57 protein-coding genes (2 of these 57 cut by a window edge) are annotated in these 56374 nt (G+C 68.0%); 31 read left to right on the top strand and 26 right to left on the bottom strand.

What is annotated here, in order from left to right:
* The 3 genes in view from J2X34_RS03720 to J2X34_RS03710 are tightly spaced (at most 4 nt apart) and all read right to left on the bottom strand, a layout consistent with a single transcriptional unit that may run on beyond the window.
* Positions 1 to 43: the start of a YbaB/EbfC family nucleoid-associated protein gene (locus J2X34_RS03720; RefSeq protein WP_114723266.1), read on the bottom strand. The gene continues 356 nt to the left of window position 1, outside the view; 43 of the gene's 399 nt are visible here — the first part of the coding sequence; it begins with the start codon at positions 41 to 43; its stop codon lies off the left edge, out of view.
* A gap of 4 nt (positions 44 to 47) precedes the next feature.
* Positions 48 to 638 carry a hypothetical protein gene (locus J2X34_RS03715; RefSeq protein ID WP_429516134.1) on the bottom strand — a complete coding sequence of 197 codons (591 nt, stop codon included), beginning with the start codon at positions 636 to 638 and terminating at the stop codon, positions 48 to 50.
* The gene (locus J2X34_RS03710) at positions 635 to 1048 is read right to left on the bottom strand and encodes an alpha/beta hydrolase (RefSeq protein WP_174913339.1); all 414 of its coding nucleotides are present in this window, start codon (positions 1046 to 1048) and stop codon (positions 635 to 637) included. Before J2X34_RS03710 ends, J2X34_RS03715 begins: the two co-directional genes overlap by 4 nt.
* Positions 1049 to 1055: 7 nt before the next feature.
* On the opposite strand from J2X34_RS03710, the gene J2X34_RS03705 reads away from it, so the two are divergent.
* Positions 1056 to 1292, top strand: a complete 237-nt coding sequence (locus J2X34_RS03705; protein WP_174913336.1) for a hypothetical protein — start codon at positions 1056 to 1058, stop codon at positions 1290 to 1292.
* Between the two features lie 89 nt (positions 1293 to 1381).
* Here the strand turns inward: J2X34_RS03705 and J2X34_RS03700 are convergent, their stop codons facing one another.
* Positions 1382 to 1969, bottom strand: a complete 588-nt coding sequence (locus J2X34_RS03700) for a hypothetical protein (protein ID WP_114723268.1) — start codon at positions 1967 to 1969, stop codon at positions 1382 to 1384.
* 107 nt (positions 1970 to 2076) lie between these two features.
* On the opposite strand from J2X34_RS03700, the gene J2X34_RS03695 reads away from it, so the two are divergent.
* The 3 genes from J2X34_RS03695 (at position 2077) to J2X34_RS03685 (ending at position 6187) form a co-directional block, all read left to right on the top strand.
* Entirely contained in the window at positions 2077 to 3840 is a 1764-nt protein-coding gene (locus tag J2X34_RS03695; protein WP_174913333.1) for a penicillin-binding transpeptidase domain-containing protein, read from the top strand.
* A 142-nt stretch (positions 3841 to 3982) separates the two neighbouring features.
* A complete protein-coding gene (locus J2X34_RS03690) occupies positions 3983 to 5665 on the top strand; it encodes an NTF2-like N-terminal transpeptidase domain-containing protein (RefSeq protein WP_429516133.1) in 1683 nt (560 codons plus the stop codon).
* Between the two features lie 57 nt (positions 5666 to 5722).
* A complete protein-coding gene (locus J2X34_RS03685; RefSeq protein ID WP_114723271.1) occupies positions 5723 to 6187 on the top strand; it encodes a MarR family winged helix-turn-helix transcriptional regulator in 465 nt (154 codons plus the stop codon).
* Positions 6188 to 6198: 11 nt separating this feature from the next.
* On the opposite strand, the gene J2X34_RS03680 is transcribed toward J2X34_RS03685, so the two are convergent.
* The gene (locus tag J2X34_RS03680) at positions 6199 to 7131 is read right to left on the bottom strand and encodes a VOC family protein (RefSeq protein WP_174913327.1); all 933 of its coding nucleotides are present in this window, start codon (positions 7129 to 7131) and stop codon (positions 6199 to 6201) included.
* Positions 7132 to 7277: 146 nt separating this feature from the next.
* Between J2X34_RS03680 and J2X34_RS03675 the strand changes: the two genes are divergently transcribed.
* The gene (locus tag J2X34_RS03675) at positions 7278 to 7913 is read left to right on the top strand and encodes a TetR/AcrR family transcriptional regulator (RefSeq protein WP_174913325.1); all 636 of its coding nucleotides are present in this window, start codon (positions 7278 to 7280) and stop codon (positions 7911 to 7913) included.
* Between the two features lie 15 nt (positions 7914 to 7928).
* Here the strand turns inward: J2X34_RS03675 and J2X34_RS03670 are convergent, their stop codons facing one another.
* Positions 7929 to 8987 carry a M48 family metallopeptidase gene (locus J2X34_RS03670; protein ID WP_429516132.1) on the bottom strand — a complete coding sequence of 353 codons (1059 nt, stop codon included), beginning with the start codon at positions 8985 to 8987 and terminating at the stop codon, positions 7929 to 7931.
* Between the two features lie 176 nt (positions 8988 to 9163).
* Between J2X34_RS03670 and J2X34_RS03665 the strand changes: the two genes are divergently transcribed.
* From J2X34_RS03665 to J2X34_RS03650, 4 genes are all read left to right on the top strand, one after another.
* Positions 9164 to 10378, top strand: a complete 1215-nt coding sequence (locus tag J2X34_RS03665; protein WP_174913319.1) for an acyl-CoA dehydrogenase family protein — start codon at positions 9164 to 9166, stop codon at positions 10376 to 10378.
* Positions 10375 to 11406, top strand: coding sequence for a phosphotransferase family protein (locus tag J2X34_RS03660; protein WP_114723276.1), 1032 nt, complete (start codon positions 10375 to 10377; stop codon positions 11404 to 11406). The genes J2X34_RS03665 and J2X34_RS03660 overlap by 4 nt, the downstream gene beginning before the upstream one ends.
* Positions 11403 to 12140: an SDR family NAD(P)-dependent oxidoreductase gene (locus tag J2X34_RS03655; protein ID WP_114723277.1), complete on the top strand. Its 738-nt coding sequence runs from the start codon at positions 11403 to 11405 to the stop codon at positions 12138 to 12140. The genes J2X34_RS03660 and J2X34_RS03655 overlap by 4 nt, the downstream gene beginning before the upstream one ends.
* Before the next feature lie 80 nt (positions 12141 to 12220).
* Positions 12221 to 12769: a hypothetical protein gene (locus tag J2X34_RS03650; protein WP_114723278.1), complete on the top strand. Its 549-nt coding sequence runs from the start codon at positions 12221 to 12223 to the stop codon at positions 12767 to 12769.
* A gap of 9 nt (positions 12770 to 12778) precedes the next feature.
* Here the strand turns inward: J2X34_RS03650 and J2X34_RS03645 are convergent, their stop codons facing one another.
* From J2X34_RS03645 to J2X34_RS03635, 3 genes are all read right to left on the bottom strand, one after another.
* Positions 12779 to 14251 carry a peptide MFS transporter gene (locus tag J2X34_RS03645; protein ID WP_114723279.1) on the bottom strand — a complete coding sequence of 491 codons (1473 nt, stop codon included), beginning with the start codon at positions 14249 to 14251 and terminating at the stop codon, positions 12779 to 12781.
* Between the two features lie 33 nt (positions 14252 to 14284).
* Positions 14285 to 14665, bottom strand: a complete 381-nt coding sequence (locus J2X34_RS03640; protein WP_114723280.1) for a DUF3054 domain-containing protein — start codon at positions 14663 to 14665, stop codon at positions 14285 to 14287.
* A gap of 134 nt (positions 14666 to 14799) precedes the next feature.
* A complete protein-coding gene (locus J2X34_RS03635; RefSeq protein WP_429516131.1) occupies positions 14800 to 15231 on the bottom strand; it encodes a DoxX family protein in 432 nt (143 codons plus the stop codon).
* A gap of 171 nt (positions 15232 to 15402) precedes the next feature.
* Between J2X34_RS03635 and J2X34_RS03630 the strand changes: the two genes are divergently transcribed.
* The 4 genes from J2X34_RS03630 to J2X34_RS03615 all read left to right on the top strand — a co-directional run bounded on the left by J2X34_RS03630 (position 15403) and on the right by J2X34_RS03615 (position 20592).
* Entirely contained in the window at positions 15403 to 17574 is a 2172-nt protein-coding gene (locus J2X34_RS03630; protein ID WP_429516130.1) for a phosphocholine-specific phospholipase C, read from the top strand.
* Between the two features lie 353 nt (positions 17575 to 17927).
* A complete protein-coding gene (locus J2X34_RS03625) occupies positions 17928 to 19049 on the top strand; it encodes a 2,3-butanediol dehydrogenase (protein ID WP_181818874.1) in 1122 nt (373 codons plus the stop codon).
* Positions 19050 to 19127: 78 nt separating this feature from the next.
* Positions 19128 to 19625, top strand: coding sequence for a 2,4'-dihydroxyacetophenone dioxygenase family protein (locus J2X34_RS03620; protein ID WP_254622653.1), 498 nt, complete (start codon positions 19128 to 19130; stop codon positions 19623 to 19625).
* Positions 19626 to 19683: 58 nt separating this feature from the next.
* Positions 19684 to 20592: a LysR family transcriptional regulator gene (locus tag J2X34_RS03615; protein WP_114723284.1), complete on the top strand. Its 909-nt coding sequence runs from the start codon at positions 19684 to 19686 to the stop codon at positions 20590 to 20592.
* A 44-nt stretch (positions 20593 to 20636) separates the two neighbouring features.
* On the opposite strand, the gene J2X34_RS03610 is transcribed toward J2X34_RS03615, so the two are convergent.
* Positions 20637 to 21539: a LysR family transcriptional regulator gene (locus J2X34_RS03610; protein WP_174913310.1), complete on the bottom strand. Its 903-nt coding sequence runs from the start codon at positions 21537 to 21539 to the stop codon at positions 20637 to 20639.
* Positions 21540 to 21647: 108 nt separating this feature from the next.
* On the opposite strand from J2X34_RS03610, the gene J2X34_RS03605 reads away from it, so the two are divergent.
* The 3 genes from J2X34_RS03605 to J2X34_RS03595 all read left to right on the top strand — a co-directional run bounded on the left by J2X34_RS03605 (position 21648) and on the right by J2X34_RS03595 (position 23806).
* Positions 21648 to 22232 carry a cupin domain-containing protein gene (locus J2X34_RS03605; RefSeq protein WP_147283554.1) on the top strand — a complete coding sequence of 195 codons (585 nt, stop codon included), beginning with the start codon at positions 21648 to 21650 and terminating at the stop codon, positions 22230 to 22232.
* A complete protein-coding gene (locus tag J2X34_RS03600) occupies positions 22233 to 23015 on the top strand; it encodes an SDR family NAD(P)-dependent oxidoreductase (RefSeq protein ID WP_114723287.1) in 783 nt (260 codons plus the stop codon). It begins immediately after the preceding gene.
* A 182-nt stretch (positions 23016 to 23197) separates the two neighbouring features.
* Positions 23198 to 23806, top strand: a complete 609-nt coding sequence (locus J2X34_RS03595; protein ID WP_114723288.1) for a TetR/AcrR family transcriptional regulator — start codon at positions 23198 to 23200, stop codon at positions 23804 to 23806.
* Between the two features lie 75 nt (positions 23807 to 23881).
* On the opposite strand, the gene paaK is transcribed toward J2X34_RS03595, so the two are convergent.
* The 9 genes from paaK to J2X34_RS03550 all read right to left on the bottom strand — a co-directional run bounded on the left by paaK (position 23882) and on the right by J2X34_RS03550 (position 31587).
* Positions 23882 to 25177, bottom strand: coding sequence for a phenylacetate--CoA ligase PaaK (paaK, locus tag J2X34_RS03590; protein WP_114723289.1), 1296 nt, complete (start codon positions 25175 to 25177; stop codon positions 23882 to 23884).
* Between the two features lie 66 nt (positions 25178 to 25243).
* Positions 25244 to 26341, bottom strand: coding sequence for a 1,2-phenylacetyl-CoA epoxidase subunit PaaE (gene paaE / locus J2X34_RS03585; protein WP_114723290.1), 1098 nt, complete (start codon positions 26339 to 26341; stop codon positions 25244 to 25246).
* Positions 26342 to 26343: 2 nt separating this feature from the next.
* Complete coding sequence (paaD, locus tag J2X34_RS03580; RefSeq protein WP_114723291.1) at positions 26344 to 26868, bottom strand: 1,2-phenylacetyl-CoA epoxidase subunit PaaD; 525 nt, start codon at positions 26866 to 26868, stop codon at positions 26344 to 26346.
* Between the two features lies 1 nt (position 26869).
* On the bottom strand, positions 26870 to 27787 hold the full coding sequence (gene paaC / locus J2X34_RS03575) for a 1,2-phenylacetyl-CoA epoxidase subunit PaaC (RefSeq protein ID WP_114723292.1): 918 nt from the start codon (positions 27785 to 27787) through the stop codon (positions 26870 to 26872).
* A gap of 48 nt (positions 27788 to 27835) precedes the next feature.
* Positions 27836 to 28141 carry a 1,2-phenylacetyl-CoA epoxidase subunit PaaB gene (gene paaB, locus J2X34_RS03570; protein WP_114723293.1) on the bottom strand — a complete coding sequence of 102 codons (306 nt, stop codon included), beginning with the start codon at positions 28139 to 28141 and terminating at the stop codon, positions 27836 to 27838.
* Positions 28138 to 29091 (bottom strand): 1,2-phenylacetyl-CoA epoxidase subunit PaaA, encoded by a 954-nt coding sequence (paaA, locus tag J2X34_RS03565; RefSeq protein WP_429516129.1) that lies wholly within the window; start codon positions 29089 to 29091, stop codon positions 28138 to 28140. Before paaA ends, paaB begins: the two co-directional genes overlap by 4 nt.
* Positions 29092 to 29172: 81 nt before the next feature.
* Positions 29173 to 29964 (bottom strand): enoyl-CoA hydratase-related protein, encoded by a 792-nt coding sequence (locus J2X34_RS03560; RefSeq protein WP_114723295.1) that lies wholly within the window; start codon positions 29962 to 29964, stop codon positions 29173 to 29175.
* 43 nt (positions 29965 to 30007) lie between these two features.
* On the bottom strand, positions 30008 to 30862 hold the full coding sequence (locus J2X34_RS03555; RefSeq protein ID WP_114723296.1) for a 3-hydroxyacyl-CoA dehydrogenase family protein: 855 nt from the start codon (positions 30860 to 30862) through the stop codon (positions 30008 to 30010).
* Entirely contained in the window at positions 30859 to 31587 is a 729-nt protein-coding gene (locus J2X34_RS03550; RefSeq protein ID WP_114723297.1) for an enoyl-CoA hydratase/isomerase family protein, read from the bottom strand. The genes J2X34_RS03555 and J2X34_RS03550 overlap by 4 nt, the downstream gene beginning before the upstream one ends.
* Positions 31588 to 31861: 274 nt before the next feature.
* On the opposite strand from J2X34_RS03550, the gene paaZ reads away from it, so the two are divergent.
* The 4 genes from paaZ (at position 31862) to J2X34_RS03530 (ending at position 36172) form a co-directional block, all read left to right on the top strand.
* A complete protein-coding gene (paaZ, locus tag J2X34_RS03545; RefSeq protein ID WP_429516128.1) occupies positions 31862 to 33913 on the top strand; it encodes a phenylacetic acid degradation bifunctional protein PaaZ in 2052 nt (683 codons plus the stop codon).
* Position 33914: 1 nt separating this feature from the next.
* Positions 33915 to 34244, top strand: a complete 330-nt coding sequence (locus tag J2X34_RS03540; protein WP_114723364.1) for an EthD family reductase — start codon at positions 33915 to 33917, stop codon at positions 34242 to 34244.
* Positions 34241 to 34645, top strand: coding sequence for a hydroxyphenylacetyl-CoA thioesterase PaaI (gene paaI, locus J2X34_RS03535; RefSeq protein WP_114723299.1), 405 nt, complete (start codon positions 34241 to 34243; stop codon positions 34643 to 34645). Before J2X34_RS03540 ends, paaI begins: the two co-directional genes overlap by 4 nt.
* Positions 34646 to 35320: 675 nt before the next feature.
* Positions 35321 to 36172 carry a hypothetical protein gene (locus J2X34_RS03530; RefSeq protein ID WP_114723300.1) on the top strand — a complete coding sequence of 284 codons (852 nt, stop codon included), beginning with the start codon at positions 35321 to 35323 and terminating at the stop codon, positions 36170 to 36172.
* A 74-nt stretch (positions 36173 to 36246) separates the two neighbouring features.
* On the opposite strand, the gene J2X34_RS03525 is transcribed toward J2X34_RS03530, so the two are convergent.
* A complete protein-coding gene (locus tag J2X34_RS03525) occupies positions 36247 to 36798 on the bottom strand; it encodes a YceI family protein (protein WP_114723301.1) in 552 nt (183 codons plus the stop codon).
* Between the two features lie 148 nt (positions 36799 to 36946).
* Positions 36947 to 38659 carry a 2-isopropylmalate synthase gene (locus tag J2X34_RS03520; protein WP_429516127.1) on the bottom strand — a complete coding sequence of 571 codons (1713 nt, stop codon included), beginning with the start codon at positions 38657 to 38659 and terminating at the stop codon, positions 36947 to 36949.
* A gap of 165 nt (positions 38660 to 38824) precedes the next feature.
* Between J2X34_RS03520 and J2X34_RS03515 the strand changes: the two genes are divergently transcribed.
* Complete coding sequence (locus J2X34_RS03515; RefSeq protein ID WP_114723303.1) at positions 38825 to 39508, top strand: FadR/GntR family transcriptional regulator; 684 nt, start codon at positions 38825 to 38827, stop codon at positions 39506 to 39508.
* 9 nt (positions 39509 to 39517) lie between these two features.
* On the opposite strand, the gene J2X34_RS03510 is transcribed toward J2X34_RS03515, so the two are convergent.
* Positions 39518 to 40690 (bottom strand): lysylphosphatidylglycerol synthase transmembrane domain-containing protein, encoded by a 1173-nt coding sequence (locus J2X34_RS03510; RefSeq protein WP_114723304.1) that lies wholly within the window; start codon positions 40688 to 40690, stop codon positions 39518 to 39520.
* Between the two features lie 28 nt (positions 40691 to 40718).
* On the bottom strand, positions 40719 to 42176 hold the full coding sequence (locus tag J2X34_RS03505; RefSeq protein ID WP_114723305.1) for an adenylate/guanylate cyclase domain-containing protein: 1458 nt from the start codon (positions 42174 to 42176) through the stop codon (positions 40719 to 40721).
* A 224-nt stretch (positions 42177 to 42400) separates the two neighbouring features.
* On the opposite strand from J2X34_RS03505, the gene J2X34_RS03500 reads away from it, so the two are divergent.
* Both J2X34_RS03500 and J2X34_RS03495 read left to right on the top strand, forming a co-directional pair.
* Complete coding sequence (locus J2X34_RS03500; protein WP_114723365.1) at positions 42401 to 43591, top strand: AI-2E family transporter; 1191 nt, start codon at positions 42401 to 42403, stop codon at positions 43589 to 43591.
* 17 nt (positions 43592 to 43608) lie between these two features.
* Positions 43609 to 44289 (top strand): DUF1707 SHOCT-like domain-containing protein, encoded by a 681-nt coding sequence (locus J2X34_RS03495; protein WP_114723306.1) that lies wholly within the window; start codon positions 43609 to 43611, stop codon positions 44287 to 44289.
* Positions 44290 to 44292: 3 nt separating this feature from the next.
* Here the strand turns inward: J2X34_RS03495 and J2X34_RS03490 are convergent, their stop codons facing one another.
* From J2X34_RS03490 to trmB, 3 genes are read right to left on the bottom strand one after another with little or no spacing between them, the layout of a single operon-like run.
* Positions 44293 to 47007: an MMPL family transporter gene (locus J2X34_RS03490; protein WP_114723307.1), complete on the bottom strand. Its 2715-nt coding sequence runs from the start codon at positions 47005 to 47007 to the stop codon at positions 44293 to 44295.
* Between the two features lie 11 nt (positions 47008 to 47018).
* A complete protein-coding gene (locus tag J2X34_RS03485) occupies positions 47019 to 47696 on the bottom strand; it encodes an NYN domain-containing protein (protein WP_114723308.1) in 678 nt (225 codons plus the stop codon).
* On the bottom strand, positions 47696 to 48487 hold the full coding sequence (gene trmB / locus J2X34_RS03480; protein ID WP_114723366.1) for a tRNA (guanosine(46)-N7)-methyltransferase TrmB: 792 nt from the start codon (positions 48485 to 48487) through the stop codon (positions 47696 to 47698). Before trmB ends, J2X34_RS03485 begins: the two co-directional genes overlap by 1 nt.
* Before the next feature lie 162 nt (positions 48488 to 48649).
* Between trmB and J2X34_RS03475 the strand changes: the two genes are divergently transcribed.
* The 8 genes from J2X34_RS03475 to J2X34_RS03440 form a co-directional block, all read left to right on the top strand.
* Entirely contained in the window at positions 48650 to 49381 is a 732-nt protein-coding gene (locus J2X34_RS03475; RefSeq protein ID WP_147283555.1) for a hypothetical protein, read from the top strand.
* A complete protein-coding gene (locus tag J2X34_RS03470; RefSeq protein WP_429516126.1) occupies positions 49378 to 50778 on the top strand; it encodes a hypothetical protein in 1401 nt (466 codons plus the stop codon). Before J2X34_RS03475 ends, J2X34_RS03470 begins: the two co-directional genes overlap by 4 nt.
* A gap of 92 nt (positions 50779 to 50870) precedes the next feature.
* Entirely contained in the window at positions 50871 to 51176 is a 306-nt protein-coding gene (locus J2X34_RS03465) for a DUF6802 family protein (protein ID WP_114723311.1), read from the top strand.
* 296 nt (positions 51177 to 51472) lie between these two features.
* A complete protein-coding gene (locus J2X34_RS03460; protein ID WP_114723312.1) occupies positions 51473 to 53302 on the top strand; it encodes a phosphoenolpyruvate carboxykinase (GTP) in 1830 nt (609 codons plus the stop codon).
* Positions 53303 to 53533: 231 nt separating this feature from the next.
* Complete coding sequence (gene cysK, locus J2X34_RS03455) at positions 53534 to 54466, top strand: cysteine synthase A (RefSeq protein ID WP_114723313.1); 933 nt, start codon at positions 53534 to 53536, stop codon at positions 54464 to 54466.
* A gap of 5 nt (positions 54467 to 54471) precedes the next feature.
* A complete protein-coding gene (epsC, locus tag J2X34_RS03450; RefSeq protein ID WP_114723314.1) occupies positions 54472 to 55050 on the top strand; it encodes a serine O-acetyltransferase EpsC in 579 nt (192 codons plus the stop codon).
* 171 nt (positions 55051 to 55221) lie between these two features.
* A complete protein-coding gene (locus tag J2X34_RS03445; RefSeq protein ID WP_429516125.1) occupies positions 55222 to 56076 on the top strand; it encodes an SDR family oxidoreductase in 855 nt (284 codons plus the stop codon).
* A 136-nt stretch (positions 56077 to 56212) separates the two neighbouring features.
* Positions 56213 to 56374, top strand: the 5' portion of a protein-coding gene (locus tag J2X34_RS03440; RefSeq protein WP_254622651.1) for a hypothetical protein. 456 nt of this gene lie beyond the right edge of the window; 162 of the gene's 618 nt are visible here — the first part of the coding sequence; it begins with the start codon at positions 56213 to 56215; its stop codon lies beyond the right edge, outside the window.

The raw sequence follows: 56374 nt of genomic DNA, 5'->3' as shown, positions 1-56374 counted from the left end.
GGCGCACCTTCGCGCCGAACTCCTCGAATCCACTGTCGATCATCGCGTCACGGATTGGTGATGTCGGCGGGCATCGATCCCCCGTCGCGGGTCCCGCCGGGAAAACACGGCGACGAGGCGGCGATCGTCAGAATGCCCTGACCGTTGTCGGTGACCGTGAACCCGTAACCGTCCGGGGTCCGGGCCCGGACACGCCGTTCGGGTCCGTCGCCGGCGTTCGCGAGGGGATTCCACCCCTGCTGCTGCCACGCCGCACGGAAGACGTCCAGATAGCGTCCGGTCTCGGACTCCGGAACCCCGATCACCCAGTAGGTGACGCTGAACGTCAGATCGGCATCGGGCCCGGACGCTGCCTCGTCACACGGAACGCTGCCGCCGCCGGTGAACTTCGCGTGCGCGGCGAAGGGGTTCTGCAGCGAGAACGAGATCTGTCGGGGCAGGGCCGCGAGGGTCCCGGAAAGATGGTCCTCGATCGCAGCTCGGGCCTCGCGCTCGGTCAGTGGTGGACTCATGGTGACCCTCTCCTGGGTGGTTGGCTGCGCGACAACGGCATCCCCGGGGTCGCTGGAGCAGGCCGCGAGGGTCGTCACGACAGCTGCCGCCACGACGGCAGCGCCGATCCTGGTCCGCAGTGTCACGCGACCTCGTCTCCCTTCCCGGCGACGATCTGCCCCATCTTGCTCAACGCGGGGTTGTCGCGGTCCCCGTAGGTGCTGTGCAGGTCCAGATCGATCCCGAGCGCCCACCACGGGCCCTTCGAATCCTCGTCGGCGGTGAAGACACGAGCACCGAAATCGTTGTCGATCGGTTGCGTGAAATGCACCTGGTCGGGCGTGAACCGGATGTGATCGTGGGCATTGGTCGTCGCGAAGACGTGGTCACCGGTCGGGCTCGGATCGACGCCGGTGAGCGACAGCTCGGTCGCCTCGAAGACCCCGATCCCCGGGCTCGCGACGAGCAGGAGCTGATCGGCGTCCAGGGTGTGACCGTCGCTGGCGGCGTGCCCGATCACCGTCGTGCCGTAGCTGTGAGCGGGTGAGCTGCTCACGGAAGGCGTGCTCGGCGGCTTCGTAACCGGTCGCGTCGACGTCGGCGGCTTCGGCCATGGAGTGGATGCTCTCGCCGAGACCGTGGTAGGCATCGAGAACTGCGGCCTGGGCGTCGCGTGCGACGGCCTCGATCCGGAAGCCCGGCATCTCGGTAGTTGCGGGCACACTGATGGCGCCGATGTCGGCGGAGATGTCGCGCAGGGACTTCGCCAGTCCCCGCAGCGCATCGACGTCGACCTGTAAAGGCACGCTCATAATCCCCCCGGTTACGAATCAAGCGACACACTAACATTGACGAATCCGGCTCCGAGGGCCGCGAGAGCGCGCCTCGACTAGATCTTCGGCCCCTCCGATCTGAGGTCGTCGACCTTGCGCATCGCCTCGCGCAGCTCGGCGAGCCACTCCTCGCTGTGCTGGCCCGCGAGTTTCACGGTCCAGGCGAGCGCGTCGGAGCGGGAGCGCGCGACCCCCGCGTCGACGAGAGTGTCGAGGACCCTGCGTTCAGGCTGTCGCAGTCGTGTCATCACCGGAACGGCCAGGTGCGTGAACAGGATTCGTTGATCACCGATCGTGACACCCCACGCAACCTTTCGTCCGTAGCGGGCCTCCGCCTCGTCGGCGATCTGCATGCGTTCGGGTCGGGTGGATTCGCGGAACCGGGCGACCCGGCCCTCCGCCGTGGCCGCCGGATTCTCCGCACCCTCGGTTTCCTCGGGTGGTGGCAGTTCGCCGGTCACGACGATCTCCTCCCGGTCCACCTCGACGGTGGCGGGTCCGACGAACCAGTCGTCCGGGAGCCGTCCGGCAAACCAGTCGACGGCGTCCGAGGCGTCCGGGGCGTCGGCCTGCTGCCAGCCGCCGGGCCTTCCGAATCTGCGGCCACCGGGTCCGTATCCGCCGTGGCCGTGTGCTCTTCTCATGATCGTCCTCCTCGGGTCGATCCACTTGCTGCACTGATTACATGATTACTCCGTTCACGGCCGTGCGCCACCGTCCACGAGGTCGGTTTCTGGGGCATCATCAGGGCATGTCCGTATTGCCCTTGCGATTGCCGTTGCGCCCCCGAACGTCACTGACCGCGCTGGCGGCGGTGTCCGCCCTCGTGCTGGCGGGATGCGGTGGCGGCGATGCGCCGTCGCCGGAGCAGCAGTTCGCCGACGCGCTCGCGGGCGGCAACGTCCAGGCGGCCGCGGACCTCACGAGCGATCCCGCCGCCGCGTCCGCCGCGATCACCGCGATGTTCGACGGACTGGGCGCACAGGTGCACTCCTTCACCGTCTCGACGGGCGGGGACGCGTTCACGCTCGAGGCCGACTGGGATTTCGGTGACGGACGGGACTGGACCTACTCCACCAACGGAACGCTCGTGAATCTGGATGGGCAACAGAAACTCTCGTGGACTCCTGAGCTGCTCGTCCCGGAGTTGGGTGCCGATTCGACCGTCCGCTTCACCCCGACCACGGGCAGGCCACCGGAGGTGCGCGCCGCCGACGGCCGGCCGATCATGGCCGAGCAGATGGTCACCCTGGTGAATCTACAGCCGTCGGCGGACCCGGCAGCGGTGGCGCCGTTGCTCACCCCGATCGTGCCGACGATCACCGCGGAGTCGCTGCGCGGCGAGCTCGCGAAGGCCGACGGCAAGCCGACCACCGCGATCACGTTGCGGGAATCCGACATTGCACCCATCCGAGACCGGCTGTCCGCGATCCCGGGCGTGGACCTGGCGCAGCAGACGCGTCTGCTCACCGTCGACCGGGCGCTGGCGTCGCCGGTGTTCGGTGACCTCGCGAACGTGTGGCAGGCGGGCCAGGACGCCTCCGCCGGGTGGGCGGTCCAGATGGTCGGCCCGGACGGGACGGCGCGTCGGCTCGCGGGCCGGGACGCGGCACCGGCACCGATGATCGACACGACGCTGGACCTGCGGCTGCAGACCGCGGCCGAGGACGCGCTCGCGGGCGTGGCGCAACCGGCCGCGATCGTGGCGCTGCAGCCGTCCACCGGGGCGGTGCTCGCGGTCGCGCAGAACGCCGCGGCCGACGCGCAGGGGGCGATCGCGCTGACCGGGCTGTACCCGCCCGGGTCGACGTTCAAGACCGTGACGACGTCGGCCGCGGTGCAGGCCGGGAAGGTCACGCCCGATACCGTGCTGCCCTGTCCGGGCACCGAGAACGTCGAGGGCCGCCAGATCCCCAACGACGACAACTTCGACCTGGGGTCGGTGCCGCTGCATTCGGCGTTCGCACACTCGTGCAACACGACGATGGCGCGGTTGGCCGTCTCGCTGCCACCGGATGCGCTGCAGCAGGCCGCGCTTCAGTTCGGTCTGGGCGTGGACTACACGACACCCGGGCTCACCACCGTCACCGGAACCGTGCCGTCCGCCGACACCCCGGCCGAGCGTGTCGAGTCGGCGATCGGCCAGGGCGAGGTGACGGCGTCACCGTTCGGGATGGCGCTGGTCGCCGCGTCCATCGCCCACGGTTCCACGCCGGCGCCGATGATCATTGCCGGGCAGCCCGGCGCCGCCGACCGTACCGTGGCGCCGGTGCCGGCCACCGTCGGCGAGGACCTCCGGGCGATGATGCGCGAGACGGTCACGGACGGGACCGCGAAGGTTCTGGCCGATCTTCCGAACCTCGAGGGCAAGACGGGCACGGCAGAGTACGGTGTTGGCACAGGCTCACACGGATGGTTCGTGGGCATCGACAACGACCTGGCTTTCGCGGTTTTCGTTGCGGGAGCGGATAGTTCGGGCCCCGCGCTGGACGCTGCCGGACGTTTCCTGCGGTAGCTCCACCGGGGTCGGGTAGGTCTCGAGTCGGGCTCGCATGGTCACGGGGAGATATAGGCACTGGGCGACAGTGGCGCAATCGTGACTTCTTCGTAGGCGATCCGTGCTTGTTACGCATGTGACAAACGGGAGGATTGTGGCCATGGGTTTCCGAGCCTCGCCCCGCCTACGGCGTAGCTGTGCGATCGCCCTGCCGCTCGGCCTCGTGGCCGTCCTGGCCGTCGCGCTCGTGTCCTGTGTGGGACAGAAGTCCGACGCGAGCGCGCAGTCGGTGGTGAACGGTTTCGTACAGGCCTTGAACGATCGGGACGCCTCGGCCGCAGCGTCGTTGACGTCCTACCCGAACGCGGCCGAGGAATCCATCCAGCAGATGTTCGACGGACTCGACGCGAAGGAATCCACGTGGACCCTCGCGCAGTTCATGGAACTCAACGGCGATTCCGGATTCTTCACCGTCGACACCGCGTGGAACTTCGGCGAGGGCAAGGACTGGAGCTATTACGTCGACGGCGGCGTCCGGAAGCTCTCGGTCGGCTGGCGGGTCTCGTGGGATCCGACCCTGCTCGCGCCGGCGCTCGGACACGGGCGCACGGTCCGGTACGACCGTACCGATGCCGCGCCACCCCGCGTGCTCGACGGCGCGGGTAACCCCTTGATGGCGGAGCAGACGATCAACGCGATCACGCTCGATCCGTCCTCGATGCCAGACCCGGTCGCGACGACCGATCGGTTGGCGAAGGCGCTGGAGCCGGTCGCCCCGCTCGTGACCGCGGACCTGATGCGCAAGGATCTTGCGGAGAAGCCGGGGGAGAAGGTGGTCGCGGTGTTGTTGCGCGACCAGGACTTCCAATACCTCGAACGCGATCTCCAGGGCATCTCCGGCGTCGTCGTCGACAAGCAGCCCAAGCTCATCACCACCGACCGCCGGATCGTGACACCGCTGCTCGACCCGCTGCGGACGGTGTGGCAGGCGAACCGCGACGCCACCGCCGGTTGGGCGGTCAACGTCGTCGAGCCGGACGGGGCGATGCAGCAGCAGGTGGGCTACCAGGGCCCTCCCGGGCCGGACATCAAGGCCACCATCGACTCGCAGCTGCAGTTGGCGGCGGAGAATGCCGTCGTCAGCGTCGGGACCCCCTCCGCGATCGTCGCGATCCGGCCGTCGACCGGTGCGGTCGTCGTTGCCGCGCAGAACAATCAGGCGATCGAGCAGGGACCCATCGCGTTCTCGAGCCTCTACCCGGCGGGCAACTCGGTGGATCTGGTCCGCAAGGCCGCGGCGCTGCAGGCGGGTGTCGACCCGAAGGACGTGAGTGAGGACGACCTCGAGCGCGCCGGACGGCAGCTCGGCATCGGCCTGAACTACGAGATGCCCGGTCTCGACCCGGAGACGGCGGTGCTCACCGCGTCACAGTCGGGCGTCGACCAGGTGATGAAGTCGAAGAACGGTTCGGAGCCACAGGTGAGCCCCTTCGGTCTCGCGATGGTGGCGGCGTCCGTTGCCCGCGGCAGTGCCCCGATGCCGATGATCGTCGAGGGCCAGCAGGCCACCGCGAAGAACGTCGAGGACGCGCTTCCCGCGAACGTCAACGACCAGTTGCGGAACGCGATGCGCGACAACGTCCAGACCGGGCCGGCGTCCTTCCTCAAGCAGTACCCCGATCTGATCGGGATCGCGTCCGGCAACGACAGCGACCGGTGGTTCTTCGGTTCGCGCGGCGACCTCGCCTTCGCGGTGTTCGTCGCCGACGCCGACGGCGGCGATCGGGCACTGAAGATGACGGACCTGCTCATGAAGGAAATCGCCAAGCCCATCCAGAAGTGAGTGAAGTGAGTGAAGTGAGCCGATAGGGATGGCTGCTCTGCTCTCTATACTCGCCCCATGCCATCCACACGCCGTTCCGAGACGCCGCCGCTCGCGGACAGACTCGGATACGGGTTCGTGAAGTCGGCACTGAAGGTGCGGCAGGTCTACGGCGCGAAGCTGTCCGAGGTGGGTCTGCTTCCCAACCAGCACGCGATTCTCAGCATCCTGAACGAACTGGGCCCGTGCCACCAGAAGGAACTTGCTTCACGGGTGGTGCTCGACCCGGGAGACATCGTCGCTTACCTGGACGGGCTGCAGAAGTCACAGGACATTGTCCGGGAGCGCGATCCTGAGGATCGTCGCCGCCAGATCGTCTCCATCACCGACCAGGGGCGTGCGACATTGGTCGACGCAGACCGGGCCCTGGACGAGGTCGAGGAGGCGGTGTTCGGCGGACTGTCCCCGAGCCACCGCGCTGTTCTCGGCGAGGCCGTCGACTGGATCTCGAACCTGGAGGAGCCTTCCGGCTGCCGCGACTGAGCCGTCCCGGCTCACGGAATCGCGGCGTTCGCGTCGGCTGGCTCCGGGGCCGGCCGGACGATTCCTGGGACGCGGGAACGGCTCGACGCGGGCCGCCGGTGTCCCCAGTAACTCGGTTGGTCGTACGTGCGGGCAATCCAACTCAGGTCGTCGACGACCAGGCCCCCGTGGCCGTATTCGATCTGCAGGCCCGACGGTGAACTGATGTAGATCGACGTCATGAGGTCGTTCGTGTGCCGGCCGAGTGTCTGCATCACCTCCGTTCCCGTCTCGTCGAGCAGGTCGATCGCGGTGCCGAGATCGTCGATGTTCTCGACCTCGAGCATGAGGTGGTTGAACCCGACATACCCCGGTAGCTCCGCGAGCGCGAGCGAATGATGGCGGCCGTTGACGTGGTAGAAGCGCACCGTGTACCGATCGGTGGCGATGCGGTCCGACAGGCGGAAGCCGAGGACATCGACGTAGAACCGGTTGGCCTCGTCGAGATCCGGTACCTGGAACACGACGTGTCCGAGGCCCTGATCGCCAGTGACGAAGCCGCCGCGCATGGGGCGTCCCGGAGTGAACGACAGGGGGGTCGCGAGCTTGCCCCAGGACAGTTCGTGCCGGATCCCCCACGGATCCTCGAACCACGACAGCTCGGCGACTTGTCGCTCGGCGAGCAATGTGGCGTCACCGGTGTGCACGACGACGCCGTGTGTCTCGAGCTTCTCGACGAAGCTTTGCAGATCGGTTTCGTTCGCCATTCCCCAACCGGCGTAGAGGAATTCGTCCTGCTCTCCGGGATGGACCGCGATCCGGTAGCTGACGTCGTCCACCGCGAGCCGGACCGCGCCGTCGGGTCCGTCGTCGGTCAGCATCGCGCCGAGTTGTCGTGTGCCGTAGGCGCGCCAGTCCTCCGATCGCGGTGACGCGATTCCGATGTACGACAGTTCCTGGATCATCGGCCGATCTCCTTCAGGGACGGTGGAAGTGGATTGGTCGCCGAAGTTACACGGGTAATCCAATCATTGGCAAGCCCAATTAATATTTGGGATGTCGGCGCCGGGCGGAGTCGCACACGGCAGGGCGTCGTGAATACGGTGGGGGCATGACATCGGACGTGGCACCGGGATCGTGGCGGCTCTACGGGGACGCGGCGCTGCCCGGCCCGCTCGCAGCGGCGCTGGAACTGTTCGCCGAGCGCGGCTACGAGGGTTCGTCGATTCGGGAGATTGCCGCGCGGGCCGGGCTGTCGGTGCCGGGGCTGTACCACCACTACCCGTCGAAGCAGTCGATGCTGGTGGCGCTGACTCAGGTGATCATGACGGACCTGCTCGACCGCAGCCGGCGGGCGCTCGCCGAGGCGGGGCCGTTGCCGCGCGAGCAGTTCGACGCCGTCGTCGAATCGCTGTTGCGCTTCCACATGTTCCGGCGCGAGCAGGCGTTCGTCGCCTCCACCGAGATGCGCAGCATGGAGCCGGAAGGTCGCGCCGAGTACGTCGCGATGCGTGACGAACAGCAGCGGATGCTCGACGCCGTCATCCTGGCCGGGGTGCAGGCCGGTGACTTCGACACCCCCTACCCGGGCGACGCGAGCCGCGCCGTCGCCACGCTCTGTGTCGCGGTCGCCAGCTGGTACCGGCCCGACGGACCGCTCAGCCCCGACGAGGTGGTCGAGCGCTACAGCGCGATCGCCCGGGGCGCGGTCGGCGCCGATTGCTCGTCGGCGCCGGTCGCCGAGTAGGAGATGGTGTACGGGTCAGTCGCCGGAGCCTCTGCGCCAGTGTGAGAATCGTTCCTTGATGTCGGCCGCGACCTCGCCGACGCCGTGCCCGACGGCACCGACGGCGTCGCCGAGCCCGCTGCCGACGTCACGCAGGACGCGGATCAGCGGGTCGTCGGACTGATCGAAGTTCTGCTTGTAGGTCTTGGCGGCATTGCGGAACTCGTCGCCGATCCGGGCATCGTCGTCCGTCGATCGGTGCGGGTACTCGCCGCGCAGAACCTGCGCGTACTCGCCGTCGTCCACCCACCGCTTCAGCTCGGCCGCCCGGAGCACCGAGAACGGGTGGGACAGCAGTTCGATGTTCAGCAGCTTGAGCACCCCGTCGCGCAGGTCGCCGCTCGCGTCGTACTCGGCGGCCTGCGCGAGGAACGCGTCGGGGTCGATCTCGCTGACCCGCGAACCGCCGGCCAGCTTCATCTGGACCCGCAACGCGGTGTGCACGTCCTGACTGCACAGCAGGCCCGCCCGATCGCCCGACAGTTCCGACTTGCGCTGCCACTCCATCAGCCCCGCGATGATCGCTCGCAGGGCCCAACCGCCGACCGGGACCCAGCCGATCGTGCCGGCCAGCCGCATCAGGTGCAGCAGGATGGTGCGGTACACCGCGTGCCCGGACAGCGCGTGACCCAGCTCGTGGCCGATGACGAAGCGCTGTTCCTCGTAGTTCATGACATCGAGCAGCCCGGTGGTCACCACGATGAACGGCTTGTCCATGCCGATCGTGAACGAATTGACCGCCGGGGACTGCAGGACGAACAGCTCGGGCGTCTCCTCGGCCCCCAGTATCTCGACGCAGTCACGTAGTAGGTCGTGAAGATCCGGGAACTGCCGTTCGTCGACGCGGATCGAGGTGGCGAGGTACATCAGGCGGTGCTGCCGTTCCTGCAGCAACCCCGACAACGTGCGCACGATGGTGTCGAAACCCTTCAGGGTGCGCAGTGTGACAAGAGCTGCACGGTCCGCGGGGTGCTCCCACGCGCGCGAGCTGATGCCGGGGAACTCGATTCGCGTGCGATCCGGGCTGGTGGTCACATCGTCCTCCTCGTCGATGGTCGTCCACCACAGTAGCTACTGGTCGGTTTGTCGGGTTCGATTCGGTACGACGGTGGGTCGGGGCTTGACGGGGAGTTGTCGCTGTGCGACCGTAATCCAGACCGACCGAGCGATCGCTCGGTCGTAAGGTAGTAGCCGGTAGTCGGAGGTGTGGCGTGGCTGTTGATCTGTCGTACTCGCCCGAGGTGGATGCGCTCATCGAGCGCACCAGCGAGTTCGTGCGGGACGTGGTCCTGCCGATCGAGGATGCCCATAGTGGCGATATCACCGCGGCCGGAGGCGACGCGTTGCGCGTCGAACTCCAGGCCGAGGCGAAGGGGCGAGGGCTGCTGGCCCCGCACGCGCCCGTCGAATACGGCGGTCTCGGTCTCGACATGAGCGATCGCGCGCCGGTGTTCGAGGCCGCCGGGTACTCGCTGTTCGGGCCGACGGCCCTGAACATCGGGGCGCCCGACGAGGGCAACGTGCACCTGCTCGCACACGTCGCGGACGCGGCGCAGAAGGAGCAGTTCCTGGGGCCGCTCGCTCGCGGCGAGGTGCGCTCGGCATTCGCGATGACCGAACCCGCGCCGGGCGCGGGCTCCGACCCCGCGGCGCTGACGACGCGCGCCGAGAAGGCGCCGGGCGGATGGAAGATCAACGGCCACAAGTGGTTCATCACCGGTGCGGACGGTGCCGGCTTCTTCATCATCATGGCCCGCACGTCCGGAGCGCCCGGTGACCGCGGCGGTGCGACGATGTTCCTCGCGCCCGCGTCCGCGCCGGGAATCCGGGTGGGTCGGCACATCGACACGCTCGACCGCGCGATGATCGGCGGCCACTGCGAGGTGTTCTTCGAGGATCTGTTCGTGCCGGACGAGGCCGTCTTGGGGGCCGTCGACGAGGGCTTCGCCTACGCGCAGGTCCGGCTCGGCCCCGCCCGCATGACGCACGTGATGCGGTGGCTCGGCGCGGCGCGCCGCGGGCACGACGTCGCGGTCGCGTACGTCGCGAAGCGTGAGGGCTTCGGGTCCCGGCTCGGCGATCTCGGCATGATCCAGAAGATGGTCGCCGACAACGAGATCGACATCGCCGCCACGCGCGCCCTGCTGGTCAGCGCATGCTGGGAACTCGACCGCGGGGAGACCGCGTCGGACTCGACCTCGATCGCGAAGGCCTTCGGATCCGAGGCGATCTTCCGTATCGTCGACCGCTCGATCCAGATGTGCGGCGGCATGGGCGTGTCCGGCGATCTGCCGCTGGCCCGTCTGTCCCGCGAGGTGCGTCCGTTCCGTGTCTACGACGGTCCGTCCGAGGTGCACCGCTGGGCACTGGCCAAGCGCGCCGTGGGCAAGGCGAAGCGTGCCGCCCGCGAGGAAGGCCGGTCGTGACCGCGGCGCGGCTGGATGGGCTGGACCTGGTTGCACTGCAACGGTTCTTCGCCGAGTCCGAGGTGTCCACCACCGGTGATCTTCGTGCCGAACTGATCTCCGGGGGCAAGTCGAACCTCACCTACCGGGTGTTCGACGACGCGTCGCAGTGGGTGCTGCGGCGGCCCCCGACCGCGGGCCTGACGCCGTCGGCGCACGACGTCGCGCGGGAGTACCGTGTGTGCGCCGCACTGCAGGACTCGCCGGTGCCGGTGGCGCCCACCGTGGTGCTGTGCGAGGACGAGTCGGTGATGGGCGCCCCGTTCGCGGTCACCGGATTCGTCGACAGCCGGGTGATCCGGACCGTCGACGATCTCGCGACCCTGAGCGACGTCGAGATCGCCTCGTGCACCGACGAACTGGTGCGAGTGCTCGCGGCGCTGCACGATGTGGACTACCGGGCGGTGGGTCTCGAGAAGTTCGGTCGGCCCGACGGGTATCTGACCCGGCAGGTCGCGCTGTGGGCGCGGCAGTGGGAGCGGGTCAAGACCCGCGAACTGCCGGACCTGGAACGGCTGCACGGACTGCTCGCGGACGCCATCCCGGCCACGTCGCAGTCCGCGATCGTGCACGGCGACTACCGGATCGACAACACCCTCGTCGCCACCGACGATCCCGGACGAGTTGTGGCGGTGGTGGACTGGGAGATGTCGACACTCGGCGACCCGCTCTCCGATCTGGCCCAGATGTGCGTCTACCGGCATCCCGCGCTCGACGTCATCCTCGGCGAACCCGCCGCGTGGACGAGCACCAGGCTGCCGTCCACCGACGACCTCGCGCAGAAGTACGCCACCACCACCGGCAGGGCCATCGACCACTGGTCGTTCTACCTGGGGCTCGCGAACTTCAAACTGGCGGTGATCGCCGAGGGCATCACGCATCGCCACCGTGAGGGCGCCACCACGGGAGAGGGATTCGCGCAGGCGCACGAGGCCGTACCGCCGCTGGTCGCGGCCGGTCTCGCTGCCCTGGGAGAGGGAACACGATGACCAACAGTGCACTGATCACCGGAGCGTCCCGCGGCATCGGGTTGGGCATCGCGCAGCGTCTCGCGGGCCAGGGCTACGCCCTCACCGTCACCGCCCGGGACCAGTCGCGCCTCGACGCGGTCGCCGCGGACCTGCGGGCGGCGGGGGCACCCGACGTCGTGGCCGTCGCCGCGGACATGGCCGATCCCGAGGCGGCCGCGTCGATCGCGGGGGCACACGAGGACCGGTTCGGGTCGATGCGCGCGCTCGTCCTCAACGCCGGCGTGGGCACCGCTGGGGCCGTCGCGGAGTTTCCGATGCGGCGGTTCGACAAGACCGTCGCCGTGAACTTCGCGGCTCCCTTCGCGTTGCTGCAACGGTCGGTGCCGCTGCTGCGCAAGGGCGCTGCCGACAATCCCGGCCGAGGCGCGAAAGTGGTTGCCATCTCGTCCATCACGGGCGTGTACGCGGAAGCGAACCTCGCGGTGTACGGGGCGACCAAGGCCGCGCTGATCTCGCTCGTCGAGACCCTCAACCTGGAGGAGTCCGGCAACGGGATCGCCGGGACCGCGATCGCCCCGGCCTACGTCGACACCGACATGTCGGAGTGGACCAAGGACCGCATCCCGGCCGAGACGATGCTGACGGTGAACGACGTCGTCGAACTGGCCGACGTCGTGCTGCGCCTGTCGGACCGGGCGGTGCTGTCGAAGCTGGTGCTGAGCCGGGCGGGCACATCGGGGTACGAGGCCTGACGGGAGTGGGTATCGTCGCCGGTAGGTGACCCCGCGCCCGATGGCGTCGACCATCGGATCTTCCGAGTGCGCGGGGAGCGATGATGACAACCGACGCGCGTCGGACCCTGTGGATGCTCGTCGACCTCGAACCCGGCTACGACGCACTGCGTGTCGGCGACGTGATCGAGGGCTCGGCCGTCTGGTTCGACGCCGGCACCGAGATCCAGGACAGCCCCCTTCCCGGCGAAATTCTCTCCACCGATGTCGCAGGCGTCGTCGGAGACGACGACGGTCCGCATTGCGTCCTCGACCTGGGGGCACTGGGATCGGTGTTGGCGAAGGCCCGGGACGGGGCGGGGTCCGCGGTCCTGCTGTCCGGGACCCCGATGTTCGACCGTTACGCCTGGGCGACGTCCCGGCTCCGATCGAAGGTTCGCGGCCGGATCGTCCGCACCGGTGTTCTGGTCCGGCCCTACCGGACCCCCAGCCGACCCGGATGGTACGACGGCGCCAGTCTGCGATCCGGGTCGCTGCGGTTCCGGTCCGTGCCGCCGTGGGACCGGGTCCAGACCTTCGACGCCGGGCGGGGTGAGAGCGTCGACTGGTATTGCGTGGAGATCGAACCCGTCGACGGCACCGTGTTGTGACGACGGCGGTCAGTGCACGCCGCGCATCAGCTTCCGGATCCACGGCGACAGGATCGCCAGCAGGACACCGATGCCGATGGACGCCAGTCCGACCGTGGCGAAGTACGGCACCTCGTTGCTCTCGTCGTAGTAGCCCGAGAGGGTGCCGGCGAGGCTCGAGCCCAGGGCCACCGACAGGAAGAACAGCGCCACCATCTGCGTGTGGAACACCGCGGGGGCCAGCTTGGTGGACAGCGACAGTCCGACGGGGGACAGCAGCAGTTCGGCGAAGGTGAACAGCAGCAGGATGCCGGCGAGGCCCAACAGCGGTGCGCTGTTGGCGCCTCCGCCGGACATCGGGATGAAGCACAGGAACGCGACGCCCATGATGCCGGTGCCGAGCGCGAACTTGATCGGCGACGACGGCTGGCGGGAACCGAGTTTGGTCCACGCCGCCGCGAACACCCCGGCGAAGATGATGATGAACACGGGGTTGATCGACTGCACCCAGGTGGGCGGGAACTCCCAACCGAACAGGTTGCGGTCCAGTCTCTTGTCGGCGTAGATCGCCACGGTCGTGAACTGCTGCTGGAACAGCGACCAGAACGCGGCGCTCGCAATGAACATCGGGATGAATGCGAACACCCGGCTGCGCTCGGTCCCGGTGATCCGACTGCTCGTGAGGATCACCGCGAAGTACGCGACGGCCGCGACGATGGTCAGCGCGACGACGATCTCCGAGAGGTTGCCGGTCGTGATCACGCCCGTCAGGGACAGGGCCGCGACGACGACTAGAACCACGATGGTGAGCACCATCACCCGGGGGCGGTCGGCTACGGGCAGGGGATTGGGCGCGCTGTCGCCGATCCCGCGTAGACGCTTGCGCCCCAACGTGTACTGGATCAGGCCGAGCGCCATACCCACCGCGGCGAGGGCGAAGCCGACGTGGAATCCCCAGTTCGTCTGCGCCCACCCGGTCAGCAGCGGACCGATCAGGCCACCCAGGTTGATGCCCATGTAGAAGATCGAGAAGCCCGCATCCCTACGCTCGTCGTCCGGGGCGTACAGATCGCCGACGAGGGAGGTCGCGTTCGCCTTGAGGCCGCCGCTGCCGAACGCGATCAACACGAGTCCGACGCCGACCCCGGCGAGCCCGGGAAGTACGGCCAGGCTGATGTGGCCCAACATGATCAGACACGCGCTGTAGAAGAGCGTCCGCTCGGATCCCAGTATTCGGTCCGCGATCCACGCCCCGACGATCGTGGACAGGTAGACCGTGCCGCCGTAGGCGCCGACGATGCTCGTGGCGGCGGCCTTGTCGAGGCCCAGGCCGCCCTGGTCCGCCTCGTAGTACAGGTAGTACAGCAGGATGCCCTGCATGCCGTAGAAGGAGAAGCGTTCCCACATCTCCACGCCGAACAGGTTGGCCAACGCGAACGGCTGTCCGAAGAACCCCCGATCGGAATCGGTTCTTCCGGAATGCGGTTCGACCTTCGAAGTCATCGGAGCCCCCGATTCATCCTGCGTCACGCGGCCTCAGAGTCCGCTGAGGGTGCGCCGCCGCCTGACTGTTTGGTAGATCGCCCGCCAGCCGATGAGGAACAGGCCAAGGAACGACGCGGCGACGAGGATGAACGAGAAGGCGGTGCCCTGATCGCTGACCACTCGCAACAGCATGCCGAGCACCAGCGTCGAGACCCACACGATGACGCCGGTCGGGAAAGCCAGCACGGCGTCGAACTTGTCGCGGTAGAGCAGGAACGTGATCAGCCATCCGACAGCCAGGCCGACCAGGAACGGCCACGCCGTGGTGAGCAACCCACTGAGAACGGCCTCCTCGTGACTGCTGCGGCCCGCCGCGGCGAACGCGAGGACCAGCACAATGTCGACTACGGCGGCGGGGACGTACTTCTTCACGACGACCAGCCTATGCCGACGCCGGATCCGTCACGACGGACCCGGCGGAAAGCGCGCCCCGGTTGCCCTCGCCGAGCAGGGCAACCGGGGCGGATCAGGCGTCGTGACCGCGGACGGCGCGGCCACGGTCGGCGTCAGTCGCGGACGAGCGGCATGATCGCGCGGACCCGCGCGTCACGCAGGTACAGCCCGCCCCACACGAAGATTCCGACGTACACCGGGGACAGGATCGTCGAGAGCAGCGGCTGTTCGGTGAGGATGTTGCACGCGACCGCCCCGCCGAGATAACCGGTGAGCAGCACGGCGCCGAGAATCGACGTGACCGGCACCAGGTACAGCGCCAGGCACACGAGCATCACCACACCCATGATGTAGGGCGCGTAGTCGGGGAAGCCGTACTCCGCCATCGAGTCGCGGACCGGTTGGATGTTCGCCAGATGGATGCCGGCGTCGAACAGCAGGAACGCCACGACCAGGCCGGTGACGACGAGTCCGATGAGGCGGGCCCGCGACGACACGGCGGCGGTGCTGGGGACGGTGCGGGTGTGGGGGACTGCAGCGGTCATGGCGAGCTCCGTTCCTCGGGCCGCCCCGCGCCCGATGCGCGGAGCCTTTTGCCGTACAGACCGGGCGCCCGCTCGAAACTCATCGCGGATGCGGTGAATTCGGCTCCGGGCCGCTCACCGCTTCGATAACCTCCCCGCAACTGCGTCCGATTCGCCTGTTCAGGAGGTTCAGTGACGTTCGAGATGTCTCGCCGCCGGTTCATGAGAGTGGGTGCGGGTGCCGTCGGCGCCGCCGCGGCGGGATCGCTCCTGCCGCCGTCGTTGCAGGCGGCCCTCGCCTCGCCGGTCCCGCCGGGCGGCCTGGAGTCGATCGAACACGTCGTACTCTTGATGCAGGAGAATCGCGCCTTCGACCACTACTTCGGCACCCTCCGGGGTGTGCGCGGCTTCGGTGATCCCAACGCGCTGACGCTGCGCACCGGGCGGACCGTGTACGAGCAGCCCGACCGGGACTCCGTGGTGGTGCCGTACCGGATCCGGGACGCGGCGGGCGCGCAGCGAATGGACACCCAGAACGTGGACGCGCTCGACCACGAGTGGGCAGGCGGGCAGGCGGCCGTCGAGGTCGGCTGGCACGACGGCTGGATCCCCGCCAAGACCGCCGCCACGATGGCGCACTACGACCGGCTCGACATCCCGTTCCAGTTCGAACTCGCCGAGTCCTTCACGGTGTGCGACGCCTACCACTGCTCGGTACCCACCTCGACCGCACCCAACCGCAACTACTGGATCAGCGGCTACACCGGATTCGAGGCCGACGGTTCCCGCGCGGTCACCAACGACTCGTACATGCCGTGGCACGGCGGCTACACGTGGACGACGGTGCCCGAACGGCTCGAGACGGCCGGCGTGAGCTGGCGGACCTACCAGGAGTGGGACAACTTCACCGACAACAACCTCGAGTACTTCGTTCGGTTCGAACAGATCGTGCACGCGCTGCTCGGGCATCCCGTCCTGGTGCCCTACCAGTTCCCGACGCTCGCGGCGCTCTACGTCGCGCTGCCACTGCTGCCGGTGGACGTGCAGAACCAGTTGCTCCGGTGCCTCGACGAGGGCGTGGCACGACTCGACGGACCGGACCGTCGCCTGTACGACCGCGCACTGCGCCGCGAGCGGCCCGGCACGCTCGCGGACGTGTTCCGCGCCGACGTCGAGGCCGCCGCGCTGCCGCAGGTGTCGTACCTGGTGCCGTCGGCGGTGGACTGCGAGCACCCGATGGTGTCGTCCCCGGCGTCCAGCGCGAGCCTGGTCTACAAGGTGCTCGACGCGATCGCCTCCGACCCCGACACCTGGTCGAAGACGGCGGTCCTGCTCAACTTCGACGAGAACGACGGCTACTACGACCACGTGCCGCCGCCGTTGCCGCCGCGGGACGTCACCGACGAGTACGTGGGCGACAAGCCACTGGGCCTCGGGCCGCGCGTGCCGATGACGGTGATCTCGCCGTGGACCGTCGGCGGCTACGTGTGCTCGCAGGTATTCGACCACACATCGGTCACCCAGTTCCTGGAGCGGCGGTTCGGGTTCACGCAGCCGGAGATCAGTGGGTGGCGGCGCACCGTCGCCGGCGACCTGACGTCGGCGTTCGACTTCGACAACCCGCGTGCCCGGCCGTCGCTCACGCCACCGCCGCCCGCTCCGCCGCTCACCCCGCGGTGGAAGCCCGCCCCGCCCGAGCAGCAGCGGATGCCGGTGCAGGAGAGCGGGACCCGGCCCGCTCGCGCATTGCCGTATCAGCCGGACGCCGACGTCGCTCTCGATCCGGAGGTGCGGTCGCTGACCGTCCGGATGCGCAACACCGGAGCCGAGAGCGTCCACCTCGCGCTGTACCCGTACGCGGGTGAGTTCGAGCTGCCCCGGCACTTCGACGTGCTCGGCGACCACAGCGACACCGTCACGGTCAGCGGCGAGCGCTACGACCTGACGATGATCGGCCCCAACGGTTTCCGTCGCGAGTTCGGCGGATCGGTCGACGGGCCCGCAGCGCGGTTGGACATGCGGACCACCGTCGACGCCGGCACCCGAACGCTGACGGTGACCGCGGTGAACCACGGCGACACGGACCTCACGGTGCGGCTCCCCGCGGGCGCCGACCGACTGGCGCCGGGGGAGCCGGGGTCGTGGAGCGTGCCGTCACGGCACGGCTGGTACGACGCGTCTTTCACCGTCGACGAGGATCCGTCGTTCCGGCGCCGCTGGATGGGACACCTCGAGAACGGTGCCGACAGTGTCAGTCAGGACCCCGTCGAGGTAGCCGCGACCGGCGACCTCACGCTGCTGCCGCAGCCGCCGGCACCCGTGACCGGGTCGAGCACGTTGCCGATCCCGTTCCCGGGGTCCTGAGGCAGGAGCGCACCCGCCACGGCAGCTTGGTCACGCCGTGTAATGCCCTACATTCCTTCGGCTTTCATCGGCTTTCATCGGCTTTCGGGCGGTGTAGCGCGCCAGGGCGCCGAGTTCCCGATGTCGGCGGCGTAGGTGTGGCGGCCGCGTAGGGGGCGTCCTCGCCGCTGGCGGCGGTCTGGCCTGCCTGGTGGGTACGCGGTGGGATCGTGCATGTGGGACATCCTCGCCTCGTAAGCGGCGTGCATCAAACGTGATCCGGCCGCCTGCAGACTGAAGAAGAACTCCTCCCGATCGATAAGCGCGGCTTATCGATACACGAAAGAAAGTACCTGGACTTCTCCGCACGCCCAGTGCGACTGTTGTCTACATCACGTCAGAACCTATATGAGTCTCGAAACACGGGAGTTTCAAGAATGAAGGCAGCCCGCTACCACGGAGTTGGCGATATCCGTTTCGAAGATATCCCTGAGCCTATTGCAGGCCCTGGTCAGGTGAAAGTTCGGGTGCATTTCAATGGCCTGTGCGGCAGTGATCTGCACGAGTATTATCACGCGCCGATGATGGCGCCGATAACGCCGCATCCTCTCACTGGAGTGAGCGTCCCGGTGGTTCTCGGTCACGAGTTCTCCGGAGAGATCGTGGAGGTAGGGGCAGACGTCGACGAGCTGTCGGTCGGCGACGCCGTGGCGGTAGAACCCACCGTCAACTGTCGACGATGCGCGGCCTGTCTGGCCGGCTCGTACAACCTCTGCAGCAATATCGCCGCAGTCGGCTACAGCTGGGCCGGCGGGGGTGGACTCGGACAGTATGCAGTCGTCGACGCCGACCACGTCTATCGGCTTCCTGACGGGATGAGCACCCGCGAGGGAGCGTTGATCGAACCCCTCGCCGTGGCCCTGCACGCCGTGCGTCGTGGCGATGTCGCTCCGGGCAGCAGCGTCGCGGTCCATGGGGCCGGTCCCATCGGAATCGGAGTATTCCTGGCGCTGAGGGCCACAGGTATCGAGGACATCACCGTGATCGAGCCGTCGGCGGCGCGGCGCGCGGCGATCGAAGCTGTCGGAGCGACGAGGGTCATCGACCCAAGTGAAACGGATGTCGTCGCGGAACTGCGTGCGAACACCGATGGAGCCGGCGTCGCGCGATCGTTCGAGACGGCCGGCGTACCGGCCACTTTCCTGAATGCGGTCCGCTCGACAGCTGCGCACGGCCGAGTTGTGGTCGTCGCGGTGCACCAGCGGCCGGTCGAGTTCAACCCCACCGAGATCCTGTTCAACGAGTGCGAGATCGTCGGCTCCATCGCATACTGCCGCGACTATCCGGAGGCCATCGAGTTCATGGCTCGTGGGGCGTATCCGCTGGACAGTTGGGTGCAGACGATCGCATTCGAGGACCTCATCACCGATGGGTTCGGCCCACTCCGGGACCAAACAGCCATCAAGGTCCTGGTCGACATGGCCGCAGTCGGCTGACGGACCCGAAGCCTCCACGCACGTAATAGAAAAGGGAAACCCATGACCACTGGCTCGAACCTCGGACCGACATTCTGGATGACCAACCCCGGCGTCACGCCGAAGGGCGCAAGAAAGGAATTCGTCGACCCCGACGACATTCCGTGGACCGACTGGCTGATGCCCGGAACGCGATTCAAGCTTCTGTACTGCAATCTCGTGACCGGCGCGTTCACCCTCATCCTGAAAGTGGATCCCGGCACCGTTGCCACTCCGCATTGGCATATGGGAAATGTGCAGGCATATCTACTGGAAGGCGGATTCTATTACGAGGAGGACGATCCCGGCATGGCCGGCATGTACACCTGCGAGGTTGCCGGCGCCGTGCACACGCCGATCGCCCCGGACGGCTGTGTCATGCTCGCCATGGTCGAGGGCCCGATCGCCGGTTACCTGCCTGATGGCGGACTCGCGGTCGTCGCGGACGCCCGATTGCACTACTACATGGCGCGTGACAACGGCGCCGTCGAGAAGCTCCAGCTGGTCGACTACGCCACTGATCCGTCCCAGGAGATGCACGCGAAGGCGATCGGGTAGCCGCCGAATCGGCTAGCCTGACACCTGATTCTCCAACCGATGTCGTGCGAGGTGAAGCATGTATGTCTCGCCGCAGGCGCTTCGGTGTTTCCTAGCCGTGGCGGACGAGCTGCACTTCGGACGTGCCGCCACACTGCTACACATGACGGGACCGGCGCTCAGTCAGCAGGTGTCCCGGTTGGAGAAGGACCTGCGTTTCCTGCTCTTCGAACGCAACTCTCGACACGTCGAGCTGACCGAAGCCGGACGCGCGCTGATCCCGCAGGCACGCGCAGTCGTGGCCGCCAACGAGACCCTTCTGCGGTGGCGTGAATCGGTCCGTCTGGGCCGTCGCAGCATCGATATCGGGTTCATGGCAACCGGTGCCGGTCTGCTCACGACTGCCGTGCTGGATCGGCTCCGCTCCGCTGATCCGGATCTGCACGTGAAGTTGCACCACCTCGAGTGGAGCGAACAACTGGCTCCACTGCTGGCCGGCGACATCGATGCAGTGTTTGTCCGGGAACCGTTTCCTGCTGAGGGAGTCCGGCGCCGGCGAATTCTGTCCGAGCGACGGGTGGCCGTGCTTGCCCACGACCACCCGTTGGCCGCCCGGGAATCGATCCGGTTCGCCGAGATTGCCACAGAGCCGTTCATCAGCAGCAGCGGCGGGCCGCCGGAATGGACCGACTTCTGGATGGTGAACCCGCGGCCGGACGGCACCCGAGCCGAACCGAGTCTTGCAGTATCGACAGTAGAAGAACTACTCGAAGCGGTCGCCGCCGGCGCGGGTGTCACCACCACGCCTGAGTCGCTGCCTACGTACTACCGTCATCCGCTGGTCAGCTTCGTGCCCATCGACGACATCAGCCCGAGCGTGGTTACCCTGTGCACTTTGGAAGGCAACCGAAGGCCGGAGCTGACAACGCTCCAGGATGCGATCGGCCAGGCCTGTCACCAAGCAGCCGTGAAGCCGCCAATGAAGTGAAGCTTGGGCTCCAGCAAAGTCGTGACGGGGCGCTGCCCTCTGGATCAGCGGGTGCCGAGGACTGCGCTCAGCCCGAGCGCAACCGCAACGAAACGTTCGACGGCGCGGGGTGTATCCGAGGCGAGGAAAACGAGTTCGACGGTCGACAGTTCGGCGTCCACGATGGGTCGCGAGGTGGTGTCCGCTCGCCGGAACAGACTGGCCACGCCTGCACCTGTGATCGCAACCGCATCGGTGGTCGCGACGACCTGGACCATCTCCTCGATGCTGCTCACCATCGGGCCGTAGGTGGGACGCGTGCCGTCCGGCCGTGGATCGATCGACCACCAGTTGCGCCAGTCTCGGGTCCCTTCTCGGGTGTCCACCTGAACGACGTCGGCGAGGTCGACGATTCGTAGCTTCCGTCGGCGGGCCAGCGGGTGGTCGTGTGCCATCAGCAGGACACGAGGCTCCTCGAACAGAACGACCCGGCGTAGCCGAGGGTGCGACTCGAGAGGCGGGCGGGCGACGACCATATCGACCCGACCGGAGGTCAATGCCGAGAGTTCGTCTCCCCACACCAGTTGCGTCAGTTCCAGTTCCACTTGGGGTTCTCGTCGATGGAACTCGTCGATGATCGGACGGGTCAGCTCCCCGGCGCCACCGGCAAGGAACCCGAGGCGCACCCTCCCCGATGAGCTGCGCTTGTGGCGACGGGCCGCGCCCACCGCAGATTCGGCGGCGGCCAGCAGCATTCGGCTCTCGTCGAGGAAGTCGAGTCCGGCTTCGGTGAGGCGAGCCCCGCGGTGATCTCGCTCGAGCAGCGAGACGCCCAACGCCTCTTCGAGCTTACGCACCTGTTGGCTCAGCGACGGTGTCGCAATATGCAGTTGCTCAGCTGCTTTCGTGAAAGTCCCGGCATCGGCGACTGCCACGAAGTAACGCACGAGCCGTAGATTCAGATCCATCGTGCACGACCTTAGGTATTCGTCTAACGATCGGGCGAGAATACGTCATGGACGTGACGGCCGCCACATCGGAGCATTGGGGTGTCCCCGAATACAGGAGGAAATACGATGTCTGTCAACGTCACTCACCGAGCCGACGCCCATGTGGTCGACCCGATCCGCCCGCAACTGACCGGACCCGAGATCGACCCGCAGTCCAACGCCCCGGTCGCAGAGGTCTTCGCTCGCGCGAGCTCTCCGGTGACGGGACCGACCCTCAGTCTCGCGTCCCGGGTCAACAACTGTGACGATATCCCGTGGACCCCGTTCCCGATGCCGGGAACGTCCTTCAAGCTCTTGAACATCAACGAGACCACCGGTGCGGCCTCGATTCTGCTGTACGTGGCGGAGAATGCGCAGGCGCCGCTGCACATGCATTGCGGCGCCGCGGAGGCGTACAACATCTTCGGCCGCTGGGCGTATGAGGGTGAGGCCGAATCCATCGGCCCCAACCACTACATCTACGAACCGGCCGGCATCGTGCACCTGCCCAGGCAGGAGGTCGAGTCCCTGATGTTCGGCATCTTCCACGGCCCGATCGTCGGGTACAACGAGGACGGCACCGTTGCCGGAGTCATCACGCACGAACTGCTCTACGACCTCGCCGCAGCGAACAACGCGATCGCGCACCTGCCCGCTCGGACGGGCCGCTAGATGGCGGGCGCGGTCCTCGTCACGGGCGCCGGTGGCGGCCTCGGTCGCGGCGTGGCCGAACGGATGTCCGCAGAAGGTCGGGGGCTGGCACTGATCGACATCGACAAGGAGCGGTTGGCGGAAACCGCTGCCGCAGTGGGGTCCTGCGGAGTGGCGGTGACCACTCACGTCGTCGACATCTGCGACGTGGGCGCGTTGCAGGCGGCCGTCGTGGAGGCCTTCGCCGCTCACGATGACCTCGACGGACTGGTCAACGTGGCCGGGCTCGGCGGATTCTGGCAGTACGACGCACTCGATGTGGAGACCTGGGACAAGACCTACGCGGTCAACGTCCGCGGGGTCTTCTTCGCTCTCCAGGCCTTCGCTGCGGAGCTGGCCACGCGTGGGCGTGAAGGGGCCGTGGTCAACTTCTCGTCGATCGCGGCCCGAAATGGGCACGAGCTGCTGACCGCATACGGTTCGTCGAAGGCGGCCGTGCTGGCGTTGACCCAATCATCGGCTCGCGCGCTCGCCCCTTCCGTTCGCGTCAATGCGGTTCTGCCCGGCCTGATCTGGACGGACATGTGGCGACAGTCCGCCGGCTGGCTCGCCGAGCACGAACCGGCCCTGGCCGGGGTGGCGCCCGAGCAGATCTTCGGCGCGATGGTGGACCAGCTCATCCCGATGAAGCGCCCGCAGACCATCGAGGATGTCGCCGGTGCCGTCGCGTACCTGCTCTCGGCCGACGCGGTCAACGTCACCGGGCAGTCTCTGCACGTGGACGGCGGCGCGGTGCTCCCGTAGCACTCCGCCACGACTCGACCACTTCCCTTCGCATGATGTGCACGGAGGGGAGTGGTCGTTGTCGTGCCCGGTGAACCTCCCGATTTCACGGTCGGGCCACGGGGATTACCGAACCTTCGGTAGGCTGGTGCCGAGCCGCACGTTCTGCGGCGGGTGTCCACGTCCTGGAAGGAACGCGCGAGATGGCAGCGGCAGGTCCGGTCCGAAGAGCGGGATCGCCTGGGCGACCAGGATACGATCTCGACTCGTTGCTTGCCGTTTCGGTGAAGGTGTTCAACGACAAGGGGTACGACGGCACCAGCATGGAGGCGCTCGCTCAGCGGCTCGGCATCACGAAGTCGTCGATCTATCACCATGTGTCCGGCAAGTCGGAGCTCCTGGAGCTCGCGCTGGCCCGGGCTCTCAATGCGCTCTTCGCGGTCACGACCGAGGATCAGGTGACCAGCGGGCGGTCCATCGATCGACTCGAGTACCTCGTTCGGCGAAGTGTCGAGGTGCTCGTGACCGAGCTTCCCTACGTGACATTGCTTCTCAGGGTTCGCGGGAACACTCTCGTCGAGAGACGTGCGCTCGCACGCCGGCGTGAATTCGATGTCTTCGTCAGTGATCTGGTGGTGGCCGCCGCCGAAGAAGGCGACCTCAGGCCGGGTATCGACCCGGCGCTCACGAGCCGGCTGGTTTTCGGAATGGTGAACTCGTTGATCGAGTGGTACCGGCCGCGCGGGGGCGAATCGGTCTCCGAGCTCGCCGATGCGGTGGTGGCGCTCACCTTCGACGGGATGAGGGCCTGACCCTCACTTTCGCGGACAGGCGTACCGAAAAGACGTGGGGCGCCTCGGATTCGATCCGAGGCGCCCCACGTCTTCTCAGGATGGTCGATTGTCGATCAGGCGACGAGCTTTGCCGATCGATCGGTCCAGGCTCCCCGGGGCCAGGACTTCCACGGCGACGGTGACACCGATGCGGTTCTTCACCAACTGCCGCAGCCGGGCGGCCTGCTGATCGGCCTCGTGAGTCGAGCTGTTCGGCCGGGACTCGACGCGGACGGTGAGCTCGTCCATGCGGCCGGGGCGGTCGAGAACGCACTGGAACTGGGGTGCCAGTCCGGTCACCGCGAGAATGAGCTCCTCGATCTGGGTCGGAAAGAGATTGACCCCGCGCAGGATGATCATGTCGTCGGTTCGCCCGGTCACCTTCTGCATGCGGCGCATCGTGCGCGCAGTTCCCGGTAGCAGTCGTGTGAGATCCCGGGTGCGGTAGCGAATGATCGGCATCGCCTCCTTGGTGAGGGAGGTGAAGACGAGTTCGCCCTCCTCGCCATCGGGCAGCACCTCGCCGGTGACCGGGTCGATCACCTCCGGGTAGAAGTGGTCCTCCCAGATGTGAAGGCCGTCCTTGGTTTCCACGCACTCCATCGCGACACCAGGACCCATGACCTCGGAGAGGCCGTAGATGTCGACGGCATCCATGTCCAACTGCTGCTCGAGTTCGCCGCGCATCTCCTCGGTCCACGGTTCTGCTCCGAACACGCCCGTGCGCAGGGATGTTCGGGCCGGATCGATTCCCTTGGCGAGCATCGCATCGACGATCGTGAGCATGTACGACGGGGTGACCATGATCGCATCCGGACGGAAGTCCTCGATCAGCTGGATCTGACGCTCGGTCATGCCCCCCGATATCGGAATGACCGTGCAGCCCAGCCTTTCCGCTCCGTAGTGGGCGCCGAGTCCACCGGTGAACAGTCCGTAGCCGTACGCGACGTGGACCTTGTCGGAGGGCTTCACGCCACCGGCGCGAAGGCTCCGCGCGATCAGGTCGGCCCAGTTGTCGAGGTCCGTCGCGGTGTACCCGACCACGGTGGGACGTCCCGTCGTGCCCGACGACGCATGAATTCGCGACACTTGGTCCTGTGGCACCGCGAACATTCCGAACGGGTAGTTGTCTCGCAGATCTGCCTTCGCGGTGAACGGGAACTTCGCGAGATCGCCGAGATCCTTCAGATCGCCGGGGTGAACCCCGGCGTCGTCGAACGCCTTCCGGTAGTGCGTGACGTTCTCGTAGGCGTGGCGCAGCGTCCACTGCAGGCGTTCGAGCTGTAGGGACGAGATGCGGTCGCGCGTAGCGAATTCGATGTCCTGTGACGGGGTGACGGTGCTGGTCATAGTGGTCTCCGGGTGCCGCGGTCGGGTGCGACTGGGGTCGATGTGGTGAGGGGCGGGGCCGGGCGGTCAGGCGTCGAAGTCGACGGTCACGTCGTCGCTGTCCGGATAGCTCTGGCAGGTGAGGACGAAGCCGGCATCGACCTCGTAGTCCTCGAGCGCGTAGTTGCGCCGCATGTCGACGTCTCCGTGGGTGACCTTCGCGCGGCAGGTTCCGCATACTCCGCCCTTGCAGGCGAACGGCAGATCCGATCGGTACTTCTCTGCTGCGTCGAGGATCGTCTCGTCCCGGGGCAACGTCGCGGTGGTCGAGCGTCCGTCGAGGACGAGGGTGACCTCGCTGCTGGGGCCGGTGACCCCTTCGTCACGGTGGCGTGTCGGGGGAGGGGGCACGGCGTCGACGTAGAACAGTTCGTGGTGGACACGCTTCGGGTCGACGCCCAGCTCGCCGAGTACGACTTCGGCATCGGTGACCATGCCGTACGGCCCGCACAACCAGAAATGATCGACACCGGCGATCGGCACCACGGCGCCGAAGATCGCGCGGAGCCGGTCGGCGTCGAGACGGCCGGTGAAGAGTTCCACCTCACGGGGCTCCCGAGACAGGACGTGGACGACGTGGAAGCGCGCACCGTATCGATCCTTGAGGTCGGCGATCTCCTCGGCGAACATCACCGAGCGCGTGCGCCGATTCCCGTAGAGGAGAACCACTTCGGTTTCGGGATTGGCGAGCATGGTCGCGGCGATCGAGAGCATCGGGGTGATCCCGGAGCCCGCCGCGATCAGGACGTGCCGGCCACCGACGGTGGGATCGGCGACGAACGATCCGGACGGGGGCTGGACATCGATCTTGTCGCCCCGGCGTACCTGGTGGACCAACCAGTTCGAGAAGAGCCCGTCGGCGACTTCGCGGACCCCGATTCGGGGGCTGGAACCGATTGGGGCGCAGATGGAGTACGAGCGGCGGTGCTCGACGCCGTCCACCGTGCGGCGGAGCGTGAGGGATTGGCCGGCACCGAACGCGAACTCCCTGGAGAGGTCGGCAGGAATCTCGAACGTGACCGCAGCGGCGTCGTCGCACAGCGCCTCCACTTCTGCGACCGTGAGGGTGTGGAAGGTCCTGTTGCGCGTCGAGACAGCGGGTTTCGTGGTGTCCACAGTGTCCATGTTCAGATCTCTTTCACATGATCGAAGGGCTCCAGGCAATCGAGGCACCGGTAGAGGGCCTTGCACAGTGTCGCCCCGAATTCGGAGTCGAGGCGGGTCTCGGCGCCACCGCACCGCGGGCATTCGATCGTCCGAGGCGCGGCGGTGAGCGTCAACGGCACCGGGCCCGCGCCGCGGCGTGGTGCCGGACCGGGCACGGAGTAGCCGTTCTCGTGCAGTTTCCGACGCCCCTCGTCGCTGATCCAGTCGGTGCTCCACGGAGGCGAGAGCGTGGTCCTCACCTCGACCGACGGGAAGCCAGCGAGCTGTAGACGGTGCTGGATGTCGTCGCGCATCGTCGCCATGGCGGGGCAACCCGAATAGGTGGGGGTGACGGTCACGACCACGGCACCGTCTGCGTCTACCTCGACATCGCGCAGGACCCCGAGATCCGCGAGGGTCAGCATCGGCATCTCGGGGTCGAGAACCGACTCCGCGATGCGCCGCGCATCGCGGACGTGCGGCTCGGCGTGGGTGGAAGCGGACATGTCACCACACGCCTTCCGGATGTGCCCGGGCGACCACCTGCATCTCGGCCAGGAGTAATCCGAGCGCTTCGCTGTGCAGGCCCTGACGGCCCGCGCGTCCTCCTACCGTGCCGGCGACGCGGCCGGTCGGCGCGGACAGCTCGGCAGCGTGCAACACCTGATCGAGAACCGTGTCGAACTCCTCCCGTAGTTCGCCGGGATCGACCGCCACACCCACCGCAGCGAGCGCGCGCTCCTCGCTGGTGGGGACGAAGAGCTCGTCGACGAACGGCCAGACACGGCTGAGGGCAGACTCCATCCGCGCCTTCGATTCGGCTGTGCCGCAACCGAGTGTGACGGCCCAGCGGGCGGCGTAGTCGCGGTGGTAGGTGAGTTCCTTGACGCCTTTGACGGCCACGGCGGCAAGGACCGGATCACGTGACTTCCGTAGCCGGTCGAGGAGTGCGAGTCGCCACGTCGAGAACACCAGCAGACGCGTCACGGTCTGCGCGAAGTCGCCGTTGTCGATCTCGGCGAGTCGGACGTTGCGAAACTGGTTCTCGTCGCGGAAGAAGGCGAGCGCATCCTCGCCCGGAAGCTGTGCCGTGTCGGAGATCCGCGGCACGACGGCCGCATCGGCCGCGGCCGCCCGCGCCAGGAGAAGGCGCGCCTGGCCGAGCAGATCGAGCGCGACGTTGGCGAGAGCGACCTCCTCCTCGAGTTCCGGTGCGCGCGTGATCCACTCGGTCAGGCGCTGCGAACTGATCAGCGCATCGTCGCCGAGCATCAGACAATAGGTGGCGAGCGCCGAGAGATCGACGTCGTCGGGGACCGTGGTGTCGACGCCGGCCAGTGGGTCGTCGAAGCTGGTGCCGAAGGCCCACTGGCCGTGGCTGTCCTCGTCGACGAGGCCGTCGAAGGCATGGTCGTGGTCGGTCATCGTGCATCCTCGAAGATTGTGGACGGCCGCGCGAGCGAGCCGGCCGGATCACATGTGGGGAACGTTGTCGGGGATTTCGTAGAAGGTGGGGTGGCGGTAGACCTTGTCGCCGCTCGGTGCGAAGTACGGATCCTTCTCGGACGGACTGGATGCCGCGATCGAGTTCGCCTGCACCACCCAGATACTCACGCCCTCGTTGCGCCTGGTGTACACGTCGCGGGCGTGCCTGAGCGCCATCTCGTCGTCGGCGGCGTGCAGCGAACCGACGTGGACGTGATTGAGTCCGCGTTTGCCGCGGAGGAATACCTCGTACAACGGCCAGTCGGCGCTGGTGACTCGGTCGGCTGCATTCATCGTGTGTTCTCCTCGGTGATCGCCCGGCGGGCGAAGGCGGTCGCGGCCTCGCGTACCCAGGCGCCGTTTTCGTGAGCGGCCCGGCGATTGGCGATGCGCTCGACGTTGGACGCACCGTTCCCGCCGATCACCTGCATGAATTCGCTCCAGTCGGGTTCGCCGAAGTCGTACGCGCCGCGCTCGGCGTTCCATTTCAGGTCGGGGTCCGGGAATGTCACGCCCAGTGCTTCGGCCTGCGGTATGGACATGTCGACGAACCGCTGACGCAGTTCGTCGTTCGTGTGTCGCTTGATGCGCCACTTCATCGACTGCTCCGAGTTCGGTGACCGGTCGTCGGGCGGCCCGAACATCATCAGGGCCGGCCACCACCAGCGGTCGACCGATTCCTGCACCATCTCGCGCTGGGCGTCGGTGCCGCGCATCATCGTCATGAGCAGTTCGAAGCCCTGCCGCTGGTGGAACGATTCCTCCTTGCACACGCGGATCATCGCCCGCGCGTACGGACCGAAAGAACTGCGACACAACGGAACCTGATTACAGATCGCGGCACCGTCGACGAGCCAACCGATCACGCCGACATCGGCGAAGGTCAGGGTCGGATAGTTGAAGATCGACGAGTACTTCTGTCGCCCGTCGAGCAGCTTCTCGGTGAGGTCGCCGCGGTCGGCGCCGAGGGTTTCCGCCGCGGAGTACAGATACAGGCCGTGGCCGGCCTCGTCCTGCACCTTCGCGGTCAGGATCGCCTTGCGGCGCAACGACGGCGCCCGGGTCAGCCATGCGCCCTCGGGCTGCATGCCGATGATCTCGGAGTGCGCGTGCTGCGCGATCTGCCGGATCAGCGTCTTGCGGTAGCCCTCGGGCATCCAGTCCCGCGGCTCGACTCGCAGGTCGGCCGAGATGGTCTCCTCGAAGTGGCTCTGGAGCTCATTTTCTGCGATAGACGAGGTCATATGTCCTGCTTCTAATACCGAATGATCGGTTGGTGTGAGTATGCATGGAAGTGACGCGTGGCACAAGCGTGCGCGGCGCGGTCAGCGGCCTTCGAAGGACGGTGCGCGTTTGGCGAGGAACGCGTCGACCGCGGCGCGATGATCCGCCGATCGTCCCAGATCCTCTTGTGCCGCACGCTCACGCTCGAGCGCCTCGACGAGACCCGTGGACGACGCCGATACGAGGCGCTTCACGTGCATGTGGGCCGCGGTCGGTCCTGACGCGAGTTCGCCCGCCAGCACCCGGGCGGCATCGACGAGGTCGCCGTCGGGCACGACGCGGTGGACCAGACCCCAGTCGAGGGCCTGGGCGGCCGAGAACCGGTCGCCGAGCATCAACAGGCCCGTCGCACGGCTCGGACCGAGCATCTCGACCAGTGTGTGGCTCAATCCGGAATCGCTCGCCAGCCCGATCCCGGTGAAGGCGGTGGCGAACCTGGCGCTCTCCCCGGCGATCCGGATGTCTCCTGCCAGTGCGATGCCCAGGCCTGCCCCCACGCACGCGCCGTTGATCGCGACGACGACCGGTACGCGCACCGCGGCGAGCGCAGTGAGCAACGGGTTGTAGTGTGCGCCGACGGTGTCCATCGCGCGTGCGGGATCCGCCGCGAGGCCGGCGGCATGCTCGGCGAGATCCTGGCCGACGCAGAAGTTCCTGCCCTCGGCCTCGAGGAGGAGCGCGCGCACCGTTCGGTCTCCGGCTACCGTCTCGACCGCCGCCGACAGCTGTTCCTTCGCTGCGCGATCGAGCGCGTTGGACGCGCCGGGTCGGCGCAGGGTGATCGTTGCCAGGCCCGCAGTCGTGGACAGCCCGATCCTGTCGATACCGCTCATGGAATGCATCTCCTGTCAGTGGGATTCGGGCCCGAGTGTCGCCTCAGGACCAGTTGAAGAAGCCTCGGCCCGCCTTGCGGCCGAGTTCGCCTCGCGCCACCTTCTCGCGAAGGAGGGCGGGAGGCCTGAAGCGTTCACCGAGCGTCTCCGTCAGGTGCTCGGCGATGGCGAGTCGAACGTCGAGGCCCACGAGATCGGTGGAACGTAGCGGACCCATGGGGTGCCTGTATCCCAACTCCATTGCACGATCGATGGACTCGGCATCGGCGACACCTTCCTCGAGCATCCGGATCGCCTCGAGCCCGAGACAGACCCCGAGCCGGCTCGTCGCGAAGCCCGGCGAGTCGTTGACCAGCACCTGGGACTTGCCGAGCTGGGAGACCCACGTGCACACCCGCGCCACGACGGCGGTGTCGGTCGACGGAGTCCGGATGATCTCGACGAGCGTGGACGCCGGTACCGGATTGAAGAAGTGCATGCCGACCAGTCGGCGGGGATCATCCAGCACCGCACCGAGTGCGGCGATCGAGATCGAACTGGTGTTGGTCGCGATCACCGTCGCCGGATCGACCGTCTTCTCCACGAGGGAGAGCACACCCAGCTTGAGCTGCACGGATTCCGGGACAGCCTCGACCACGAGATCGAGTCCGGTGGGCAGCTCGTCCGGTGCGTCGACGAGCGACACACGCCCGAGCACCGTTGCCGGATCGGATTCGCCGAGCCTTCCGCGTTCGTGGGCGCGGTCCAGTCCGTCCGAGACCCGGGTCAGTGCCGCCTGTCGGTCGCCGCTCTCGGCGATGGTGACCGTGGAACCGAGCGTCGCGAACACCTGCGCGATGCCGGCGCCCATTCGTCCGCCACCGACGACACCGACGTGGCCGGGGATTGTGTTCGTCATTTCTTCTTCTCCAGAAAGGCCGTCATGCGGTCGTGTTTGTCCCGACTCTCGAACAACACCGCCTGGGCGATGTCGTCGGCGAAGGAGTGGGTCCCGGGTGCATCGGCGATCAGCTTGGTGAGCCTGAGCGCCAGCGGTGCGGAGCGGTTGATGCGATCGACGATGTCGTGTGCGGCAGCGACGTGTTCGCCGGGGGCCACGACGCTGATCACGAGCCCGCAGCGCAGCGCCGCCGCTGCGTCGAGGTTGCGGCCGGCGAGGAGCACCTGCTTGGCGATCGATTTGCCGACCAGTTCCTGCAGGCGATAGCTGGCGCCGGCGGCGGCCATGATGCCGAGACCCGGCTCGGGGTTGCCGAACACCGCGGTTTCCGTCGCGACACGGATGTCGCAGGCGTACGACAGTTCCGCTCCGCCGCCGAGCGCGAATCCGCTCACTGCTGCAACGGTGGGCATCGGCAGCCTGGCGATGCGGTCGAAGAGAGTGCGATTGATACCCGCGAGCGCCTCGTCGCGTCCCCGGTCCCGCAGTTCCGCGATATCGGCACCGCCCGCGAAGTGATCGCCGGATCCGCTGATCAACAACGGCTTGGGTGCGTCCTCGAGGAGCGCGCACACCCGGTGCAGTTCCGAGATCATCTCGGCGTTGATCGCGTTGCGTTGCTGCGGGCGATGGAGGGTGACCACCATCCGGTCGGCACGATCGTCGATCGTCAGGGTATTCACGGCGCCTCACTCGACAGGGGGGCCCGGGCGAGGGCACGGCCCGCGCGCTCGTGTGGGATGCGGGCTCCGCACATCGGGATTACTTGCACCACTTTCGTCTCCTTCGCAGTGTGCTCGTCTCAATTAATAACCGAACCTTCGGTCGGGACGCAAGGGTTCGGACGAATCCGGTCGGACGCGTGACCGGTGCTGAATATTGCATTGAACCTTGACAATCGGACGCCGTACTGGCGATTCTGATTACCGACCGAACGTACGGTGGAAAGAGGTTTTCGTGAGCAGGTTAGTGCAAAGTTACGTTGCCGGGAGCTGGTACACGGCTCCCGATGCTGGAACGCCGCTCCTGAGCGCGGTGGACGGTTCCGAGGTGGCACGCATCTCGTCGACCGGGCTCGACATCGCCGGGATGGTGGCGCATGCTCGTGCGGTCGGCGGGCCCGCCCTGGCCGAACTGACCTTCCACGAGCGCGCCGCAGCGCTGAAGGCGTTGGCCCTGACGCTCATGGCCGGCAAGGAAGAGTTCTACGAGCTGTCCACTGCCACCGGCGCGACGCGACGCGACTCCGGTGTCGACATCGACGGTGGCTTCGGAACCCTGCTGAGCTACGCGAGCAAGGCGCGGCGCGAACTACCGAACGACACCGTCCACCTCGACGGGCCCCATGAGCAACTCGGCAAGGCGGGGACCTTCCTCGGCCAGCACGTCTACACCTCGCGTCGCGGTGTCGCCGTCCAGATCAACGCGTTCAACTTCCCGGTGTGGGGCTTCCTCGAGAAGCTCGCGCCGGCATTCATCGCCGGAGTCCCGTCGATCGTCAAGCCGGCCAGCCAGACGGCCTATCTCACCGAACTGGTGTTCCGCCGCATCATCGAGTCCGGACTGCTGCCGGAAGGGTCGGTCCAGCTGCTGTCGGGTAGCGCGCGTGATCTGCTCGACCACCTCGGTGGGCAGGACTCGGTCGCGTTCACCGGATCCGCGGACACCGCGGCGATGCTGCGGGTCCATCCGAGAGTCGTCGCCGAGGGTGTGCACTTCAACGCCGAAGCGGATTCGCTCAACGCCTCCATTCTCGGTGCGGACGTCGAACCCGGCAGCGAGGAGTTCGAGCTCTACGTCAAACAGCTCGTCACGGAGATGACCGTCAAGGGCGGCCAGAAGTGCACTGCGATCCGCCGTGCCCTCGTTCCCTCGGGCCTCGTCGACGACGTGGTCGAGGCCGTGCGGGGCCGCCTGTCGCGGGTCGTGGTCGGGGCCCCCGATGCCGAGGGTGTCACGATGGGCGCCCTGGCGAGCATCGAGCAGCGCGATGAGGTGCTGAAAGCGCTTCGTGGACTGACGAAGTCGGCACGGATCGTGGTGGGGGATCCGGAGAACTTCGAGGTCGTGGGGGCGGACAGGCTGACCGGCGCCTTCCTGCCTCCGATCCTGCTGCGCTGCGATGACAAGGCCGCCGACGAGCCACACGACATCGAGGCGTTCGGGCCGGTGAGCACGGTGATCGGATACGACGGTACCGCCGAGCTGATCGAATTCGCGGCCCGCGGCAAGGGCAGCCTCGTGGCCTCCGTCGTCACCCGCGACGCCGGGCTCGCCCGCGACATCGTGCTGGGGCTCGCGCCCTTCCACGGCCGCGTCCTGGTTCTCAACCGGGACGATGCGCGGGAATCGACCGGACACGGCTCGCCGCTTCCCGTGCTCGTCCACGGTGGTCCGGGCCGCGCTGGTGGCGGTGAGGAGCTCGGTGGCATCCGTGGAGTCCTGCATCACATGCAGCGCACCGCGGTCCAGGCGACCCCCGACATCCTGACTGCCGTCGGCAATCGTTGGGTTCCCGGGTCGCGGCGAACCGACGACGGTGTCCATCCGTTCCGGAAGAACCTGGCGGAGTTGCGGATCGGTGACACGGTCGTCGGAGGACCGCGGCAGGTCGCACTGGCGGACATCGACCACTTCGCGGAGTTCACCGGCGACACCTTCTATGCGCACACCGATCCTGATGCCGCGGCAGCGAACCCCCTCTTCGGCGGCATCGTCGCACACGGCTACCTCGTGGTCTCGCTCGCGGCCGGGCTGTTCGTCGAGCCGAACCCGGGACCGGTCCTCGCGAACTTCGGCGTCGACAATCTGCGTTTTCTGACCCCGGTGAAGGCGGGCGACAGCCTCACCGTGACGTTGACCGCGAAGCTGATCACACCGCGCAGCAGCGCCGACTACGGCGAGGTGCGGTGGGATGCCGTGGTCGCGAATCAGGACGGCGATGCTGTCGCGACCTACGACGTCCTCACCCTCGTTGCCAAGGGAGCGTCCAGCGGTGGAGGGCGCTGACATGGGCTGCAGGGTGGTGGTCTGTTACGGCCACCCCGAGGATTCAGGTGCTTTCGACGCCCACTACCGCACCACGCACATTCCGTTGGCGCGCAAGATCCCCGGCCTGTCCGGCTACACGTGGGGAAAGTGCAGCGCACTCGACGGCGCCGCCCCTGCCTACTATGCGATTGCGTCGCTGTGCTTCCCCGATGCCGAGACGATGCACGCCGGACTGGCGTCGAAGGAGATGCGGGACGCCGCCAGGGATGTCCGCAACTTCGCCACCGGAGGGGTGACGATGTACACGCTGGAAGAGGAATCGGTGCACGGCGGGGAGGGAGAAGTATGACAGTCGAATTCCCCTCGGCGCAAGAGATGTTCGAGGCCGATGTGGCGTCCCGGGCGTTGGGGATCGAGGTGCGCGAACTGTTCCCGGGCCGTGCGGTCGCGTCGATGACGGTCCGCGAGACCATGGTGAACGGGCACGGAATCACGCACGGCGGATTCGTGTTCACCCTTGCGGACACGGCATTTGCGCTCGCGTGCAACGGGTACGACGAGCCGGCGGTCGCCGCTCGGGCGGACATCCGGTTCCTGGCCCCCACGCGACTGGGCGACGAGCTGATTGCCGAGGCGGTCGAGCGGGAACGCTACGGCCGCAACGGTATCTACGATGTCACCGTCCGGGTTCGAGGCAAGTCCGTCGCTGAGTTCCGTGGCGACAGTCGGTTCGTCGCGCGCTCTCGGTGAGCCGGCTTCCGGCCCCGGATTCCGGGACAGGAGCGCGCCCGCCGCGGCAGACACGCCGTGTCGGGTGCGCAGCCTGTGGGGCCGGACCAGGCCTGGAGTCCGACGCTGATGGCCGAAGTCCTTGCGGTTGATGGTGGTGAAGGCCTCGATTGATGTGGCCGTCACGCTGCTCGTTTGCGGTTCGTCACCCTGCCGGGCGGGAATCCGCGTATTCGTGCGGGGGGCCGCACGAACGCCCTCGCCCGGAGACCGATCGGTCTCGATTCTTCCTAGTGTCCGGTGGGGCCGACTCGGGCCTCTGGCCGGCAACCGGGTTTGTCGGACAGATACTTTCGGTGAGGAGAGTTGATGGGTGTATCGATGGCGCGTCGGGGGGCAGGCCTGGTTCTGGCCGCCGCGGCGATTGCCGGTGCGGGAGCGATGACGGCGGCGCCGGCGGGCGCTGCGCCGATGGCAGCCCAGCCGGGTCAGTTGACCGTCAACGGTGGTGGCGATGACGGGATGACCGGGTGGATCCAGGCCCAACCTGTCAATTGGGTCAGGTACGGGTCCACCTCGAATTATCCGGCACCCAATCTTGTCAACAGTGCCGGGCAAGTCACGGGTACGTTCCCTGGCGGTATCAGTCTCTTCGCGGGTTCAGGCGGCTACAACAGCGGCCATCGTATGTGGCAGATGGTGGACACGACCCCCTCTGCGGCATCGATCGACGCGGGCGCCGCGACGGCAAACGTGTCCGCACTGCTCGGTGGGTACCTGACCGACAACGACAAGGTCGAGATCAACTACAAATTCCTCGATGTCGACGGCACGGAGATCAGCAGCATCACGCTGCCGCCGGTAACGCCCGCAGAGCGAGGCAACGCAACCGGATTCGTGCGCCGGCAACAGTCCGCCCCAGTTCCCGCGGGCACGCGCCAAATCGGCGTCGAAGCAAACTTCTCGCCCGGAACGGACCTGAACGATACCGACGCTGTCGTGGACAACATCTTGCTGTTTCTGGATGCGCCGCTGGGGAATCTGCAGGTGACGACGTCGTCGGATGCGTCGGGTGCGGTGTCGGACGGCCAGGTGGTGAACTACACGACCACGTTCACGAACACCGGTGGTCAGCCGGTGGCCGTGGACCAGGCGCTGGTGTTGTCGGGTCTGCTCGACGATGCGGATCTGGTGTCGGGGCCGACGAGCAGCGATGCGGCGCTGACGGTGTCGCCGAACGGTGGCAACTACGGTGTCGCGGGCACGGTGGCGCCGGGGCAGTCGGTGACGGTGACCTATGCGGTGGCGGTCAAGCCGTTCGCGTCGCAGGGTGACCACAATCTCGTTGCGGCGGTGACGGATCCGGCTGCTGCTCCGGCGCAGGCTCCGGCCAGCTGCACGGGTATCGCCGTGTGTGCGGAGGTGCCCACGGCCGACAGCGCGGCCGTGCCGATGGTGAACCCGGCTGTCGCGGGTGGCGCGGCTGCGGTCGTACTCGCCGGTGGCGGCGTGTTCTGGGCGGTCCGTCGTCGGGCGACCGCGTCCTGACGGGCTGACATGACAGCGCACCCGTCACGGCTTGCACTTCTGCCGTGACGGGTGCGCAGTCTGTGGGGCCTGGATCAGGCCTGGAGGCCGGCCTCGATCTCGAGGTTGATGGCGATCTTGTCGCCGACGACGGCGCCGCCACCCTCGAGCGGCATCTCGATGCTGATGCCGAAGTCCTTGCGGTTGATGGTGGTGGAGGCCTCGAAACCGGCAACCGGGCCGTTGCCCATGCCCGGGTTGACGCCCAGGAACTCGAGCGCCAGCTCGACCGGCTTGGTCACACCGTGCAGCGTGAACTCGCCCTCGACCACGAAGTTCGAGCCCGCGGGGCGAACGCCCGTGGAGACGAACGTGGCCGTCGGGAACTGCTCGACGTCGAAGAAATCGGCCGACTTGATGTGGCCGTCACGCTGCTCGCTGTTGGTGTCGATGGACGCGACCTGGATCTCGGCCTGCACGGACGGCAGACCGTCCTCGCCGACCGTGATCGAACCGCTGAAGTCGTTGAACGTGCCACGGACCTTGCTGACCACCAGGTGGCGGACCATGAAGCCGACGGTCGAGTGGGACTGGTCGATGGCCCAGGTGCCGGCGGACAGGTTGGGCAGGGTGATGGCAGTGGTCATGTGTGTGCTCCCGATGCAAGTAGTTGAAACTTCAAAGACTGTGGTTACAACGGTGGCACCGGTCCGGGCATTCCGCAACCGGAGGTGACCTCGCTCACGCTGCGCGATTTGCGCACTTATCGGTGTTCGCGGCAGGGCGCGGGTACCGCTACGTGCGCGAATCGGGGGAGGGGGTGCGGGCGGACGCGGCGAGAACGGCCTGCAGTGTGGACGCCGTCACCGACTGGTCGAAGCCGACACCCCAGTGCGCGGTCCCGTCACCGTTGCCGCACTGGGCGTAGGTGACCGCGCGGCTGTCGCTGCCCGAGCCCACCGACTGCTGCCCGAATGAGAGCACCTCCACGGTATGGCCGTGCTCGGCCAGGATCCGGGTGAGCGCCTCGACCGGCCCGGTGCCCGAGGCCTCGCCGGCCACCGTCGAGTCGTCGAACTCGGCCCGCACCCGCAGGTGATCGCCGCCCTCTCGATGCTCGATCGACCACTGGCCCAGTCGGCCGTCGAAGCCGTACTCGGCGTGCAGCAACTCCCACAACTGCTCGGCGGTGATCTCCGCGCCGCTGTCGTCGGTGGCCCGCTGGACGCGTTTCGCGAAGTCGATCTGCAGTGGCCGCGGCAGGTCGATGCCGTACCCGGTCTGCAGCAGATACGCGATCCCGCCCTTGCCCGACTGGCTGTTCACGCGGATCACCGCCTCGTAGTCGCGACCCACGTCGCGTGGGTCGATCGGCAGATACGGCACGTCCCACGGCGCCGTGCTCGGATCGATTCCCGCCGCCTCGGCCGACGCGTAGTGGTGCGCGAATCCCTTCTTGATCGCGTCCTGGTGGGTGCCCGAGAACGCGGTGTACACCAGATCGCCGCCGTACGGGTGCCTCTCGTGCACGTCGATTCGGTTGCAGTGCTCCACGGTTCGCTTGACGGCATCGATGTCCGAGAAGTCGATCATCGGGTCGACGCCCTGCGCGTGCAGGTTGAGGGCAAGCGTCACCAGGTCGACGTTGCCGGTGCGCTCGCCATTGCCGAACAGGCAACCCTCCACGCGCTGTGCGCCGGCCAGTACCGCCAGTTCGGCGCACGCCACCCCGGTGCCGCGGTCGTTGTGTGGGTGTACCGACAGGATCACCGAGTCACGCCGCGTCAGGTTCCGGTGCATGTACTCGATCTGGTCGGCGTACACGTTGGGCGTCGAGATCTCCACCGTCGCAGGGAGGTTGTGGATCACCGGGCGGTCGGGGGAGGCGTCCCACAGTTCGGTCAGGCTGTCGCACATCTCCAGTACGTAATCGGGTTCGGTCAGGTTGAACACCTCGGGCGAGAACTCGAACCGCACCCCGGGCTGCCGCTCGCCGCAGCGGGCCACGTCCTGTGCGGCGTCGAAGATCAAGCGGTGCAGCGCCTCCCGGTCGTGGCCCAGGACCACGTCGCGCCACGTCGGCGCCGTCGCGGTGTACATGTGCAGCACCACGTTCGGCAGTCCGCGCACCGACTCGAAGGTGCGCTCGATGAGATCCGTTCGCGCCGCGGTGAACACGACGATCGTGACGTCGTCGGGCACCAGGGACTGCTCGGCCAGGTCGCGGACGAAGTCGAAGTCCGTCTGGCTGGCCGACGGGTAGCCGACCTCGATCTCCTTGTAGCCCATGGCGACCATCAGGTCGAAGAAGCGCCGCTTGCGGGCCGGGTCCATCGGTTCGGCGAGGGCCTGGTTGCCGTCGCGCAGATCGACCGGCACCCACAGCGGTGCGACGGTGGTGCGGGCGGTGGGCCAGTGGCGTTCGGTCAGCGGCACCGGAACCCGTTCGGAGTACGGGCGGTAGCGGTGGCTGGGCATGGACGACGGGCGCTGGCGATTCCAGTTCATGGCGTGACTCCTGTGCGGGTCGGAAGGGTCGACCGGCACGACGGAACCCCGCGGCGGGGTGCCGGTCCGGTCAGACCCCGCCGCGGCAGCCGAGGAGCAGTCCGCGATAAGCCATGCAGGCTAAGCTAGAGCAAAACAACTTGTCTGACAACCTGAGGAGTTTGGGTGACCGCCCCACTGACCCGCAGCCTGCTGGCCGATCAGGCCGCCGAACAGTTACGACGCCGGCTGCAGGCGGGGGAGTGGGCGATCGGTTCGAAACTTCCCGGCGAGACCACCCTTGCCGGCGAACTCGGCATCGGACGGTCCACGATCCGCGAGGCGCTGCGGATGCTCGCCGGGCAGGGGATGCTGCGGCCGAAGCAGGGATCCGGTGTGTTCGTCGAACGGCTCGAACCCGAGGCCGACGGCTGGGAGGCGGTGGTGCGGACCGAGGCGATCGCCGCCGTCGTCGAGGTGCGCACCGCGATCGAGGTGGAGGCCGCCCGGCTCGCGGCCTCCCGCGCCACCGCCGCCGACATCGCCGCGATGCGCCGGGCCCTCGACCTGCGCGCGGCCGCCGCCGACGCACCCGACCGGGAGTTCGTCGACGCCGACATCGAGGTCCACCGCGCGGTCGTCCTGGCCGCGCACAACCCGGTGCTGACGGAGCTGTTCGAGACGTTCACGCCGAGACTGGCGGAGGCGCTCGTCGACATGATCGCGCTGCTCGGGCTGCGCGATCGGCACGCCGAACCGAACGCCGACGAGCATCTCGCGCTCGTCGAGGCCATCGCCGCCGGCGACGTCGAGCAGGCCGTCCGGGTCAGCCGCGCGCACCTCGAGGCGATGGCAGCCGACCTCGGTTGACGGCCGAGGTCACTCGGTTACTTCTGTGGGTGGCCGTGGCATCTCGATGTGCGGATCGCGAATCGACGACGTCGGATCCGACACGTCCCGCCGCTCCGGCAACGCCGTCGGGTCGCGCTGTTCGAGTTCGACGTCGAACCCCGGATCCTCGTGCTGCCGATCGCGGAAGAGGAACAGGAAGACGATCCAGCCGACGATCGCGACGAGGATGAAGCTCACGCCGCGGTAGACGAACGCGGCCGCCACCGCCTGCGACGCGCTGATGCTCGCCGCGGTGGTGAGGGCGGCGATCAGCGTCGCGTCCACGTAGACCAGGCCGCCCGGCGCGCCCGGAATCGTCGCGACCGCCTTGCCCGCCGCGAAGGCGATCAGCAGTCCCGCGAGCAACGGATCGGCGCCGATCGCGAAGCATGCCGCACCCAGACACACCACGTCCGCGACCCGGTGGACCGCCGACCAGCCCAGTGTCAGCGCCGCGTCACGTTTGCCCAGCTGGACCGAGTCGAGCTGCTCGATCGTGGTGCGGACCGCGTCCATGCCGGTGTCGGCGGGCTTGCCGCGTAGCCGGTTCACCCGGATCAGCACCCATCGCGCGGCGGCCCCGATCGAATCGGGATGCGCCGAGACGTACCGGCCCGCGTACAGCAGCGCGATCAGCCCGGCCACCGAGAACAACAGCGTGAACGGGCTCACCGACCCGCCGACCAGCAGCGCACCCGACACACCGATCAGTGCGAGACCCGCGGCCGCGATCACGCCGGAGATCGCGAGCTGCCACGACGCGACCAGCGGACTGGCACCCCAGCGTCGGGTCTCCTTGTACGTGAACGCCGTCGAGAAGACCTGCCCCGCGGGCAGGGTCAACGCCATCGCCGTCGACCCGTAGATCACCGCGACGGACTTGCGCTGGCTCACCGCCACACCGCCGGCGCGCAGCAGTTGCTTCTGGACGCGGCCGTAGCCACTCAGCGACACCGCCTGCGCGACGACACACAGCGCCAACCAGCCCCAATGGATCTCCGACAGGGCCTGCCACGACTCGTGCAGCCGCGGCCACAGATAGATGCCCTCGCCGATCAGCAGCGCCAGCAGCAGGACACCGGCCACCCACTTGAGCCACCAGAAGCGACCGCGCGGCCGACTCGTGTCGCCGCCTCGGGGGTCGGGCTCCGGCTGTGCCACGAGCCCAGCGTAACCAAGCCTGCTCACATCACTCCGGATACAGCACCGGCCACGCCAGATGCGTGTTGCGGCGACGGCCCCGCAACTGCACCTGATCACCCAGCTCCCAGTGCGCCTGCTCCTCGTCGTCGGCGAAGTACAGGGCGCTGGTCGAGGCCAGGACCCGGCTCGGACGCAGCTTCGCCAGCTCGGTGAGACGCGCCGCCTCGTTCACCGGGTCGCCGATCACCGTGTACTCGAACCGCTCGGCCGCGCCGATGTTGCCGGCGACCGCGAGGCCCGCCGACACGCCGATGCCGATGTCGAGGCCGGTGATCTCGTTGAGCGCGAACCGCAGCTCGCGCGCCGCCGCCAGCGCGGCGGTCGGCGCGTCCGGACGGTCCAGCGGGGCGCCGAAGATCGCGAGCGCCGCGTCGCCCATGAACTTGTTGACGAACCCGTGATGCCGGTCCACGACGTCCACGATCACGCGGAAGAACTCGTTGAGCAGCTCGACGACCTCGCCCGGCGGACGTTCGGCCGCCGCACCGGTGGAACCGACCATGTCGACGAACAGGACCGCGACGAAACGGGTCTCGCCGCCCAGCTCGGTACCGAACTGCAGCGCTCGCCGGGCGACGTCCTCGCCGACGTGCTGACCGAACAGCTCACGCAGCAGCTTCCGCTCGTCGCCCTCGCGCATCATCCGGTTGAAGCCGACCTGCAGGCGACCGATCTCGGAGCCGTCGAACACCTCCACCCGCACGTCCGTCTCGCCGCGCTGCACCCGTTCGATCGCGCGGCGCAGCTGCCGGATCGGATCGGAGATCTGACTGGCGGTGAGCATCGACAATGCGAACGCCTGGCCGATCGTCATGATCGACAGCAGCAGGATCGCCCACGCCAGTGCTCCCGGCGAGAACTCGAGATCGGTGGTCAGCTGGGTGACACACAGCAGGATGATGCCGATGACCGGCATCAGTGTGCCCAGCCCCCACGTCATCGCCAGCCGGGTGCCGACGCCGGGCGCCATCGTCCGGTCGAACTGGCCCTCGCTGAGCGCCTGCGCCGCGACGGGACGCAGGATCCGCTCGCCGAGCATGTACGTGAAGCCGAACGTCGTTGTCGCGGCCATGCAGACCGTGACGACGACGGCCACCGCGAGTTCCGGCATCTCCTCGACGGTCAGCAGTACGAAGATCACGCCGCCGAGGAACCACAACGCCAGATGCACGATCGCCTGACGCAGCGGCGCGTGCAGCGCGGCCATCTGCTCACCGCGCGTCGGCGGCCCGCCCCGCAGCTGCCAGCGGATCACCGACCGCAGCATCATCGCCGCGGCCGTCAGACTCACGACGCCGGCGAAGACGAGGTACGTGCTGAATACGGCGAAGTTCCGGACGTGGTCGTTGATGATGTCGGCCGACTCCGGAATCGGGATGCCGTACCGGACGAACGCGAACACCAACACCGCGCCGATCAGGTTCGCCCCGAGCATCGAGAGCATGTAGAGAGGCCAACGACTGCGAATCGTCAGCGCCACTGCTCGGTACGAAGCCCACACGACCTCATAATTTAGCGGGACATCCTTCGCGGCCCGGCAGCGCACACGGTTGCCGCGCCAGACGGTCGTTTCGCCGCCACCGACGGTCGTCCTCCCGATACGCTCGCGCGGTGAGCGACAAGGATCCGGAAGAGGCCGCCCCACCGGCGGAATCGGACGCGTCCGCGGTGCCGACGACGGCGCCGGCCCGGCCGGTGTCGGACGCCGTCCACCCGCTCGTCCGAATCGGCGCAGCGTGGACGTGGCGCCTGCTGGTGCTGTTCGCCGGACTGCTCGCCCTCGGGTTCGTCGTCTCGAAGCTCGAGGCGGTCGTCATCCCGGTCGCGATCGCGCTGCTCGCGTCGGCGCTGTTGATGCCCGCCGTGGACTGGATGCACCGCCGCGGTGTGCCCCGCTCCGGCGCCGTGATCATCGCGGTCGTCGGCACGATGGGCGTCGTCGGCGCGATCCTGGCGTTCGTCGTGGAACAGTTCGTCGAGGGACTGCCCGTCCTGAGCGACCAGTTCACCGCCAGCGTCACCACGGTGCAGGACTGGCTCACCGAGGGGCCGCTGCACTTCAGCGAGGACCAGATCCGGCACGCCGGCGACAACGTCGTCAAGGCCATCCAATCCAATCAGGAGGCGCTGACCAGCGGTGCGCTCACCACCGCGACCGTCGTCGGGGAGATCTTCGCCGGCGCGTTCCTCACCCTGTTCACGCTCATCTTCTTCCTGTACGGCGGCGACCAGGTGTGGGAGTTCGTCACCCGGCTGATCCCGAGGAGCCAGCGCGGACGCGTCCGACTGGCCGGGCGGCAGGGATTCAATTCCCTGGTCGGCTACACCCGGGCGACGGTGGCCGTGGCCGCGGCCGACGCGATCGGCATCGGCGCAGGGCTCGCGATCCTCGGGGTGCCGCTCGCACTGCCCCTCGCCTCGCTCGTCTTCATCGGCGCGTTCATCCCGATCGTCGGCGCCTTCGTCACCGGCTTCCTCGCCGTCCTGGTCGCCCTGGTGACCAAGGGCCTGCTCACCGCCCTGATCGTGCTCGGCATCATCATCGGCATCATGCAGCTCGAAGGGCACGTGCTGCAGCCGCTGCTGCTCGGCCGCGCGGTGCGCCTGCATCCTCTCGCCGTGGTCCTCGCGATCACCACCGGCATCGTGCTCGCGGGCATCGTCGGCGGCCTGCTGGCCGTTCCGATCGTCGCGTTCCTGAACACGGCAGTTCGCTCGCTGTGCGCCGAGGACCAGGAGGAGGCCGAGGAGGCCTACGAGTCCCTCGCCAGCACCGACCCGTCGGTGCCGATGTTCCCCGCGACACCGGACGAACCCGATGACGGCGACCTCGGGCGACCCGCCGCACCACGCGACTGAGAACTATCCTTGCCGGAATGGAGGCAAGAGATCTGCGGGTATCGGACGCGGAACGCGAACACGTCGGTGAGTTGCTGCAACGCGCGGTGGGTCAGGGAATGCTGTCGCTCGGCGAGTTCACCGAACGGATGGACACCGCGCTGGCCGCGAAGACCCGCGGTGAGCTGAACGCGGTGCTCGTCGATCTGCCCGGAATGCAGATCGACCCGGCCTACTTCGCCGGCCAGCACCCGACGTCGGCGCCGGTCCCCGCGGCACCGGTTCCTCCGCCCGCGACGGTCCCGGTCGCGGGCCCGCCGACCGGGTACGCCACCGGCCACCCGGCGCAGCAGCCCCTGGTCATCCGCAGTCGGATGTCGACGATCACCCGCAAGGGCCGCTGGAACGTCCCGCCGACCCTGTTCCTCGACTCCCGGATGGGCACCTCGACCCTCGACTTCACCGAGGCCGTCATGCAGACACAGGTGGTGCATCTGACCGTCGACGACTACTGCGGGTCGGTGACGCTGGTCGTTCCGACCGAGGCGACCGTCGACCTCAACGGGGTCGACGCCGTCGCGGGCTCGGTGTCGAACAAGGTCCGGACCGGCCCGCCCTACGGGCCGCTGCACCTCGTGGTGCGGGGTCGGATCCGGTTCGGGTCGATCACCGCGCGCCATCCGTACGGCACGGCGCTGCGCAAGATGCTCGGCAGCTGACGGTCAGTCGTCGTCGCGGTGGCGGGCGAGCAGCTCGCTGACGCTCACCGCGACACCGTCACCGCGACGATGGCGCCCGGTGTCGGTGTCGGACAGATCGTCGTTTGCGCCGTGCCGAGCCGCGGGCTCTGGTGCCGGGACCGGCTCGGGTGCCGGCGCCGGCCGGGGCTCCGGGGCGGGTGCGGGTTCGGCGGCGGCAGGCTTCACGACCGGCATGACACCGGTGTTCGGTGCCCGCAGCGCGGCCAGCCACGCGACCTCTCCGTCGTCGTCCGAGGTGGACGGCCGCGGACGTCTCTCGGGCTTCGGGGCAGGGGCGGTCGCGACCGGTTCCGGGGTCGGCGGCGCGGTCGGTTGCTGCGGCTGCTCGGACGGTTCGGGTCGCGTAGCGCCGCGACGCGGCGTGGCCGCACGGGCCCGCGGGGTCGTCGGGATCCGGGGGATCGGCTGCGTCAGGGGGTCGGAGTCACGAGTCGCGCCGGCCGGAGCCACAGCGAGGACCTGCTCGGGGTTGGGCGCAGCGGCCGGTGCATCCGTCGCCGTCAGCTCGGGAACGTCACCCGGGAGTTCGCTGTCGAGGATCGGTTCGCCGAGCCCGACCTTCTCCTGGATGCGCTTCATCCAGGCAGGCGCCCACCAGCAGTCGTCGCCGAGCAGCTTCATCACCGCCGGCACCAGGAACATGCGGATCAGGGTCGCGTCGATGACGAGCGCCGAGATCATGCCGTATGCGATGTACTTCATCATCACCAGCTCGGAGAATCCGAACGCGCCGGTGACGACGATCAGGATCAGTGCGGCCGCGGTGATGATCCGGCCGGTGTGCGCGGTGCCGATCCGGATGGCCTCGGTGGTGCTGGCGCCCTGCGATCTGGCCTCGACCATGCGGGAGAGCAGGAACACCTCGTAGTCGATGGACAGGCCGTAGATGATCGCGACGATCAGCACCAGGACCGGGGACGTGATCGGTCCGGGCGTGAAGTTCAGCAGACCCGAGCCGTGGCCGTCGATGAAGATCCAGGTGAGGATGCCGAGCGTCGCGCCGAGGCCGAGCGCGCTCATCAGCACGGCCTTGATGGGCAGCACCAGCGAGCCGAATGCCAGGAACATCAGCAGCGTCGTGAGGGTCAGGACCGTGACGATCATGAGCGGCAGGTTGTCGAGCAGCGCACTGATGCTGTCCTGCTCGATCGCCGGGGTGCCGCCGACGAGGACGTCCACGCCGTCCGGGATGTCCATCGCGCGCAGATAGTCGATGGTGGGGGCGGAGTCGTTGCGGTCGACCAGACCGGCCTTGAGGACCTGGACGCCGTCCTTCGCGGGGCCGGTGATCGAGAACTTCTCGACCAGGCCGGGCGCCCCGCTCGCGGTCTTGAGGATCTGGCCCACCTGGGTGCCGTCGGCGCCCTCGATGACCAGTTTCACCGGTTCGGTGCGGTTACCGGGGAACAGTTCGTCGAACTGTTCCTGCGCCATCCGCGTCGGGTTGTTCGTCGGGAGGTAGTCCTCGTTGATGCCACCGAACTTGATGCCCGTCAGCGGGATGATCATGAGCAGCAACCCGACCACGATGGGGATCGTGACCTTGATCGGGTTGCGCATCACCCAGCGAGTGAGGCGGCCCCAGATGCTGGACTCGATCTCCTCGGTCGACTTGATCTGGCCGAACCGCTTGAGGCCGAACTTGTCGATCCGCCGGCCCAGGATGCTCAGGATCGCGGGCAGCACCGTGACCGAGGTGAACGCCGCCAACAGCACCGTCGCGATCGCGCCGTACGCGACGGACTTGAGGAAGCCCTGCGGGAACAGGATCAGACCGCCGAGGCTGACCGCGATCATCGTCGCGGAGAACAGCACGGTGCGGCCCGCGGTCATCACGGTGCGGCGCACCGCGTCCTTGGTGTTGCGCCCGTCGCCGAGTTCCTCGCGGAAACGGCTGACGATGAACAGGCCGTAGTCGATCGCCAGACCCAACCCGATCAGTGAGACCACCGACGCGACGAACACGTTGATCTCGGCGAAGTGCGTGAACACCCGCACGATGCCGTTGGCGCTGAGGATCGTCAGACCACCGACTATCAGTGGCAGGGCAGCGGCGATGACGCCACCGAACACGAAGAACAGCAGCACCCCGACCGCCGGGATTGCGATGAGCTCCATGCGTTTGAGGTCGTTGGCCATCGTGTCGTTGATGGCGCTCGCGACCGGCTGCATGCCGGCAAGCTGGACCTCGACCCCGTCGATGTCGAAGGCGTCCCGCACCTCACGAAAGTTGTTGGTGATCGCGGTGTCGTTGTCGCCCTTCAGCGCGACACTGACGATCGCATGGGAGCGGTCCTCGGTGGCCAGAGCCGGCAGCCGCGGCGTGTTCGGCAACGTGAAGTAGCTGCCGTTGAACTTCGCGACCTCGTCGGGATGCTCCTGCACCAGTCGCTGCAGGCTGTCGGTGACCTTCGCAGTGAACTCCGGGTCGTCGACCGTCTTTCCCTCGGGGGCGGTGTACATCGCCACGACGTCACCGTTGGTGTCCCGGCCGAAGGTCCCGTCGGCGAGCTTGGCCGCCGCCACGGACTCCGAGCCGGGGTCGTCCCAGCCGCTCTGACTGAGGTGGTCACCGAGACCGGAACCGTAGGCGCCCAGCGCCAACAGTCCGGCCACCATCACTGCGATGACGGTGAAACGGGCTCGGTAGACCAGATCTCCCCAGCGAGCAAACACGTATGGACTCCTCAGCGCCCGACAAGCAGGGCGGAAAGCGGGCGGAACGGCTGCAACCAGGCGCCCTCGTCGGGCAGGGATTCCAGGCTGACCCGTGGCAGAGGCTCACGGAAGACACCCGGAATGTCCTCGAGATCGACGAAGTCCAGGATGTCGGACGAGACCGCCCAGCTGGCGTGCTCACGGAACCCGAGAACCTGCACCGGCACGCCGGTTGCTGCGATGTCCTCCAACGGCTCACGGAAGGCCTGTCCGTCGGCGGAAGCGACCATGACACCGGCCAGACCCTCACCACGGCGGAGCTCGATGTGGTGGAGCATGTCGGCATCGACGTCGCTGTCCTCCTCCACCTTCGGCTTGGCGAACACCGCGAAGCCCACATTACGCAAGGCCTCCACCCAGGGGCGGACAACATCCGCGCTACCAGGGGCGATGTTCGTGAAGACCGTCGCCTCGGGCTCGAGTACGGCAGTTTCGGTGGCGGAAAGCTCGGCGGTGCGGGAGAGCAACCAACGGCCCAGCGCGTCGAACCGCGGCCGGTACGCGGCCGTCGGGCGACCGCCGAGGATCGCGCCCAGGCCCATGTCGAGATTCGGGGCGTCCCAGACGAGAAGCACCCGCTTGTGACGGATGTCGCGGCCGTCGCCCTCAGGGGAATTGGTAGCCGTGCCCGGCGTGCTGAGACTCATTACTTGATCTTCCCCCAGATGAGTTCTGTAATGGCGCTTCCGACCTTGTGCGCCTTGTCCTCGAACTTCGTGACCGGTCGCTCGTGCGTCATCGGCGACTCCCAATCGAGTTCGGTGAGGAGCGGCTCCGCGTTTCCGGCCTCGGCGATCGCCTCGGCGTACTCGGCGTGATCAGTCGCGACGTGCAGCACTCCGCCCGGCTTCAAGCGGCTCGCGATCAGCGCGAACGTGGGCGCCTGCAGCAGCCGACGCTTGTGGTGGCGGGCCTTGGGCCACGGATCCGGGAAGAAGACACGGACGCCGGTCAGCGACTCGGGCGCGACCATGTTCTCGAGCACCTCGACGGCGTCGCCGCGCAGCACCCGGACGTTCGGGATCTCCTCGCGCTCGACCGTCTGCAGCAACTGCGCCAGACCCGGCCGGTAGACCTCCACCGCGATGAGGTTCACGTGCGGCTCCGCCTTGGCCATCGCGGCCGTCGCGGTGCCGGTCCCGGAACCGATCTCGATGATCAGCGGTGCCTCGCGGCCGAACCAGGCGGTGGTGTCGAGCAGCTCGTCGCCCACCTCGGCGCCGATCGTCGGCCACATCCGATCCCACGCGCCCTGCTGCGGGTCCGTCAGCGAACCGCGCCGGGACCGGAAGCTCGTCACCCGCGGGTACAGGCGCGACCCCCGCGACTCACCGGTCGTTTCCTCCGCAGCGGAGTCGGCAGCAGAGTTGTCGATGTCGTCGTGCGGGATCTCGGGTGCATCCTGATGGGCGTCGTTCACCCGACCATTGTCACGTATGTCCACGATCACGGGCCGACTCGGTCTGCAGATAATATGGACACTTTGGTCTGGTTCGGTGGCGGGGATACCCCGAAATCCAGGCGTTCTCCCTGGTAGTCGGCGGTATTCTCGGCGGCGGAGGTCCCGGGCAGGGGAGTGGGTCGGGTGGGGGAGGTAACGGTGGGGAACGGAACTGTCGTGGAGCACAGGGCCGCGACGACAGCGGAACTGGCGCAGCTCGGCCGGTTCGCCGCGGGTGTCGGCGGCGCGCCACTGCGTGCCCTGGACGACTACCGGGAACCGATTCGGATCCAGGTCGTCGGCCGTGCCGGTGCCGGGCGCACCACCACCGTCGGCCTGCTCGAGCGGTCCGGGTTCACGGACGTGGCCGAGTCGACGGCCGTCGACGCCCCCGGATCGGCCGACCCCGACTTCGACGGCGACGTCGTCGTCTACCTGCTCGCCGGTGCTCCGCGCACGCCCGACGTCGAGGCACTGAGGCGCGCGCCGCGCGATGTCACGGTCGCGATCCTCGGCAAGGCCGACATGCTCGGGTCCTGGGCGGTGGCGGTGCGGACGGCGATCGAGTGCACCGCCGAGACCGGGGTACCGACCGTGCCGATGGTGGCGGGCCCGGACCCGGACACTTCCGTCGGAGTCGACGACGTGGTGTCCGCCGTCGCCGACTGCGTCCGCAGCGCGCAGGCCGCGCGGACCCGGACGCTGCTGCGCGCGCTCGCCGAGGCCGCGGCCCGCGGGCCGCACCGGGACGCCGTCGAGCAGTACCTGCGCAGCGACGAGGCCGTCCACGCGGCGGCGCGGGCCGCCCGGTCGCTGCCCGACGGCCCGGCGAATCGGCGACGGGTCGAGTCGGTGCTCCGGCGGGCCCGCGTCCGCGAGGCCGTCCGGTGACCGAGGTCGGCGGGTTTCCACCCGACGCACAGCGGATCGTCGAGCGGTGGAACCCGGACGGACTGCGGGGATGGCGGGAGGATGCGCGGACCGGGGCGCGATCCGTGCACGTGGTCGCGGTGCGCGGGATCGACCCGAGACCGGTCCTCGACGTCCTTGCACCGTTCGAGCCGACGATCGACGCACCGGACGGCGCCGGCGTCGTGGTGATGGTGCTCGACGTGGCTTCGGTCCTGGGGCGGGACGAGCTCGCCGCGCTCGACGCGGCCGCGCACGACGTCGAACGCGTCGTCTTCGTGTCGACCGGCGCCGGCGAGCATCCGGACCGGGACTCGGTGCGGGAGCGGGACGAGGCGCTGCTGCGGGCGCACTCGATCCGATTCGCCGACGTCCGGGTCCTGTCCTCGCCGGATCTCCTGACCGTGGCGGTGCGCGAGGCGCTCGCCGAGGACCCGGACACCACGGCCCAGCGCAACGCGCGCCGCGGAGCCGTCTCGCTGGTGGAACGGACGTGTCGACAGATCACCGGCACCGCGCGGGCCCTGCGTGACGGCAGCGACGAGGCCGCCGCCGCGCTGCGTGCGCGCAGGACCCGGCTCGCGATGGAACGGGACGGGGGCCGGGCCGAGCGGCTCGGCCGGTTGCGCGCCGACGTCCAGCGCGCCCGCGTCGACCTGTTGCACGAGGCCGGCGGTCGGGTCCGGGCGGTGTCGGCGACGGCGCGGACCGAGATCGATCGTGCGGGACGCCGCGAACTGCAGGCCTTCCCGGAACGGATGGGCCACCTGGCCGCCGCGGCCACCGCCGAGCTCGACGCCGCGGTCGAGCGGCACCTCGGCGAGCTGGTCCGTCGGGCCGGGGTGTCCGATGTCCCGCCTGCGGACGCGGGTCGACCGGCGGCCGCGCCGTCGGGGCCGGAGCCGCGGCACCGCGGTGTCGAGGACGGGATGATGGTCGTCGTCGGCGCATCGGCCGGTGTGGGCCTGGGACGTCTCGCGGTGGCGCCGATCTCGATGGTGCCGGCGCTCGACATCGCGACCATCCCGATCGCTCTCATGCTCGGCGGCGCCGCGGCCTGGTGGCTGGCGCGGTCCCGCCGCCTGGTCGCGGACCGGGCACACCTGCGGCAGTGGGCGTCGGACACGACCGTGCAGCTGCGGGCCGAGCTGGAGCAGCGCGTGTTGGGGCGGATCCTCGAGACCGAGGCCGCGGTGGGTGCCCGCATCGTCGCGGACAGTCGCGCCGCCACCGTCATCGTCGACGAGGAGTTGGCCGCCCTCGATGTCGAGGCCCGGCGTCTCGCGACGGAACGCAGCGGCCGGCTCGCGTCCTGCGAGCGGGACCACGCCGTCCTCCTGCGGGTGCTCGAGGGGTTCTCGGGGCTCGCGGGGCACTGAGGAACGCCGACGAACGCGGTGGAACCGAGTGGAGCGGCGGCGCGTCCAACGTCGTAGCCACAGTTGTAGTGGCACGACCAGCGGGAGGCATCATGATCACGACCGACGATGTGACGGGAAACCTGCCGGACGTCGATCTCGACTCGTTCGGGGCCGACTCGGGTGCGGTGCACCTGACCGGGCCTGCGCACGACATCGACGGCGACGGCATCCTCGACACCCAGACCTTCGAGGTCGACGACGCGATGATCGTCGCGAGCGACCTGGACGGCGACGGCGACGCCGACAACCTGACCATCGTCGGCGGCCACGGCGACTACTCGTCCTGGGAATTCCATCGGGACGCCGACGGCGGGGAGCGGTGGGAACGCACCGACGAGGGGACCCTCGGCGCGTAGCGAACGCGCAGGTCCGCTGCCGCGGCAGGATCCCGTCGTCGTCTGAATCGTTCCTGTGACCGAACCGACGACACCCGGTTCCCCCAACCTGGACGCGCGGCGTTAACCTCTATAGCTAGGACACCCGGCACCCGTGTCCTTCGTTCGTTGTCCACGGTGACGTACGTGAGCAGCAGCGGAGTGGGCGGGCTGCACCCCGCCGAGAGGGGGAAATCGGTTCGGCTTACCTCTCAGCCCCGTCATGTGCGGGGCTGACGTGGTTGGATCGGTTCCCGGCCCCACCCCAGGAGAGTTTGATGACCTCAGCGACCATCCCCGGTCTGAACGGAACTGACGGCACACCCCCCACTGAGCACAGCGAGCTGCTCGCCTGGGTGCAAGAGGTTGCCGAGCTGACCCAGCCCGACCGGGTCGTCTTCGCGGACGGCTCCGACGAGGAGTGGGAGCGCCTGACCGATCAGCTCGTCGAGGCCGGGACGTTCACCCGTCTCAACGAGGAGAAGAAGCCGAACTCGTTCCTCGGCAACTCCGACCCGTCCGACGTTGCGCGCGTCGAGTCCCGCACGTACATCTGCTCGAAGGAGCAGATCGACGCCGGCCCGACCAACAACTGGATGGACCCGACCGAGATGCGGGCCCTCATGACGGACCTGTACCGCGGCAGCATGCGCGGTCGCACCATGTACGTGGTGCCGTTCTGCATGGGTCCCCTCGGCGCCGACGACCCGAAGCTGGGCGTCGAGATCACCGACTCCGAGTACGTCGTCGTCTCGATGCGCATCATGACCCGCATGGGCAAGGCCGCGCTCGAGAAGATGGGCACCGACCGCCCGTTCGTGAAGGCGCTGCACTCGGTGGGCGCTCCGCTGGTGGGCGACGTCGCTGATGTTCCCTGGCCGTGCAACGACACCAAGTACATCACCCACTTCCCCGAGGACCGCGAGATCTGGAGCTACGGCTCCGGCTACGGCGGCAACGCTCTGCTGGGCAAGAAGTGCTACTCGCTGCGTATCGCCTCGGCGATGGCGCACGACGAGGGCTGGCTGGCCGAGCACATGCTGATCCTCAAGTTGATCTCGCCCGAGGACAAGGCCTACTACGTCGCCGCGGCATTCCCGTCGGCGTGTGGCAAGACCAACCTCGCGATGATCCAGCCGACGATCCCGGGCTGGCGTGCCGAGACCCTCGGTGACGACATCGCGTGGATGCGTTTCGGTGAGGACGGCCGTCTGTACGCCGTCAACCCGGAGTTCGGTTTCTTCGGCGTCGCGCCGGGCACCAACCATGGCTCCAACCCCAACGCCATGAAGACGGTCGAGGCGGGCAACACGCTGTACACCAACGTCGGCCTGACCGACGACGGTGACGTGTGGTGGGAGGGTCTGGAAGAGACACCTCAGCATCTCCTTGATTGGAAGGGCAACGACTGGACCCCCGAGTCCGGCACCAACGCTGCCCACCCGAACTCGCGTTACTGCACCCCGATGTCGCAGTGCCCGATCCTGGCCCCCGAGTGGGACGACCCGCAGGGTGTCCCGATCTCGGCGATCCTGTTCGGTGGACGTCGCAAGACCACGGTTCCGCTGGTCAGCGAGTCGTTCGACTGGCAGCACGGCACCTTCCTCGGTGCGACGCTGTCGTCCGAGCAGACCGCTGCCGCCGAGGGCAAGGTCGGCGCCGTGCGCCGCGACCCGATGGCGATGCTGCCGTTCCTCGGCTACAACGCCGGTGACTACCTGAACCACTGGATCAACCTCGGCAAGAACGCCGACTCGGAGAAGCTCCCCAAGATCTTCTACGTGAACTGGTTCCGTCGTGGCGACGACGGCCGCTTCCTGTGGCCCGGTTTCGGCGAGAACTCCCGCGTGCTGAAGTGGATCATCGACCGCATCGAGCACAAGGCCGACGCCGTCAGCACCCCGATCGGTTTCGTCCCGACCGCCGCCGACCTCACGCTCGACGGCCTGGACGTCGAGGCCGCGGATGTCGACGAGGCCCTGGCCGTAAACGTCGAGGAGTGGAAGGCCGAGATCCCGCTCATCGAGGAGTGGCTCGAGTTCCTCGGCGAGAAGGTGCCCTCGGGCGTCCGCGACGAGTTCGAGGCCCTGAAGCAGCGCCTGAGCTGATCCCCGTTTCGTAGCCGAATGTCACATTGGTTCAGTCCAACTGAACCGATGTGACATTCGGCGTTTCAGGGGTTGTCGGGTGTGGGCTCCACGTCGGCGCCCCGAGATGTCGTCGTGTGTATACGTTCGTACATGAGCGGACCCGATGGGATGCCCGTCGCGACGGGATGGTGCAATAACTCCAACCAGACAACGACCCGGCTGCCCGAGTGGCCGCGAGGAGGATTCGGCATGGGGATCTACGACAACGTCACCGAGCTGGTCGGGCGCACCCCGCTGGTGCGGCTGAACCGCCTCACCGAGGGCCTCGGCGCCCAGGTGGTTGCGAAGCTCGAGTTCTACAACCCCGCCAACAGCGTCAAGGACCGGATCGGTGTCGCGATCATCGACGCCGCCGAGCAGTCCGGTGAGCTGAAGCCCGGCGGCACCATCGTCGAGGGCACGTCTGGCAACACCGGCATCGCGCTCGCGATGGTCGGCGCGGCCCGCGGCTACAAGGTCATCCTGACGATGCCGGAGACGATGTCGACCGAGCGTCGCGTCATGCTGCGCGCGTTCGGCGCCGAGATCGTGCTCACCCCCGGCGCCGAGGGCATGGCCGGTGCAGTGAAGAAGGCCGAGGAACTGGTCGCGCAGAACGACAACGCCGTCCTGGCTCGCCAGTTCGCGAACGCCGCCAACCCGGCGATCCACGAGCGCACCACCGGCGAGGAGATCTGGGCCGACACCGCCGGCGAGGTCGACATCTTCGTCGCGGGCATCGGCACCGGTGGCACCCTGACCGGCGTCGGCCGCACCCTCCGGGCACACAAGCCGGACGTGCAGATCGTCGGCGTCGAGCCGGCCGACTCGCCGATCCTCAACGGCGGCCAGCCCGGACCGCACAAGATCCAGGGCATCGGCGCCAACTTCGTGCCCGAGGTCCTCGATCGCGAGATCTACGACGAGATCATCGACGTCGAGTTCGACGACGCCATCCGCGTCGCGCGCAGCCTCGGCACCGACGAGGGCATCCTCGGCGGCATCTCGGCGGGCGCGAACGTGTGGGCGGCCCTCGAGTTGGCGAAGCGTCCCGAGAACGCCGGAAAGATGATCGTCGTGGTGGTGCCCGACTTCGGCGAACGGTACATCTCCACCCCGCTGTTCGAGCACATCCGGGGCTGAGCACTGTGAGTGTCCTGCGCACCATCCGGGAGGATCTCCGGGCCGCACGAGGCCAGGATCCGGCCGCGCGCAGCGACGTCGAGAACGCCGTCGTGTACTCGGGTCTGCACGCCATCTGGTCGCACCGGGTGGCGCACCGCATGTGGGCCAAGCCCGCGCTGCGCGGCCCGGCTCGCATGCTGGCCCAGTTCACGCGGTTCCTCACCGGCATCGAGATCCATCCCGGTGCCACGATCGGGCGGCGGTTCTTCATCGACCACGGCATGGGCGTCGTGATCGGCGAGACCACCGAGATCGGCGACGACGTGATGATCTACCACGGCGTCACGCTCGGCGGGCGGTCGCTCGCGAAGACCAAGCGGCACCCCACGATCGGCAACCGCGTCACCATCGGCGCCGGCGCGAAGGTGCTGGGGCCGGTGGTGATCGGCGACGACAGCGCGATCGGCGCCAACGCCGTCGTCACCCGTGACGTCCCCGCCGACGCCATCGCGACGGGTATCCCGGCGTCGGTGCGGCAGCGCAAGAGCCACGAGCAACTGGTCGATCCGACGTCGTACATCGATCCGGCCATGTACATCTGAGCCCGGCTCCCTAGCTGAAGGGTCCCTCCGTGCGCTGGCAGCGCGTGAAGGGACCCTTCAGCTCTTTTCGGGCATGGTCGACGAGGTGGCGGCGTAGGGTGTCAAATTCATCGACGGCCTCGTCGGGGACGGTCCCCGACGCCGATCGGCCGTTCCGGGGGAGTGTGCTGGATGGGTGTCTATGCCGTCACGGGTTCGGCGTCGGGTATGGGGCGCGCGGTCGTGGACAAGCTGACAGCGGCGGGACACACCGTCATCGGTGTCGACCTCTCCGCAGCCGAGGTGGTCGCCGATCTGTCCACTGTCGCTGGGCGCAGTCACGCTGTGCGGGAAGTGTTGTCGCGGGCGGGAGGCAGGCTCGACGGTGCGGTGCTCGCCGCCGGAGTGGGCCCGGCGCCCGGTGCCGACCGGCTTCCCCTGATCGGCGCGGTGAACTATCTGGGTGTCGTGGAATTGCTCGACGGGTGGCGCCCAGCGCTGGCGGCATCCGGCAGGGCCAAAGTGGTTGTGTTCGGTAGTAATTCGACGACGGTGACACCCGCGGTGCCGCGGCGCACCATAAACGCCTTCCTGTCCGCTGATGTGGACAGGGCGGTGCGGTCGGTGCGCTGGTTCGGCAAGGGCGCGGCACCGATCCTCTACGCCGGATCGAAAACCGCTGTCACCCGATGGGCCCGTCGGCACGCGACGGCCGAGCAGTGGGCTGGTGCCGGGATCCGGCTCAACGTCCTCGCTCCGGGTGCGATCATGACGCCGCTGCTCGAGGAGCAACTTGCGACACCTTCGGAGGCGAAGACGGTCCGACGATTCCCGGTGCCGGTCGGCGGCTTCGGCGACGCCGGCCAACTCGGCGACTGGGTCGTGTTCATGCTGTCGGACGCGGCGGACTTCCTCTGCGGGAGTGTTGTTTTCGTCGACGGCGGATCGGACGCCTACTTCCGTGCCGACTCCTGGCCCCGGCCGGTCCCGGTGACCCGCATAGTGCCTTACCTGACGCGGTTCCTGAGGTATCCCGGCTCCCGATGACCAACTGAAGGCTCTTTCGGTTCAGGTGCGGCGCAAAGCTCGTCGGTGACTGCGGCGTGGCACGATAGGGGGCCGATCTCGCCCCGGCTCAGCTGCGGCGACGACCGGGGTGTCGCATCGGAAACGGAGGAAACACGTGAAGCTTCGCAGGATGAAGAAGGTTGCGGTGGGGCTGGCTGCATCGACGGCGATGGTCGCCGGTCTGGCGCTGACCGGGACGGGTACGGCCGCCGCGGCCGACCGCTACGACGGGCCGGAGCTGAAGGTCGAGCAGGGTGACTTCGGGGGCAAGAACCTC

This window comes from Rhodococcus sp. BE178, from assembly GCF_050433545.1.
In the GTDB taxonomy this organism is placed as follows: Bacteria; Actinomycetota; Actinomycetes; order Mycobacteriales; family Mycobacteriaceae; genus Prescottella.
This window is presented reverse-complemented; position numbering and strand designations above follow the sequence as displayed.

What these genes read in the sequence shown, in the direction of transcription:
- J2X34_RS03700 (WP_114723268.1), bottom strand. Translation starts at nt 1,969, where the DNA reads ATGAGAAGAGCACACGGCCACGGCGGATACGGACCCGGTGGCCGCAGA.
- J2X34_RS03695 (WP_174913333.1), top strand. Translation starts at nt 2,077, where the DNA reads ATGTCCGTATTGCCCTTGCGATTGCCGTTGCGCCCCCGAACGTCACTG.
- J2X34_RS03690 (WP_429516133.1), top strand. Translation starts at nt 3,983, where the DNA reads ATGGGTTTCCGAGCCTCGCCCCGCCTACGGCGTAGCTGTGCGATCGCC.
- J2X34_RS03685 (WP_114723271.1), top strand. Translation starts at nt 5,723, where the DNA reads ATGCCATCCACACGCCGTTCCGAGACGCCGCCGCTCGCGGACAGACTC.
- J2X34_RS03680 (WP_174913327.1), bottom strand. Translation starts at nt 7,131, where the DNA reads ATGATCCAGGAACTGTCGTACATCGGAATCGCGTCACCGCGATCGGAG.
- J2X34_RS03675 (WP_174913325.1), top strand. Translation starts at nt 7,278, where the DNA reads ATGACATCGGACGTGGCACCGGGATCGTGGCGGCTCTACGGGGACGCG.
- J2X34_RS03655 (WP_114723277.1), top strand. Translation starts at nt 11,403, where the DNA reads ATGACCAACAGTGCACTGATCACCGGAGCGTCCCGCGGCATCGGGTTG.
- J2X34_RS03650 (WP_114723278.1), top strand. Translation starts at nt 12,221, where the DNA reads ATGATGACAACCGACGCGCGTCGGACCCTGTGGATGCTCGTCGACCTC.
- J2X34_RS03645 (WP_114723279.1), bottom strand. Translation starts at nt 14,251, where the DNA reads ATGACTTCGAAGGTCGAACCGCATTCCGGAAGAACCGATTCCGATCGG.
- J2X34_RS03635 (WP_429516131.1), bottom strand. Translation starts at nt 15,231, where the DNA reads ATGACCGCTGCAGTCCCCCACACCCGCACCGTCCCCAGCACCGCCGCC.
- J2X34_RS03620 (WP_254622653.1), top strand. Translation starts at nt 19,128, where the DNA reads ATGACCAACCCCGGCGTCACGCCGAAGGGCGCAAGAAAGGAATTCGTC.
- J2X34_RS03615 (WP_114723284.1), top strand. Translation starts at nt 19,684, where the DNA reads ATGTATGTCTCGCCGCAGGCGCTTCGGTGTTTCCTAGCCGTGGCGGAC.
- J2X34_RS03610 (WP_174913310.1), bottom strand. Translation starts at nt 21,539, where the DNA reads ATGGATCTGAATCTACGGCTCGTGCGTTACTTCGTGGCAGTCGCCGAT.
- J2X34_RS03605 (WP_147283554.1), top strand. Translation starts at nt 21,648, where the DNA reads ATGTCTGTCAACGTCACTCACCGAGCCGACGCCCATGTGGTCGACCCG.
- J2X34_RS03600 (WP_114723287.1), top strand. Translation starts at nt 22,233, where the DNA reads ATGGCGGGCGCGGTCCTCGTCACGGGCGCCGGTGGCGGCCTCGGTCGC.
- J2X34_RS03595 (WP_114723288.1), top strand. Translation starts at nt 23,198, where the DNA reads ATGGCAGCGGCAGGTCCGGTCCGAAGAGCGGGATCGCCTGGGCGACCA.
- paaK (WP_114723289.1), bottom strand. Translation starts at nt 25,177, where the DNA reads ATGACCAGCACCGTCACCCCGTCACAGGACATCGAATTCGCTACGCGC.
- paaE (WP_114723290.1), bottom strand. Translation starts at nt 26,341, where the DNA reads ATGGACACTGTGGACACCACGAAACCCGCTGTCTCGACGCGCAACAGG.
- paaD (WP_114723291.1), bottom strand. Translation starts at nt 26,868, where the DNA reads ATGTCCGCTTCCACCCACGCCGAGCCGCACGTCCGCGATGCGCGGCGC.
- paaC (WP_114723292.1), bottom strand. Translation starts at nt 27,787, where the DNA reads ATGACCGACCACGACCATGCCTTCGACGGCCTCGTCGACGAGGACAGC.
- paaB (WP_114723293.1), bottom strand. Translation starts at nt 28,141, where the DNA reads ATGAATGCAGCCGACCGAGTCACCAGCGCCGACTGGCCGTTGTACGAG.
- paaA (WP_429516129.1), bottom strand. Translation starts at nt 29,091, where the DNA reads ATGACCTCGTCTATCGCAGAAAATGAGCTCCAGAGCCACTTCGAGGAG.
- J2X34_RS03560 (WP_114723295.1), bottom strand. Translation starts at nt 29,964, where the DNA reads ATGAGCGGTATCGACAGGATCGGGCTGTCCACGACTGCGGGCCTGGCA.
- J2X34_RS03555 (WP_114723296.1), bottom strand. Translation starts at nt 30,862, where the DNA reads ATGACGAACACAATCCCCGGCCACGTCGGTGTCGTCGGTGGCGGACGA.
- J2X34_RS03540 (WP_114723364.1), top strand. Translation starts at nt 33,915, where the DNA reads ATGGGCTGCAGGGTGGTGGTCTGTTACGGCCACCCCGAGGATTCAGGT.
- paaI (WP_114723299.1), top strand. Translation starts at nt 34,241, where the DNA reads ATGACAGTCGAATTCCCCTCGGCGCAAGAGATGTTCGAGGCCGATGTG.
- J2X34_RS03530 (WP_114723300.1), top strand. Translation starts at nt 35,321, where the DNA reads ATGGTGGACACGACCCCCTCTGCGGCATCGATCGACGCGGGCGCCGCG.
- J2X34_RS03525 (WP_114723301.1), bottom strand. Translation starts at nt 36,798, where the DNA reads ATGACCACTGCCATCACCCTGCCCAACCTGTCCGCCGGCACCTGGGCC.
- J2X34_RS03520 (WP_429516127.1), bottom strand. Translation starts at nt 38,659, where the DNA reads ATGAACTGGAATCGCCAGCGCCCGTCGTCCATGCCCAGCCACCGCTAC.
- J2X34_RS03505 (WP_114723305.1), bottom strand. Translation starts at nt 42,176, where the DNA reads ATGCTCTCGATGCTCGGGGCGAACCTGATCGGCGCGGTGTTGGTGTTC.
- J2X34_RS03495 (WP_114723306.1), top strand. Translation starts at nt 43,609, where the DNA reads ATGGAGGCAAGAGATCTGCGGGTATCGGACGCGGAACGCGAACACGTC.
- J2X34_RS03485 (WP_114723308.1), bottom strand. Translation starts at nt 47,696, where the DNA reads ATGAGTCTCAGCACGCCGGGCACGGCTACCAATTCCCCTGAGGGCGAC.
- J2X34_RS03465 (WP_114723311.1), top strand. Translation starts at nt 50,871, where the DNA reads ATGATCACGACCGACGATGTGACGGGAAACCTGCCGGACGTCGATCTC.
- J2X34_RS03460 (WP_114723312.1), top strand. Translation starts at nt 51,473, where the DNA reads ATGACCTCAGCGACCATCCCCGGTCTGAACGGAACTGACGGCACACCC.
- cysK (WP_114723313.1), top strand. Translation starts at nt 53,534, where the DNA reads ATGGGGATCTACGACAACGTCACCGAGCTGGTCGGGCGCACCCCGCTG.
- J2X34_RS03445 (WP_429516125.1), top strand. Translation starts at nt 55,222, where the DNA reads ATGGGTGTCTATGCCGTCACGGGTTCGGCGTCGGGTATGGGGCGCGCG.